This is a genomic window from Algicola sagamiensis DSM 14643 (genome assembly GCF_000374485.1).
Lineage (GTDB): Bacteria > Pseudomonadota > Gammaproteobacteria > Enterobacterales > Alteromonadaceae > Algicola > Algicola sagamiensis.
This window is the reverse complement of sequence record NZ_KB894503.1, coordinates 1-57,671: the sequence shown is the minus strand read 5'-3', so window position 1 is coordinate 57,671 and position 57,671 is coordinate 1. Positions and strand designations below refer to the sequence as shown.

At 42.3% G+C, this 57,671-nt stretch carries 47 protein-coding genes, 1 tRNA gene and 1 pseudogene (1 of these 49 running past the window's edge); 10 read left to right on the top strand and 39 right to left on the bottom strand.

The features are described from left to right. The 3 genes in view from edd to zwf are tightly spaced (at most 9 nt apart) and all read right to left on the bottom strand, a layout consistent with a single transcriptional unit that may run on beyond the window. Nucleotides 1-1,068, bottom strand: partial view of a phosphogluconate dehydratase gene (gene edd / locus C505_RS0116550; RefSeq protein WP_018693752.1) — the 5' portion only. 765 nt of this gene lie to the left of the window's left edge; the window shows 1,068 of its 1,833 coding nt (coding positions 1-1,068); it begins with the start codon at nt 1,066-1,068; its stop codon lies off the left edge, out of view. A gap of 9 nt (nt 1,069-1,077) precedes the next feature. Beyond that, a complete protein-coding gene (gene pgl, locus C505_RS0116545) occupies nt 1,078-1,776 on the bottom strand; it encodes a 6-phosphogluconolactonase (protein WP_018693751.1) in 699 nt (232 codons plus the stop codon). A gap of 1 nt (nt 1,777) precedes the next feature. After that, on the bottom strand, nt 1,778-3,250 hold the full coding sequence (gene zwf, locus C505_RS0116540; protein WP_211215090.1) for a glucose-6-phosphate dehydrogenase: 1,473 nt from the start codon (nt 3,248-3,250) through the stop codon (nt 1,778-1,780). 174 nt (nt 3,251-3,424) lie between these two features. Here zwf and C505_RS0116535 point away from each other — a divergent pair, with 174 nt between their 5' ends. Together C505_RS0116535 and pyk are read left to right on the top strand one after the other, a co-directional pair. After that, nucleotides 3,425-4,270: a MurR/RpiR family transcriptional regulator gene (locus C505_RS0116535; RefSeq protein WP_018693749.1), complete on the top strand. Its 846-nt coding sequence runs from the start codon at nt 3,425-3,427 to the stop codon at nt 4,268-4,270. A 92-nt stretch (nt 4,271-4,362) separates the two neighbouring features. Continuing rightward, nucleotides 4,363-5,799, top strand: coding sequence for a pyruvate kinase (pyk, locus tag C505_RS0116530; protein ID WP_026318041.1), 1,437 nt, complete (start codon nt 4,363-4,365; stop codon nt 5,797-5,799). 61 nt (nt 5,800-5,860) lie between these two features. On the opposite strand, the gene C505_RS0116525 is transcribed toward pyk, so the two are convergent. The 4 genes from C505_RS0116525 to C505_RS0116510 form a co-directional block, all read right to left on the bottom strand. After that, nucleotides 5,861-7,579, bottom strand: coding sequence for an LVIVD repeat-containing protein (locus C505_RS0116525; protein WP_018693747.1), 1,719 nt, complete (start codon nt 7,577-7,579; stop codon nt 5,861-5,863). A gap of 292 nt (nt 7,580-7,871) precedes the next feature. After that, on the bottom strand, nt 7,872-8,747 hold the full coding sequence (locus tag C505_RS0116520; RefSeq protein WP_018693746.1) for a DUF6279 family lipoprotein: 876 nt from the start codon (nt 8,745-8,747) through the stop codon (nt 7,872-7,874). Between the two features lie 13 nt (nt 8,748-8,760). Beyond that, complete coding sequence (locus C505_RS0116515; protein ID WP_018693745.1) at nt 8,761-9,576, bottom strand: LytR/AlgR family response regulator transcription factor; 816 nt, start codon at nt 9,574-9,576, stop codon at nt 8,761-8,763. Beyond that, the gene (locus C505_RS0116510; RefSeq protein ID WP_026318039.1) at nt 9,573-10,643 is read right to left on the bottom strand and encodes a sensor histidine kinase; all 1,071 of its coding nucleotides are present in this window, start codon (nt 10,641-10,643) and stop codon (nt 9,573-9,575) included. The genes C505_RS0116515 and C505_RS0116510 overlap by 4 nt, the downstream gene beginning before the upstream one ends. 327 nt (nt 10,644-10,970) lie before the next feature. Between C505_RS0116510 and C505_RS0116505 the strand changes: the two genes are divergently transcribed. Next, on the top strand, nt 10,971-11,597 hold the full coding sequence (locus tag C505_RS0116505; protein ID WP_018693743.1) for a LysE family translocator: 627 nt from the start codon (nt 10,971-10,973) through the stop codon (nt 11,595-11,597). A 57-nt stretch (nt 11,598-11,654) separates the two neighbouring features. Here the strand turns inward: C505_RS0116505 and C505_RS22735 are convergent. From C505_RS22735 to ahr, 5 genes and pseudogenes are all read right to left on the bottom strand, one after another. After that, nucleotides 11,655-13,029, bottom strand: a pseudogene (locus tag C505_RS22735) (SLC13 family permease). Continuing rightward, nucleotides 13,026-14,039, bottom strand: a complete 1,014-nt coding sequence (gene nagZ / locus C505_RS0116495) for a beta-N-acetylhexosaminidase (RefSeq protein ID WP_018693740.1) — start codon at nt 14,037-14,039, stop codon at nt 13,026-13,028. Before nagZ ends, C505_RS22735 begins: the two are co-directional and overlap by 4 nt. Nucleotides 14,040-14,174: 135 nt before the next feature. Next, entirely contained in the window at nt 14,175-14,693 is a 519-nt protein-coding gene (locus tag C505_RS0116490) for a response regulator transcription factor (RefSeq protein ID WP_018693739.1), read from the bottom strand. After that, on the bottom strand, nt 14,690-15,937 hold the full coding sequence (locus tag C505_RS0116485; protein ID WP_083938373.1) for a sensor histidine kinase: 1,248 nt from the start codon (nt 15,935-15,937) through the stop codon (nt 14,690-14,692). Before C505_RS0116485 ends, C505_RS0116490 begins: the two co-directional genes overlap by 4 nt. A gap of 216 nt (nt 15,938-16,153) precedes the next feature. Continuing rightward, on the bottom strand, nt 16,154-17,143 hold the full coding sequence (ahr, locus tag C505_RS0116480; protein ID WP_018693737.1) for an NADPH-dependent aldehyde reductase Ahr: 990 nt from the start codon (nt 17,141-17,143) through the stop codon (nt 16,154-16,156). Between the two features lie 177 nt (nt 17,144-17,320). On the opposite strand from ahr, the gene C505_RS0116475 reads away from it, so the two are divergent. Beyond that, entirely contained in the window at nt 17,321-18,106 is a 786-nt protein-coding gene (locus C505_RS0116475) for a substrate-binding periplasmic protein (protein WP_018693736.1), read from the top strand. A gap of 46 nt (nt 18,107-18,152) precedes the next feature. On the opposite strand, the gene C505_RS0116470 is transcribed toward C505_RS0116475, so the two are convergent. The 4 genes from C505_RS0116470 to C505_RS0116450 form a co-directional block, all read right to left on the bottom strand. Then, nucleotides 18,153-20,930: a DUF349 domain-containing protein gene (locus C505_RS0116470; protein WP_018693735.1), complete on the bottom strand. Its 2,778-nt coding sequence runs from the start codon at nt 20,928-20,930 to the stop codon at nt 18,153-18,155. After that, on the bottom strand, nt 20,920-21,201 hold the full coding sequence (locus C505_RS0116465) for a YeaC family protein (protein ID WP_018693734.1): 282 nt from the start codon (nt 21,199-21,201) through the stop codon (nt 20,920-20,922). Before C505_RS0116465 ends, C505_RS0116470 begins: the two co-directional genes overlap by 11 nt. 93 nt (nt 21,202-21,294) lie before the next feature. Beyond that, the gene (locus C505_RS0116460) at nt 21,295-21,612 is read right to left on the bottom strand and encodes a hypothetical protein (RefSeq protein ID WP_018693733.1); all 318 of its coding nucleotides are present in this window, start codon (nt 21,610-21,612) and stop codon (nt 21,295-21,297) included. 272 nt (nt 21,613-21,884) lie between these two features. Then, nucleotides 21,885-22,307, bottom strand: a complete 423-nt coding sequence (locus C505_RS0116450; protein WP_018693731.1) for a MarR family winged helix-turn-helix transcriptional regulator — start codon at nt 22,305-22,307, stop codon at nt 21,885-21,887. A gap of 174 nt (nt 22,308-22,481) precedes the next feature. Here C505_RS0116450 and C505_RS0116445 point away from each other — a divergent pair, with 174 nt between their 5' ends. After that, complete coding sequence (locus C505_RS0116445) at nt 22,482-23,444, top strand: catalase (RefSeq protein ID WP_018693730.1); 963 nt, start codon at nt 22,482-22,484, stop codon at nt 23,442-23,444. Between the two features lie 160 nt (nt 23,445-23,604). On the opposite strand, the gene C505_RS0116440 is transcribed toward C505_RS0116445, so the two are convergent. Together C505_RS0116440 and C505_RS0116435 are read right to left on the bottom strand one after the other, a co-directional pair. After that, on the bottom strand, nt 23,605-24,000 hold the full coding sequence (locus C505_RS0116440; RefSeq protein ID WP_026318038.1) for a VOC family protein: 396 nt from the start codon (nt 23,998-24,000) through the stop codon (nt 23,605-23,607). Next, nucleotides 24,000-24,776, bottom strand: coding sequence for a methyltransferase domain-containing protein (locus tag C505_RS0116435; protein WP_018693728.1), 777 nt, complete (start codon nt 24,774-24,776; stop codon nt 24,000-24,002). The genes C505_RS0116440 and C505_RS0116435 overlap by 1 nt, the downstream gene beginning before the upstream one ends. Nucleotides 24,777-24,792: 16 nt before the next feature. On the opposite strand from C505_RS0116435, the gene C505_RS0116430 reads away from it, so the two are divergent. Beyond that, a complete protein-coding gene (locus C505_RS0116430; RefSeq protein WP_018693727.1) occupies nt 24,793-25,581 on the top strand; it encodes an ElyC/SanA/YdcF family protein in 789 nt (262 codons plus the stop codon). 48 nt (nt 25,582-25,629) lie between these two features. Here the strand turns inward: C505_RS0116430 and C505_RS0116425 are convergent, their stop codons facing one another. After that, nucleotides 25,630-26,385: a Nif3-like dinuclear metal center hexameric protein gene (locus C505_RS0116425; protein ID WP_018693726.1), complete on the bottom strand. Its 756-nt coding sequence runs from the start codon at nt 26,383-26,385 to the stop codon at nt 25,630-25,632. Between the two features lie 143 nt (nt 26,386-26,528). Here C505_RS0116425 and C505_RS0116420 point away from each other — a divergent pair, with 143 nt between their 5' ends. Continuing rightward, nucleotides 26,529-27,011: a hypothetical protein gene (locus C505_RS0116420; protein ID WP_018693725.1), complete on the top strand. Its 483-nt coding sequence runs from the start codon at nt 26,529-26,531 to the stop codon at nt 27,009-27,011. A 62-nt stretch (nt 27,012-27,073) separates the two neighbouring features. Here C505_RS0116420 and C505_RS0116415 read toward each other — a convergent pair whose 3' ends face one another. Further along, nucleotides 27,074-29,083, bottom strand: coding sequence for a calcium-binding protein (locus tag C505_RS0116415; RefSeq protein ID WP_157369135.1), 2,010 nt, complete (start codon nt 29,081-29,083; stop codon nt 27,074-27,076). A gap of 327 nt (nt 29,084-29,410) precedes the next feature. Between C505_RS0116415 and C505_RS0116410 the strand changes: the two genes are divergently transcribed. Further along, nucleotides 29,411-30,079 (top strand): hypothetical protein, encoded by a 669-nt coding sequence (locus C505_RS0116410; protein WP_157369133.1) that lies wholly within the window; start codon nt 29,411-29,413, stop codon nt 30,077-30,079. After that, nucleotides 30,076-30,615, top strand: a complete 540-nt coding sequence (locus tag C505_RS0116405; RefSeq protein ID WP_018693722.1) for a hypothetical protein — start codon at nt 30,076-30,078, stop codon at nt 30,613-30,615. The genes C505_RS0116410 and C505_RS0116405 overlap by 4 nt, the downstream gene beginning before the upstream one ends. A gap of 49 nt (nt 30,616-30,664) precedes the next feature. On the opposite strand, the gene C505_RS0116400 is transcribed toward C505_RS0116405, so the two are convergent. From C505_RS0116400 to C505_RS0116350, 10 genes are all read right to left on the bottom strand, one after another. Then, nucleotides 30,665-31,582 (bottom strand): flagellin N-terminal helical domain-containing protein, encoded by a 918-nt coding sequence (locus C505_RS0116400; protein ID WP_018693721.1) that lies wholly within the window; start codon nt 31,580-31,582, stop codon nt 30,665-30,667. Between the two features lie 336 nt (nt 31,583-31,918). Next, a complete protein-coding gene (locus tag C505_RS0116395; RefSeq protein WP_018693720.1) occupies nt 31,919-32,836 on the bottom strand; it encodes a flagellin N-terminal helical domain-containing protein in 918 nt (305 codons plus the stop codon). A gap of 346 nt (nt 32,837-33,182) precedes the next feature. Next, a complete protein-coding gene (locus tag C505_RS0116385; RefSeq protein WP_018693718.1) occupies nt 33,183-34,100 on the bottom strand; it encodes a flagellin N-terminal helical domain-containing protein in 918 nt (305 codons plus the stop codon). A 391-nt stretch (nt 34,101-34,491) separates the two neighbouring features. Then, on the bottom strand, nt 34,492-35,613 hold the full coding sequence (locus C505_RS0116380) for an aminotransferase class I/II-fold pyridoxal phosphate-dependent enzyme (RefSeq protein WP_018693717.1): 1,122 nt from the start codon (nt 35,611-35,613) through the stop codon (nt 34,492-34,494). 11 nt (nt 35,614-35,624) lie between these two features. After that, nucleotides 35,625-37,034, bottom strand: coding sequence for a chorismate-binding protein (locus tag C505_RS0116375; RefSeq protein ID WP_018693716.1), 1,410 nt, complete (start codon nt 37,032-37,034; stop codon nt 35,625-35,627). A 46-nt stretch (nt 37,035-37,080) separates the two neighbouring features. Continuing rightward, nucleotides 37,081-37,833 carry an SDR family NAD(P)-dependent oxidoreductase gene (locus C505_RS22730; protein WP_018693715.1) on the bottom strand — a complete coding sequence of 251 codons (753 nt, stop codon included), beginning with the start codon at nt 37,831-37,833 and terminating at the stop codon, nt 37,081-37,083. A gap of 14 nt (nt 37,834-37,847) precedes the next feature. Further along, entirely contained in the window at nt 37,848-38,516 is a 669-nt protein-coding gene (locus C505_RS0116365; protein WP_018693714.1) for a cyclase family protein, read from the bottom strand. Between the two features lie 48 nt (nt 38,517-38,564). Then, nucleotides 38,565-39,959, bottom strand: coding sequence for an aldehyde dehydrogenase family protein (locus C505_RS0116360; RefSeq protein ID WP_018693713.1), 1,395 nt, complete (start codon nt 39,957-39,959; stop codon nt 38,565-38,567). Further along, nucleotides 39,959-41,041: an acyl-CoA synthetase family protein gene (locus tag C505_RS0116355; protein WP_018693712.1), complete on the bottom strand. Its 1,083-nt coding sequence runs from the start codon at nt 41,039-41,041 to the stop codon at nt 39,959-39,961. Before C505_RS0116355 ends, C505_RS0116360 begins: the two co-directional genes overlap by 1 nt. Further along, nucleotides 41,038-42,312, bottom strand: coding sequence for a 3-deoxy-7-phosphoheptulonate synthase (locus C505_RS0116350; protein ID WP_169337059.1), 1,275 nt, complete (start codon nt 42,310-42,312; stop codon nt 41,038-41,040). Before C505_RS0116350 ends, C505_RS0116355 begins: the two co-directional genes overlap by 4 nt. Nucleotides 42,313-42,703: 391 nt before the next feature. On the opposite strand from C505_RS0116350, the gene C505_RS0116345 reads away from it, so the two are divergent. Continuing rightward, nucleotides 42,704-42,780 (top strand) — tRNA-Pro (locus tag C505_RS0116345). Nucleotides 42,781-43,365: 585 nt separating this feature from the next. Here the strand turns inward: C505_RS0116345 and C505_RS22725 are convergent. From C505_RS22725 to C505_RS0116295, 9 genes are all read right to left on the bottom strand, one after another. Next, nucleotides 43,366-43,656, bottom strand: coding sequence for a hypothetical protein (locus C505_RS22725; protein WP_018693710.1), 291 nt, complete (start codon nt 43,654-43,656; stop codon nt 43,366-43,368). A 60-nt stretch (nt 43,657-43,716) separates the two neighbouring features. Then, a complete protein-coding gene (locus C505_RS22720; protein ID WP_018693709.1) occupies nt 43,717-44,193 on the bottom strand; it encodes a hypothetical protein in 477 nt (158 codons plus the stop codon). Nucleotides 44,194-44,695: 502 nt separating this feature from the next. Further along, nucleotides 44,696-45,358: a hypothetical protein gene (locus tag C505_RS0116330; protein WP_018693708.1), complete on the bottom strand. Its 663-nt coding sequence runs from the start codon at nt 45,356-45,358 to the stop codon at nt 44,696-44,698. Then, a complete protein-coding gene (locus C505_RS0116325; protein WP_018693707.1) occupies nt 45,355-49,011 on the bottom strand; it encodes a DUF637 domain-containing protein in 3,657 nt (1,218 codons plus the stop codon). Before C505_RS0116325 ends, C505_RS0116330 begins: the two co-directional genes overlap by 4 nt. Before the next feature lie 11 nt (nt 49,012-49,022). Next, the gene (locus C505_RS0116320; RefSeq protein WP_018693706.1) at nt 49,023-52,985 is read right to left on the bottom strand and encodes a fibronectin type III domain-containing protein; all 3,963 of its coding nucleotides are present in this window, start codon (nt 52,983-52,985) and stop codon (nt 49,023-49,025) included. Nucleotides 52,986-53,665: 680 nt separating this feature from the next. Next, nucleotides 53,666-54,493, bottom strand: a complete 828-nt coding sequence (locus C505_RS23850) for a DUF2310 family Zn-ribbon-containing protein (protein ID WP_018693704.1) — start codon at nt 54,491-54,493, stop codon at nt 53,666-53,668. Between the two features lie 560 nt (nt 54,494-55,053). After that, nucleotides 55,054-55,437 carry a hypothetical protein gene (locus C505_RS0116305; RefSeq protein ID WP_018693703.1) on the bottom strand — a complete coding sequence of 128 codons (384 nt, stop codon included), beginning with the start codon at nt 55,435-55,437 and terminating at the stop codon, nt 55,054-55,056. A 292-nt stretch (nt 55,438-55,729) separates the two neighbouring features. Beyond that, complete coding sequence (locus C505_RS0116300) at nt 55,730-56,410, bottom strand: tail fiber domain-containing protein (RefSeq protein WP_018693702.1); 681 nt, start codon at nt 56,408-56,410, stop codon at nt 55,730-55,732. Between the two features lie 252 nt (nt 56,411-56,662). Beyond that, nucleotides 56,663-56,971, bottom strand: coding sequence for a hypothetical protein (locus C505_RS0116295; protein ID WP_018693701.1), 309 nt, complete (start codon nt 56,969-56,971; stop codon nt 56,663-56,665). Nucleotides 56,972-57,671: the final 700 nt, after the last annotated feature.

Below are 57,671 nucleotides of genomic sequence, written 5' to 3'. Positions count from 1 at the left end.
TAGGAATGACATCCCACCCGCCGCTTGGAAATGGTTGATATCTGCCTGACCATTTGGATAAATTCTTGTCAGAAGTGGCACAGCATCAGATAGTTCTTCAAAATCATCCCAATTCACCTGAATACCAGCAGCACGAGCGATCGCAATGAAGTGCATGGTATGGTTTGTAGAACCTCCCGTAGCAAGCAAGGCCACAATCCCATTGACGACAGCTTTCTCATCAATAATATGCCCAATTGGTGTGTAATTCGTGCCCAGCGCAGTCAAACGTGTTGATTGAACCGCAGCAGCTTTCGTTAATGCGTCACGAAGTGGTGTACCTGGGTTAACAAAAGAAGAACCAGGCAAGTGAAGCCCCATGACTTCCACAACCAGCTGGTTACTATTCGCTGTCCCATAAAAAGTACAAGTCCCTGCGCTGTGATAAGAGTTCGATTCCGCTTCCAATAACTCATCACGGCCAACTTTACCCTCTGCAAACAGCTGTCGAACACGTGCCTTTTCTTTATTTGGAATACCACTTGGCATTGGGCCTGCTGGGACAAAAATAAATGGCAGATGCCCAAAGGACAACGCAGCAATCAGTAATCCTGGTACAATTTTGTCACAAATCCCAAGCATCAAACCTGCGTCAAACATGTTGTGGCTCAAGCCAACCGCTGCGGACATCGCAATAATATCGCGACTCATCAAGCTCAGCTCCATGCCTGGTTGGCCTTGTGTGACACCATCACACATTGCTGGCACACCACCAGCAAACTGCGCAACACTACCGACTTCATGAACAGCAGTTTTGATCAGTTCTGGATAAGTTGCATAAGGCTGATGGGCACTCAGCATATCGTTATAAGCAGAGATGATCCCGACATTCGCTTTTGTGAAAGAACGTAGAGATGCTTTATCATCGGCATTGCAAGCTGCAAAGCCATGCGCGAGATTACCACAGGACAAGGCTCCACGATGTGGTCCTTGTTTTGCCGAGTCAGCAAGGTGCGCAAGGTACTTCTGACGCGATTCAAGGCTACGTTGCTTGACCCGGTCTGTAACCTGCAGGATTACTTCATTCATAATATTACCCTACCCCTTTGACCAAAAAACTGTCATTGGAGTTTGTGTTTGATGCAAAAAAGCACGGATTGGCATTTCCTGTTCATCTTGAGATGCAAGTGCATGCTTGAGTACTTCTGCTTTCGACTCACCTTTGATATGTAAGAACATGTGTCTTGCATTGAGCAAACGTTGTTTTGTCAAAGAGATCCTTTCGTACGGTGCTGTTGTCGGTTGAACACCAATCGTGCTTCTTGGTGTTTCTAAAGCAGTCGTCAGTTGCGATGAGCACGGAAAAATTGATGCTGTGTGTCCATCATCCCCCATCCCCAGGATCACAACGTCAAATGCATCAGATGCTAAATGTTCTAATCTGGCTTCAATCTCGTCCTCTGCGTCAAATACGGAAGCTTTCTCAGAAACCAAAGAAATAAAAGAAGCAGATGAAGCCTTATCTTGGATGAAGTGTGTTTTGACTAAGTTTTCATTACTATCTTGGTGTTCTGTAGATAACCATCGATCATCCGCAAGCAAAACTGTTACTTTTTCCCATTGGAAGTCTTGCTTGGATAAGTGTTCAAATAACGGTTTTGGCGTACTCCCCCCAGAAAACACAATGGTAGCTTGACCTTTTTGTGCAATTCCCTTTTCTAATAATGCGAGGATCTGTGCGCCGAATACCTGACAAAGTTCTGTCGATGTTTCAAATTTGTTTTGATTGATTGTCATTTTATTCATCCCATGCGCGATCAGATTTGGCCAGCATTGCGATAGAGGCCATTGGTCCCCAGGTTCCAGCTTGATAAGGTTTCGGTGGTTCATTCAAGGAACCCCATGCGTTGATGATCCCATCCACCCATTTCCAGGCATATTCCACTTCATCACGATGAACAAACAAAGACTGATTACCAACCATTGATTCAAGAAGCAGCCTTTCATAAGCATCTGCAATACGCGCATCTTTAAAGGTTTCTGAGAAGCTCAGATCCAGCTTCGTGCTTTGCAAATCCATATAATGATCCAGCCCTGGAACTTTATTCATCATTTGCAACTCAACCCCTTCGTCTGGCTGAAGACGAATGGTTAATTGGTTTGCCGGAAGTTCTGAGAATTGCTCACTAAAGATATTATGAGGTTGCGCTTTAAAATGAACGACGATTTCGGTCAATTTACGTGGCAGTCGTTTTGCTGTTCTTAGATAGAAAGGCACACCAGCCCAACGCCAGTTATCAATGTCGGCTTGGATAGCTACGAAGGTTTCTGTCGTGCTATCTTGATTCGCACCCTCTTCTTCTAGGTAACCGGGCACAGTCTGGCCTTGAATAAATCCAGCTGTATATTGGCCTCGAACTGTCTTTTCATTGACATTGACGCGATCAATCGGACGAAGCGCCTTCAAAACTTTGATTTTCTCGTCACGAATGTCATCTGCATTCAGGCTTGCTGGCGGTTCCATTGCAAGTAGGGAAAGGATCTGAAGCAGGTGATTTTGAACCATATCACGTAGTTGACCTGCGTCATCATAGTACCCCCAACGCCCTTCAACGCCGACTTCTTCTGCAACTGTAATTTGCACATGATCAATACAGGTATGATCCCAGTTCAACGCAAAAATTGAATTTGCGAAGCGCAGTGCAAGCAGGTTAAGAACGGTTTCTTTTCCGAGATAATGATCAATTCGATATACCTGTTTTTCATGGAAATACTGTGCAACAGCGTCATTGATCACAATCGAAGATGCCAAGTCATGGCCAATCGGCTTTTCCAAAACAACACGCGTTGATGGAATATCAAGTCCCGCAGCATGCAGGCCATCACAAAGGTCACCAAAAATACTTGGTGGCGTTGCAAAATAACAGACCGTATCACGCTGTTCAGGTTGTACAGCTGTGTGCAACTGCTTGTAAGCTTCCTTGTCGGTCAAATCGAAACCGACGTATTGTAACCGAGAGATAAACTTTGCTTTTGCGTCATCATCCAGAGTTTCTTTGATAAATTCGCTTAAGCATCCCTCAACCATTGCAATAAATTCTTCTTGGGAGATCGCATGTCTTGCGACACCGATAATTTTTGTCTCAGAGGAGAGAAGACCAGCTTTTTCGAGTTGATATAGGGCAGGAAGGAGTTTTCTTCTGGCGAGGTCACCACGCACACCGAAGAGTACGAGATCACAATCTTTTTTATTGGTACTTTGTTCTATCACCATCATCCACCGTCGGCAATTGCCTGTTTAGTAAATTTACAACAGATGTTTCTAATATTACCTGAGGTAGGCAACTTTTAAAACTAGAAAATGTAAATTTATTACATCTGTAGTAGAATGGCAGGTATAATAAAAAATCTCGGTTTAACCGTAGGCTTACAGTGAGTTTGTAAGATGAATATACTTGATAAAATTAATACCCAATTAAGTGAGTTCAGCAAGTCTGAACGCAAAGTTGCGGAAGTCATCATCGCAGCACCGCATGAAGCCATTCATGCTTCGATTGCCACGCTTGCCAAACAAGCTGATGTGAGCGAGCCCACCGTCAATCGATTCTGTCGCCGCCTAGATACGAAAGGCTATCCAGACTTTAAACTTCACCTGGCACAAAGCCTCGCTAATGGCACCCCCTACGTGAATCGCCATGTCGACGAAAGCGACAGCCCGCAGGCATATACCGAAAAAATCTTTGAGTCAACGATGGCTTGCCTAGATACGGCTAGACAATCCATTGATGTGAATTCGATCAACCGTGCTGTCGACCTATTGACCCAAGCCAGACAAATCTCCTTCTTCGGCCTCGGCGCTTCTGCCTCTGTGGCGCATGACGCACAAAATAAGTTCTTCCGCTTTAATGTTCCTGTGGTCTGTTTTGATGATATCGTGATGATGCGCATGAGCTGCATTAATAGTAATGATGGTGATGTTGTTGTCTTTTTCTCCCATACAGGCCGGACAAAGTCACTGGTCGAGCTTGCACAAGTTGCTCGTTCCAATGAAGCCATCGTCATCGGGATCACTGAGCTGGATACTCCCCTTGCCAAAGAATGTAATTTAGTTTTGTCATCCAATGTTCCGGAAGATACCGATATGTATATGCCAATGGCATCTCGGATCGCTCAATTGGTTTTAGTGGATGTCCTTGCTACAGGTTTTACCCTCCGCCGCGGGAATAAGTTCAGAGATAATTTGAAAAAGGTGAAAGACAGCTTAAAAATTTCTCGCTTTGAAAAAAAATAAGCACATACAGTGCAACTTGAACATAAAACTTGATAGAATTTTCGTAATAAAATTTCATTTTTGAAATTAAACTAGATAGTAATGGATAGAGAATGCCTAGAAGAACCAAAATCGTCGCTACGATAGGACCCGCTTCTGAATCAGAAGAAATGTTGACCCTTCTGATTTCAGCTGGCGTCAATGTCCTCCGCTTTAACTTTTCACATGGCACTGCCGAAGATCACAAAGCTCGCGCACAAGTCGTTCGAAAGATTGAGAAAGAACTCAATACGCACGTTGCGATCCTTGGTGATCTTCAAGGCCCTAAAATCAGAGTTTCTCGCTTCCAAAATAAATCTGTAGAACTCACCGCAGGTGATGCTTTCTTCCTTGATGCTGATTTAGACAAAGATTCAGGCAACGAGCAAGGCGTCGGTATTGATTATAAAGCCCTACCACAAGATGTTGGCTCAGAGGATATTCTTCTGCTTGATGATGGCCGTATTCAACTTAGAGTTGTTGATGTTTCTGGCTCCCGCGTGAATACAGAAGTGATTGTTGGTGGCACACTATCCAATAACAAAGGCATCAACCGCCAAGGCGGCGGTTTAACCGCGCCAGCCCTGACAGAAAAAGACAAACGCGACATCAAGCTTGCCGCAGAAATCGGTGTTGATTATCTGGCGGTCTCCTTCCCGCGTTGTGGTGCAGATTTAGAATTAGCACGTAGTCTTGCAAAAGAAGCGGGCTTCTCCCCGCGCATTGTTTCCAAAGTTGAGCGTGCAGAAGCAGTCGCAACATCAGAAATTCTTGACGAAATTATTCTTGCCTCAGATGCGGTGATGGTTGCTCGTGGTGACCTCGGTGTTGAAATTGGTGATGCAGAGCTGATTGGTAAACAAAAGCAAATCATCTCTCGTAGCCGTCAATTGAATAAAGTGGTGATCACTGCAACACAAATGATGGAATCCATGATCCAAAGTCCAATGCCAACCCGAGCAGAAGTGATGGACGTTGCAAACGCAGTTTTAGATGGCACCGACGCAGTCATGCTTTCGGCAGAAACAGCAGCAGGCGATTTCCCAGTCGAAACTGTGGCACATATGGTTCGTGTGTGTGTTGGCGCTGAGAAACATCCAAGCGTCTCCAGCTCTAAGCACCGTTTAGATGTTAATTTTTCAACAATCTCAGAAACGATTGCTTTAACATCCATGTACGCTGCAAACCATCTTGAAGGCATTAAAGCAATTGTTGCTTTAACTGAATCCGGGCAAACACCAAAAATCATGTCCCGGATCACATCTCGACTTCCGATTTTCGCACTCTCTCGTCATGAGCAAACTCTCAATCGTATGGCACTCTATCGTGGTGTATATCCTGTGTACTTTGATAGCGCCGCATGTGATATGAACCAACTGACTTGGCGTGTGCTAGAGTCATTAAAAAAACAAGGTCACTTAGAGTCTGGTGATAAAGTCATCTTAACTCACGGTGATTTGATGGAGACGGTTGGCGCAACCAATACTTGCCGGATTATCGAAGTGCATTAATATCACTTTCTTATCCCCATAAAAAAGCCAGCGATTGCTGGCTTTTTTCGTTGGAACATTGCTACCTTTTTGGCCAAGGAGAAATGGGTGCTGAAAAACTTGGTGTTCCCAGTACTGGACTCGAGAGTAAATAGATCCCGTGATTGGTAAACAACCAGAATAGGTTTCTATCATATTCTACATAAACAGCGTGGGATAAATTTCCCATTGCGTAATCGACGACTTTATCTGGCCGGAATGGTGGGACGAAGTATGCAGAAATTACTGGTTGAGTGGGGTTGGACACATCAAAGACTTGTAATCCAGCATTATAAAAGTTGTAAGGCAAAACACCAAAGCGGCTTACTCCCGGCTGTGTATAAGCGCCTGTTCTTTTGGGCCCAAAACTCCCCTTTCTTTGACAGAAATCCGTAAATATTGCCTCTCTAGGCGGTAATGGTCTTGACAATACACCTTTTATGCTTGGTTGAGATGGATCTTGAACATCAATCTCATAAATATGCTTATAAGGCTCAAAGCAATCTTCATTCAGTGGATAACCGCTGTAGTAAATGATCCCGGTTTCGAGCACTTGAGAAACATCGATAAAATCTCCTTCTGTGCCAGCGACACTGGGTGGAAAGTCCAAATGCCCGATAACTTTCATCTGGCGAGGGTTCTGAATATCAATAATATATAACCCCAAACCACCCATCGCCGCATAGCCATATTTCCCACCCTCTTCAACAGGTTTCGGAATGAACAGCGACATTCTAGCGCCCATCCATGATGTACGATTTCCAGCTCTTGGATTGAAGAAGTAATTTAGCTCATCCCAGAAATTCCCAACTTTCTGCCCTGGGACAGTCAATTGGTCCAGGAAGACTGGATTGGTAGGATCTGACATATCCCAAGCTTGATAACCCGCTGAATACAAATCATTTCCATATTCGGTCAGCGCATATTCATCTGATGGCGCAGCAGCAACAAACATATATTTGCCACCAAACCAAACTGGTATATCTCTCACACCCGACCCCTCCTGTTGACCAATCGGTGCCTTGGGGCGATAAATATCAGTCGTTCTCTCAGCAATCAATGTCCATTGATGCGGTAATGGACCATGCATTTCAAAGACTTTAAACCCTTTGAGGTGATCTGTTCTTCTAATTTGAGCAACTTTCTCAGGCTCTTTGTACTTATTTTTCAACAAACCAAAACGCCGGATCTCATAGGCTTGAACCATGATGTATTTTTGTCTTTCTTGATGCCATTGAATAGTTGCAGCCCCGAACATATCCCCTTGAGGGTATGGGTTTTCGGGCTTGTCGTTTGGCCCATCAGGCCCCCAAGTGTGGCCCTTGGTATGAATCAGCTTGAGTGATTTAGGGTTTGTAATATCAAAGATTTTTAAATCTTGTCGAACATATTGGTATAGATACCGCCTACCATCAAAGTCGATAATATTTTGCCAAGTATGGAATGGTTCTACCGTAATCGGGTAGTAGGCTTCAACCTGCATATTTCGTTGATATGACTGTGTATCCCAATACGATAATTGTCCCTGGAATGGCTTTGGTGACTTCGTGTGATAAGTCCGCTGTGGATGGCGAAATTGCCCATTTGGCAACATACCATAAGGGCCCACATCGTCATCACTTGGTTGATGATTGCCAACAAGGACCGTTAAACGTTGCAAAAAAGGGTCTTGAATATCATCTTGTGTTGCAATTGCAACCGCTAATACATCGTAAGGGATAACGCAGAGAGTTATGATTATGAAAGTAAGATAGCGCAACATCATTCATCCTTTATAAAATTGAATCACATGTGCTGCTTTCCTAATTTAATGGAGAAAGACTCGTTTTCCTTGAAGAATACTGAGCAACAATGCCTACTCTAACGCATTGGTGATCCAACAGCCACCGATGTATAACGTCATTCATCTTGATTGTTTGTTTTTGAGCTAAAACATCAAGCTTAAAGGATAAATCCCACTGCATGGGTATCACCAATGAAGGGAAATTTGCATGTTTTGATTATGACTGGAGTGAAGCTGTGTATATTTTTGTGATAACAGGACTATATCCATTCTACTTTGACTTCGCCAACTGAAATCGATCCATCTCAAGGACATCTTGGATATCTTCATCGTAGTCTGTCAGCGTATCAATCAAATGTGCTTTTTGTTTCGCCGTCATCGATTGCATGATTTCAAAGCGTGCTTGGTACCATGCTTCTTGTTTTTGTTTTCTGATCTTTGCATACGCTGGGGCAAGTGTTTCTCGGCCATTGGTCACTAATACCGTGAGACATTGGTTCATCGCTTCTTTTGGTTTCTGGATACACTGGATAAAACTCGATTGCCAGCTTTTTGCATAGGCGTAGTATTGTTCAAGCGTCAATGGCATACGATCCACATAAACTTCGATGGCTTTCTCTTGTGCTGAAGTTAAATCACCGAGCCATCGTCCCATCCACTTCTTCATCCCTTTGATGCGATCTTTACGATATTCTTCTTCTGACTTCGAATAGTCCTCTTCTTTGTCTTCTTCAAGTCGCTTCGCTAAATTGGTTTCGAGTTCTTTGATTTGGGCAGGTGTGAGTTGGCTCAGCAGTGTTGGCGTTGTATTTAAAAGTTTATCTCTGACGGGAAAATACACACGTGTCCAAGATTGCCAGAAGTAATCATCAATGGTTTGATTCCAGGTGTTTTGATCAATTGCTGCAACCATTTGCTGCACATCTGCCTGAATTTTTGGGAGCTCTCTTGTTGCATGCCAGTAGACAGTCTTTTCGATGTAGTTTTCTAAATGCTCCTCTTGCTCAGAAGTGAGTGTTACAAAATCATCTATTTCCCACATCACAAGCCAATCCGCAAAGCGATAACTGGTTTGCAAAGAGCAGCTTGTCAGCAAAACCAGCGCAAAGAAAGTTCCTATCAACTTCTTGGCGAATTGACTTGTCATTTCACACTCTCATTTATGTGCCTAAAATATGTGTCTTAACACGATCACGATAAGAACGACTCACCTTCACTTCATTATCATTTTGTAGCACAAGATAGTAGTCTCCTGCATCTGCGGAGCGAAGTTTTTTGACAAATTTTGCATTGACAATCGAAGAGCGGTGAACACGAAGGAACGTTTCTGGACACAGACTTTGTTCCAACTCCTTCATTGTTTTTCGAACGATATGTGTTTGCCCATCTTCGGTATGAATACACATATAATCGCCTGCTGCATCAATCCATAAAATATCTTCTGTTTGGATTTTCAGGATATCCTGCCCTTCACGAACAATGATGGAATGGGCATAAGATGGCTGTGGCGCTTCTATTGCGTCTTCCTGTTGAGAAGAAGAGAGTTGCGAGACAAGTGCGGATAGCTTCTGGTTTTCCTGTTCTTGCTTTTTAAGCTCAATCTGGAGCTTAAGCTTTTCGATGGATTCCGCGATACGTTCCTCTCGAAGCGGTTTTAACAGGTAATCCAATGCATGTACTTCAAATGCTTTAATCGCATACTGGTCGAAAGCCGTCACAAAGATGATGTTTGGAAGGTTATCATCCTTTTCAATAAGGCGCTGTACCACCTCAAAGCCAGAGAGTCCCGGCATTTGAATATCTAAAAACACTGCATCAGGTTTGAGTTGTTCTACTTTTTCAATCGCTTCTCGTCCATTTGCGGCTTGCCCGACAATCTCAATCTCGGGAAACTCGGCAAGTCTAAGCGCCAAGCCCTTTCTTGCTAAAGGCTCATCATCAACGATAATCACCTGGATCCTTTTATCTAACATCATGACTTCACCTGATATGGGATACGAATATTGACCTTGAGGCCATTCGGTAAATTATTAGTAAGGGAAAATGAATAATCCGTTTCGTATAAAGACTCCAACCTTTCATACATATTTTTGAGTCCTACGCCAGACTCCGTTTTCGGCAGCTCTCCATTCACTAAAGCGATGCCTGGGCCATTATCCGCGACTTCAATGAGTAAGTCACGTCCAAATCTTTGCGCTTTTACAGAGAGTTCTCCTCCTGTTTCTGTCGTTGCAATCGCGTACTTAATTGCGTTTTCGATAATCGGTTGCAGAATAAGACTTGGGACAAGCGCATCAGTCGCAAGTTCATCAATTTCCCAAATTACTTTTAACCTTTCCTCAAATCGAACTTGCTCAATCTCAAGGTAAAGCTTGAGCGCTTCGATTTCATTTGAGAGTGGTACGCGTTGAATCGGATCATTTTTTAATGTGTACCGAAGAAAGTCACTCAGCCTTGTTACCATCGCATTTGCTGTTTTTGTATCTTCCATCAAAACCAGCGTTGAAATTGCATTCAAGGTATTGAACAAAAAATGAGGGTTTAACTGATAGCGCAGCATTTTTAATTGTGCTTCATGTGCCTGCGTCGTCGCAATCAGTGCCTTTTGCTTTTCTGTTTGGAGCATCAGATAATACTTGATGCCGAAATATAGCCCTGACCAACAAAGAATAATATAAAATGAACCAATCCCTTGATGGAAAAACTCATTCCAAGGTTCTTCTTGAAACCCGTGTTGGTAAATCTCCGTCAGGTTGTACACCTTGACCACGGTCCAAAAGATCGTGATTACAAGTGATGTCACGAATATAGATACAATCAATTTAACTGGGTGTTCATTCCAGACACGACGAAAGCAATACCGTAGCGGAAGCGTCAGCAACCAGCCCGCGTATGCATCAAGTGCGACGACGATAAGGTAAACGTCTCTTTTTTCTACAACAAGGTAACCAATAAACTGGATCACCGCGAAACTCAGCCAACCAGCGGTATGCAATAACCAGAAGAACTGATTTCGGTTCTCTATAATATGTTTCCAATTCAAAACAGAATTCACTAGCATCTTTGCGTTTTATTCGAGATGGGATTATATCAAGGAAATGATTTCATGCGCTATGTGTCCCTGCGATTCACCCCATCCATGTGTTATTTGTCGAATGACTTGGGTCTGTTGATCTTTCGTAAATCCACGCTGTTACCGCTGAAAAAGCATCAACAACGGCGCAAGGAGAGATGTTTGGTCATTTCAAATGAATAACGAGCAACAAAGAGTGAGGCTTTTTCATCCCTCAATGAAAACATTGTTTGAACATCTAAACCATGATTTGTTAGGGTATGAGATCCTAGCCTTACCAAATAAAAAGGAAAGTTGATGCAGTATCTTCCTGAGATCCTCTCTATATCAATGATCGCTATTTTTATGGCGATGAGTCCTGGTGCCGACTTTATCATGGTCTCCAGAAATAGTATTTTTACCTCACGTCGTGCTGGCGTTTTCTCTGCATTTGGCGTTGCCGCAGCCATATGGGTGCATGTTGCCTACTCTATTGCTGGATTAGCTTTCATTATTTCTCAATCCATTGTTTTATTTTCAATCTTGAAATACTGTGGTGCTGCTTATTTGATATATGTCGGCTGGAAAACTTTCCGAGCGAAAGCAACTTCAGCGCAATTGGAAGGCGAAGCCCAAGGAACTCTTTCGTCATGGCGTGCATTTCAAATCGGTTTTATCACCAACGTACTCAACCCAAAAACAACACTTTTCTTTTTTAGTATTTTCACCCAAGTTGTCCAGGTAGACAGTCCGTTATGGTTACAGCTTTTATACGGGTTTATTATTTCTTTTGCGCATGCAGCATGGTTTTGTGCAGTCGCAATTTTTCTGTCTCAGCCGGTACTTCTTCAAAAGTTTGAACAGAAAAAGAAAGTCATCGAAAGGTTGGTTGGAAGTTTGCTCATGGGCTTTGGGCTTAAAATAGCAATGAGTCCAAATCCTTAGAATCCGACATGATGAGAAAATGGAAATAAGATAAAGGTGGTTTCCCACCTTTATCTGTTATACAAGCATTGCATAGCAAACCAAACTGACAATCACAGCGACAATGATGTTCAACACAACACCTTCCCGAACCATCTGCTGTATGGTGACTTGATCACTGGAAAATACGATCGAATTCGGTGCTGTTGCAACTGGCAAACAAAAAGCACAGCTACAGCTGATCACTGCGGGGAGCATCAGGATCTCCAATGGCATATTTTGTGAAATCGCTAATGAAGCCAGAATAGGCATAAGAAGCGTCGCTGTCGCCGTGTTCGAGCTAACCTCTGTTAAGAAGGACACACTCAACGTTAATCCGAGCAATAAAATCAAAATTGGGAATGTCGTTAATGAAGTCAAAGATTCTCCAATGAGTTGACTTAAACCAGAGGCAAAAATACCTTTTGCTAAACAAATCCCACCCGCAAACAACAAAAGCATCCCCCAAGGAATATTCACAGCGGTTTCCCAATCTAACAGTCGGCCACCTTTGCCATCTGAGACTAAAAACATCAGAACAACGCCAAATAGCGCAATTGAAGAGTCTCCAATCATCGGCATATCAAGTAAGCTGGACCACCCGCCAAATGGCTCCTTTCGTGTCACCCATAATAATGCAACGAAGGAAAAGACCAGCAATGTGCGCACTTCCGCTTTTTGCCATTGACCAACTTTCGGCAGTTGAATCGGATTGGTTAATTTTACTTTTCTCGTCAACCACATCGCCATCACTGGGATCGCAAGAATAATAATAGGAATCGATACTTTCATCCATGTCAGAAAACTATATTCTTCCCCTGCCATTTCATTGTATACAGAAGCAAAAATCAGATTGGGTGGCGTACCAATGAGTGTCCCTGCACCACCGAGTGAAGCCGCATAGGCAAGGCCTAGCAATAAGGCAATATTGAAGTGTTTATTTTTCGATGTTTCCGTGATTGCCAAGGCAACAGGGAGTAAAGCTAATACTGTTGCGGTATTGGAGATCCACATCGATAAAGCAGCCGCTGTGACCATGAATGCAAACACCATTCGCCGTCCGCTATTACCACCAATGACATTTACCATTCCCAAAGCGATCCGACGATGAACATCCGATTTTTCTATCGCTTTTGCAAGCATAAACGCCCCCATAAGAAGGAGGATCACATGAGAACCAAGTGCTGAGGCGGCGACTTTATGATTGACAATGCCAAAAGCAGGGAGAAGGAAAAAAAGGAAGAAGTGAAGTCACTGGAATAGGTAAAGCTTCCGTGATCCAATACGTGGCAACTAATACAGTGATCCCGAGCATTAAACTCGTTTGATATTCCCAACCCAGAACATTCAGGCAAAAGCTACCCGCGAGGACTGATGCAATCAAGCCCCCGGCAATTATTTTTGGTTTTATCATTTTAGTTTTTCTGCGAGTCTCGTTGCGGATTGCCAACGTTTATCTGTTGTCAGGGTATGATGTGTCATTGCGGTCGTATTTCTAAATACCAACCCATTTTGCCTTGGTTTTTGCCAAGTCACATTATCGAGTATTTCGATAGAACCGGCACGGTGATTACAGGCGAGCAACATGTCACACCCAGCTTCTAATGCAGCAAAAGCACGTTCCGTGTAGCTTCCTACTGACGTCGCCCCTTCCATGGATAAATCGTCACTAAAAATAACACCTTCAAATCCAAGCTGGGATCTTAAAATATCCTGCAACCAAACAGGTGAAAATCCAGCTGGGTGCTGATCGACCGCGGGATAAATCACATGAGCTGGCATCATGCCATCAAGTAATTTTTGCGCAATCAGTGCTTCAAAAACTCGCATGTCTTCATGAAAGATATGTTGTTTTTCGCGTTGATCTATGGGGATAAAGTGATGGGAATCTTCTTTGACACTACCATGACCAGGAAAGTGCTTACCGGTTGCTTTCATCCCGACTTCTTGCATTCCCTCGATCCATGAAGTTGCAAGCTTGATGACATGTTCAGGATCATTGTCAAATGCACGAGTTCCAATCACATCACTGACGCGATTTAGATCCAATACTGGCGCAAAACTCAAATCAATGTCGACCGTTCTTAACTCTGCTGCCATCAACCAGGCAATCTCTTTCGCATGCAAACACGCTTCTTCCATGCTAGAAGCTGACTCAAAGATCTGGCCTGGTGCAGGCAGTGCTGTAAAACCTTCTCGAAAGCGCTGAACACGTCCACCTTCATGATCAACTGCGAGGATCACCTCTTGATTTGCTGCGACTCTGACGGACTTAACCAATGCAAAAAGCTGTTCACGATCATGATAATTTCGGGTAAAAAGGATCGCTCCCCCCACAGATGGATGGGCCAGCATTTCTTTTTCTTCAGCGCTAAGCTCATAACCTTCAAAATCGAGGAATAAAAAACCTGTCTGTTCAGTCATATCGTTTATTTATTTCTATTGTTAATGACGATGGGCTGTATTCAATCATACTTCCCCCCCGATTGTATACAATAGAAGAACAAGCTATAGAACAACAAGACCTGAATGAAAGCATTTATTTCGGATATAAATCATTCAGGTACGAACCGGTTTTTTACTTAATTTTCTCTGAAGGGTTCGTCGATGCATGCCCAATAATCTTGCCGTCGCTGAGATATTCCCACCTTGTTGATCCAATACACGTTGGATCTGCTCCCACTCAAGGCGCTCTGGTGACAACAGCGGCTCTTCATTCAATACGTCCGGTTGTTCGCCTTGTATCATTTGAATCAACATCGGCAGCTCAAATGGTTTAGGAATATAGTCATCTGCACCGAGTTTCACCGCCTTCACCGCTGTCGCGATACTAGCAAAGCCTGTCATCATGATAATCTGAGAGTCAGGGTACTTTTCTCTCAAGGTCGCTATCCAGACTAGGCCACATGCTTCACCCATTTTCAGATCAATCAAGAAAACATCATACTTTTTATGCCAAGACTGGATCGGTAGCTCCTGATCTGAAATAAAGTCCGATTGAAAACCTTTTTTTGTCAGGCGGCGCTGGAGAATTTCTCCAAAGGAGACATCATCATCCAAAATACAAACGTATTTCATCCACGCGCCTCTGGAATCGTGGGCAAACAAATTTTTGTGAGCGCACCTTGAGTAAGATTCTGTAACCAGACTTTCCCACCAGCTTGTTCTATTGTGACATTTGCGAGTAAATGCCCAATACCAAATGAGTCACTACTAACGGGTTGTTTTCCAATGACGGGTAATATCTCATCGTCAAACCTCTTCCCTTCATGCCGGATCTCAATTGCAACGGATTGTGATACATCCAACACTGTAGAAAGTGATATTTCATCATACCGATTTTCTAATGAGGCTTTCGCGGCATTATCAATCAGGTTCATAATTGCAAACTTAATGTTTTCATTCATCGCAATCATCGCCTGTGCTTTGAACTCACATTTTACTTTTACTTCCGGCCTCGTCACTTGCCACTGCTGAATTGAGTGCTCCAAAAATGTGGACAGATCGGTTTCTATTGTTTCAAGCGACTGTCCTTGGGCAACTTCAACAAGTTTGGACACCTGTTGTCGACACACCTGTAATTGCGTCATCAATTGTTGATGCAACTCATGTGTCCAACCATCCTCATTGATTTCTTCCGCCAACATGGTTGCAGAAGTTAACGGCGTTCCCATCGCATGGGCTGAATTTGCAGAAAGCGTCGCAATTGCAATCAGTTTTTCATCCCTGAGCTGTGTTTCTCTTAATCGTTGGTTATCAAGTTCTTGCATACGTATTTGTCGTCTTTGCCTCGTGATAAACCAAACCACAATCCCTGCTGAAATCACAAAGCTCAACCACATACCAAACATATGAGATTCGAACTGATGCTGGAAATGGTGCGTTGACTGCTGGCCCCCAGGCCAATAAAACTTAAGTAACAATGTATAAGTCATACAACTGAGCCCAGCACACACCCAAGCAAATCGACGGCTAAAACTGGTTGCAGCAAGTGCAACAGGTAACAGAATAATTGAAACCGCGCCATTCGAAATCCCACCCATAAAAAAGAACATCATTGACAGCGTAAAAATATCAACAACAATCGACGCTTGATTAAAGCGTAAAAAGCTATTGTGCGGATGTTTAATCAAATACAACGCAACAAAGTTAAGCGTTAAATGAAGCAAAATAATCGTTGCAACAGCACCGATGGGGAGAATATTTCGATCATAGATCGCCATCATGGCAACAATGATCTCTACAGCCAGATAAAACCAACGGACCAAACATAATCGTTGCATTAAATACGACCGTTGTTTATCAACGAAATCATTTCTCATATTGGATATTCTGAGGGTTAAAAAAGCCGGCCAATCATAGCCGGCAAAAGTAGCAATGACAATAGGTCAACTAGTTATCGGTTCACGTATTGTCGATTTTGTGATCCACATCATACCTGTGCAAAAGCATCTTGCCGATGCGACAAATTGTCGCAGGATAAGGCGCTGTAAAACTTTCAGAAATGCACGCTGTTACTGCTGAAAGATCAACAGACACTAATGGCTTAAAACAATCCTGTACTTCGCTTTTCCGTCTCGCAAATGCGCTAGGGCTTCATTAATCTGATCAAACTGGAAGTGTTCAACTACGGGTTTGATTTGGTGCCTTGCTGCGAATTCAAGCATCGTCGAAATCCCGGCAGGACTACCAACCAGGCTCGCGGACATTGAACGCTGACCAGCAATCATCGGGGATACATGAATATCAAGAGGATCCAGTGTTGCCCCAACAAAATGAAGGCGACCATTGGGTGCTAATGAAGAGACATAACGATCCCAATCCAATTTGATATTCACCGTTGAAATAATCAAATCATATTTTTGTTGGATCTCTCCATGACGGGAATCGACTGTATGATGTGCACCAAGCGCCAAAGCTTCTTGTTTTTTCGCTTCGTTGGATGTAAATGCTGTCACCTCACACCCCCATGCTTTCAAAAACTGAAGCGCAAGGTGTCCTAGTCCTCCGATACCAATCACACCCACACGACTGGTGGGTTTAATATCATATTGAAGTAATGGTGTGAAAACGGTGATCCCGCCACAAAACAATGGTCCAGCGACTTCGGGAGGTAATTCCTTTGGTAATGCTATGACACTATGAGCCTTTGCTCTTACTTCTGTCGAAAAACCACCATAACGACCCACCACGGTTGATTCTGATTCATGACAAAGATTATGATGACCTTGCATACAGCAGTCACACGTCATACAGTAACCGGCATGCCACCCTAGTCCAACAATTTCCCCTTCTTGCAAATGTTTGACTTCAGCACCAACTTGCTTTATTTTTCCGATAACTTCGTGTCCACCGACAAATGGATATTCTGTAATTTCCCAGTCATTATTCAGCATACTTAAATCACTGTGACAAATGCCACAATGGAGTACCTCAATATCCACTTCATTCGATAACAGTGGCCCTCTTTCAAACTCAAACCTCTCTAAGACACCACCTGGACTTTGCGCAGCATATGCTTTGATCATGATATTTACCTTATTATTTTTATTCGAACAAAAGTTGTATAGTTCGAACGATGCGGGTTAGACCTTTATCCATACTCATTTCAAATCAATTTTATGGATATATCTTCGTCGACAAGTTGATAAACTAAACAAGCCTCGCCTATATTCAATGGGGTGAAAGTACGAATTTAACCGACTATGAAGCACTTTATTCTATTTAAGGTTTTAATAACTTTAATCCTCTGCATCCAGCCAACCATTGCGCTTGGTAAGTCCTGTAATGTTGTTACCATGACAGGCAACCCAGAATACGCACCTGTCACTTGGGATCTAAATGATAAACTTGTTGGCAGTTATATCGAGTTTACCAAGACAGCACTTGATCGAATTGGTGTCGCATCAAAACCTGTCGTGTCAGGAAATTGGAGTCGAGCTCAGCAAGTCGTCAAGATGGGTGTTGTTGATATGCTCATTGGTCCTTGGTTCAATACGGATCGAGAAAGTTGGTTGACCTTTATTCAGCCCGAAGTCTCTCTTGACCCTGCTGCTGTCTTTACCCGGAAAGACAATATGTTTCCATTTGAAAATCTTCGTAGCTTGATTGGTAAACAAGGCGTCATGCAAAGTGGAAATAGCTATGGTGAACCCTATGACAGCATGGTTGCGAATAAAGTCCTTATGATGTTTGAAGTCAATTCTTGGGAACAAGCATTTGAAATGGTCAAACGCCGTCGCGCAGAATATTTGGTGCTTGGACTTTACTCTGGACAACTTACCATTGCACGCCTGGGAGTTGGCGAATATATTGGTCCACTCCCTGTCTATGCTGCGGAAGATAAAATGTATATCGCTTTTTCCAAGAAGTCACCTTGTGAGCCATTAGCTGAACAATTAGGAAAAGCGGTTGCACAACTAAAAGAAGAGAAGTTGTTTGAGAAGTTAACGAAAAAATATATTGACTTGTATAATGCATCAACCCAGTAAACCAGAAGGACTTCAACTGGTTTACTGATGTGATGATGACAAGAATCTAAGAAAGGAAAATCACTTTTACACGTTCGAGGAGCGGTGCATCTGACTCGACAAACGCGCCAGCACTAATCCACTGTTTAAGAAGCTCATCCTGCTGATCGACTGTACCACGGTTATGTTTATTGGCTAACATATCCATTTGCACGGCCATACGATGCGGTTTGTCTTCTTCTGGACTCTCAATATCACTCAGGATCTCAAGCATCAAGGTTAAATCATGTCGACTATGGCCTGTTTCTGTAAGCCAGTCGGCAATGATAACATCCGAATGAAATGCCTCTGATTCGTTCGCTCCATGAATATAAGCCCCGATCGTATTGAACAATGTTTGATAACAACGCCCCGTCTCCGCCTGTTCAAATGCACGGACATGCTTGTCTAGCTTATCCAATAGCGTATTTGCTCGCTTCACAAAACGGTTAGATCCTTTACCAAGCGTTGCCTGAGCGTCTTGAATAAACGCTTGGATAGCCTCCTGATGAGTATGTTGCTCTTGCACTTGCTGGACTTGAGAAACACCTTTCTCCAACTCATTTAATCGCTCATGAAATGCATCAAACTTTTCTTGTTGCTCAGCTTTCATCGATGCTTTCAATGTATCGCGTTTTTCAAAAACAACATCATTGGCTTTGCGAAATGCCTGCCAGAGTTTTTGCTCATCTGCGTGTCCAGCGAAACTAACCTTACGCCAGTCAGTTTGCAAAGACTTGAGTAATTCAACAGCTTCAAAAACATCATCGTGTTCAGCTAAAGCAACTGCTCGATTGACCAAATCCTTCTTCACTGCTTTATTTTCTGACTGTTGGCTTTGAATTGCTACTTTTAATGGCGTAATTGCAGACTGGAAGCGCTGGCGAAGTGACTTCACATGTTCACGATCAACTGGGCCAATCCCTTTCCACTCACGGGATAAGTGGCTCATTCGAGACTCAATTTTCCCCCATTGCGCTTGTTCATCATTGAGTTGTGACTGGAGCAATTCAAGCTCAGCACAGATTTTTTGCTTTGCCTCTAAATTGCATGCGCGGTCTTTTTCTTTCTGAGCGTAATATTCGCGACAAATTTGGAAAGCCTTTTCACTTGCAGCATTAAATGCGTCGTTCAGTTCCTTGTCTTGTTCCGATTCTGAGCGGCCCAAGCTATTCCAAACTTCTCTCGTGTACCGGATTTTCCTCGCCTGTTCTTCTGGATCATCCATTGGCTCTTCAGCGAGTTGAGACATTTCCTCGACGAGAGAATGTTTACGTGGCGTCGAGATATATTCCTGCCAATCACTGAGATCTTTGATTTGCTCTTCAACAGTTTGCCAGTCTTTTTGTAAACGTTGTCGGTGTTTTTCATTCAGGTCTTTGTACCAAAAAGTCAGCTTACGATAGAGACCAAAAGCAGACTTATACTTGCCTGAAGAAAGAAGGCGTTTTAATTCACCTAACTTGCGGCGTGTTTGTTGGAAGGACTTATCCTGCATCTCTAATAATGGCTGAGCTGAACTTTCCCAAGCGCTGACAATATCCTTAAATTCGGACTTCAAATCCTCTGGCAAACTTAAAGGCAATTCTTTTTCATTCTTATACCATTGTTTTTTCCAGGCCATGAAATCAGCATAGTGTTCATTGAGTTGCTCAATAGTCTCTGGTACTGCTTTTTCTGAGAACGAACGAATGAGCTGCTTTGCTTCTGATATTTTTTCTAATACCAACGGCATTTGACCAAGCAATGAAAACAGATTTTCTATCTTCTTAACCAACTTGACTTGAATGTCTTTATCCAACACAAGTTGTGATGCCAAAGATGATTGTGCCTGGAGGTTTTGACGGAATGCATCTTGATCAAAATCACGCCCAACTTCTGAAGCTGCAAGCAGTTGTTGTTCAAGTACTTTCAGTACTGTTTCAAGTTTTTCTTTGTTTTCCTGCTTTTCTTTGCGTAAGGCGGCTTCCTGCTGTGCTTGATTCCATTGTGTCTCCAGAGGTGCAATAATGCGATCCAAGCTATTTCGGATTTTCTGGTATTTTTCTGTGATTGTTGCTTGTTGCTCTGTATCAAGACAATTCATTTCAACTTTGAGATCGTCCCACTCGGCAATTAGTTTTTGACGGCTATCACGGATCACTGGGAAGTCTGTTTTATCCTTCAGCGCATTTAATTTCGCCAAGATCAAATTTAGTGCTTTCAGCAAGCGTCCAGGCTTCTCCGCTGCTTCTTTCATTTCGTGTAGCTCTTCACGGATCAGACTATAGAAAGGGTCTTCACTCGAAAGACGCTTCAACGCTTTTTCGTAAAGGGCAATCGACGAGAGCTGTTCAAATGCAAAACGACGAACTTCCTGGCTGACCGTCACATCAATAAATACATCTAAATATAGCTTTTCTTTATCAAGCTTTTTCAATGCATAACGACGTAATTCATCATCCTGATCACCAAGGGCAATGGTTTCCAATAATGCCGTTTGCTTTTGAGATTCTAAAAAGTTCTGTTTTTGTTCTTTCGAGATAACGATTTCCGACTGGCCAAGGACTGCCTCTTGAACATGCTTGGAAGCAACATGCTTTAGACGATTACTTGGTTCATTCTGACTTGCCTGCCACCAACTCTCAAACTGATTTAATGTTTCTAATGCTTTGAGACGAACCGTTTCCGATGGATCTTCTTCCGCTAGAGACTTGAGAATTTCTTGTTCTTGGACATCGCTCACTGAAAGCGTCGTGAGAGCAGATAAACGTACTTGCTCATCTGTATGCTTCCATTTGGGCTTAAACAAATTCCTAAATATCATCGTTCGTAAACCTTGCAATCTCATTGTTATTGTTTATTTCTTCACGAAGTTCTTTTTTTGACTTCATCACCATCTGGCCATCTCCAGCAATTGTAAACGGCTCGTTCGAGTCCAAAACAAGTGCTTGATAAGCCAGTACAAGCTGTAAAGAAGATTCACGCTGTTCTTCTGTAAGTGACGTTCCATCTTCCCATTTTCCTATCTCAACAGCTGATTTTAATTTTTCATACGTTTCAGGTGTTAGCCCCTGAACCATTGCATCCAAATTCATGATTTCAATATTCTTTTATTGGTTAGAAGCATTCATCTGGTTCCATCATGCATGTCGTAAACGATTCTGTTCAATGTAAACTACTGTGCGGGTTTATTTTAGAAAAGCCAATCGAACACGATTAACTACATAAATCAAACAACCAATCATGATAGAAGCCATGCAGGCATAGTAAGGAATGGACTCCGGTTGTGGGGACTTCCAGTAAGTATATGAAAACCCAACAAGAACCATGAGTACGGCGATGTAGTTTTGGGACATGACCTGATCACGCGTTTTACGTTTTCGCTTTAATGAGACTTTTTCTAAGTCTTCTTCTGTCAGATCAACCAAATTTAATTGACAATGTGGGCAGGATTTACTTTTACTTGAGATACGTTTTTTACACTCTGGACAATTTACAAGCGCCATTGATTGCTCCAGCACACACCTAATCTGTTTAAAAATAAAAGCTGGCGATTTGCCAGCCTTGAACATTTCCCGATGTTACCATAACAATCATTGAAAAGGCAGCTCTTGTCCCTACATCACTCGGGTTTTTTCACAATACGAAAGTTGATCTTGTTCAAGTGAATTATCACTATCTGTTTTTCATAGGCGTCTGGTGTTTCCTCTTCGAATAAAGATCGCTTTGCACTTCTGATAGCGACGAGTCGCGTCAATAAAAAAAGTCGTCGAATCATCTACTTGGACAGGTTCAGCTTTATCTTTTGGCACAGGGACATGAGTTGCTGAGTCTCTTCAACGCTCAACCCAGTCGCACACCACGCTTGTTTTGCTGCCTTTTCGCCTCCTTTCATCAGTTTGCGTCCTGATTGCGTCAAGACGATTGATTTTTGTCTTTCATTGCCCTGCACATAGTTTCTGGTAATGAGATCCATCCCTTCTAACCGCTTAAGCATTGGTGTCATTGTTGCTTTATTTAAACCAATTCTATTTGCAAGCTCAGTGACGGATACATCGTCTTTTTGCCATAACGCCATCATCACCACAAATTGCGGGTAAGTCAGAGACAAAGGCTCAAGTAATACTTTATATGCTTGGGTCACCAGACCTGAGGTGGAATAAAGTGTGTAGCACACCTGATCTTCGAGCACGAGTGACATAAAAGTCCTTCTCATTAAAAAATGTTTGACAAATAGTACAGGATTAATACAAAATCTCAAACGCAAATTGTTTGTGCGCAAACTATCATTTCACAAACTTAATTGTCGGTTATATTTAGTATTCATTTGTGTGGCGCATCATTATCGCTTGCACACATCATAGAGGAATTCACCATGAAAAAAGTACTTACTCCAGCTATCACTCTCGCACTACTGGGAGCGACTCTTTCTGTTCATGCCGCTGATAACACATCACTCCCAACTGTCGATGCTTTTGAAAAACTTTTTGGAAAGCACAAGGGGAAAAGGCGAAACCACACCAAAGGGTTCTGCTTTCAGGGCAAACTCACGCCAGTAGATAAGCAAATTGAACTTTACTCAAATGCTTCAATGTTTAAAAGTGAGTCAACAGTGATTGGGCGCCTCTCTCACAAAGGGGGAAAGCTGAGTCCAAGTGACAATAAAGTCGGTGAATATGGGATGGCGCTGGCGATCACAACAAGTGAGGGTCAATACTCAGCAATGAGCATGAATACTTTAGATTTCTTCCCAGTATCTACACCACAGGCTTTTTTAGAGTTGATGCAAGCCAAGGTAAAGGGCAAGCAGGCTCTTGCGGATTTTAAAGTCAAATATCCAGAGATAAAAGCCTTTAAATCACATATGGCCAAAAAAGATAAGACCCTAAAGCCCTATGAAGCGATGTATTTTAACAGCATCAATAGCTTTTATCTGGTCAATGAGCAAGGCAAAAAAACGGCTGTGAGATGGGCATTTCTCCCGACGAAAAAACATTCGATAGTCACAAAACCGAACCAAGATTTTTTCTTCTCAAATATCCAAAAGAACTTAAAAGCAGGTGAGGTCTCTTGGGACATGGTCATTACCTTTGCAAACGAGAATGACGACATTAACAATGCTGCAAAAATGTGGAAAGGTCCACACAAGCAACTGACAGCAGCAAGACTCACACTTCGCTCTGTATCTTCTGAAGCGAAAGGTCAATGTGACAACATTAACTATGATCCACTGGCTTTAGCACCGGGAATCGAACCTTCTGCCGACCCAATTTTACATGCTCGCCGTCCAACATACGCGATTGCTTTTGGACGTCGTTTAACGGAAAAAGCCAAATAAACCGAGGGAAAACACCCATCGTGAGGCATAGAATCGCAATTTTTTTGAAAAATGCGATATACAGCGAAGTCATTTAGAGGCAGACAACTCAAGCGTACCTTGAATCAGTTGTCTGTCTCTACCTTCTCAGTAGCAAAAAAGACACGGCTTGAAGAAGCGGCTATATGTTGCGCTCTAACAAGTCCCACTGATTACCATATAAGTCTTCAAACACTGCAACGGTTCCATAAGGCGCTTCCACGGGTTCTCTTACAAAGGATACACCTTTTACTTGCATCGCCTCATAATCTCGCCAAAAGTCATCTGTGTATAAAAATAAAAACACCCGGCCACCAGTTTGGTTTCCAATATGGCTTTCCTGCGATTGAGTTGATGCTTTTGCCAGTAATAGCGCACACTCTTTTGAGCCAGGAGGCGCAACAACAACCCAACGTTTATCCTGCTCAGGTTGATACGTATCCTCAATCAAAGTGAAGTTTAAGCAATTTGTATAAAACACAATCGCTTCATCATAATCTCTGACGACCAATGAAATGAGTCCAATAGACTGCTGCATCATTTGTCCTTTCTGATTAAGCAATGTATATATTTTCCAATGGAAGCATAAGGCTCGATTCGACTGTAAGTTAGCTCCATGTCTAGGAGTTCAAATAAACGCGACTCGTCCAGCTGTCGATCAAATAAGTAATCATGAAAACAACGGACACCTGTTTTCGACAACAAGACCAGTGGTAGCTCATTTACCCACTGAAACACGGTTTCAGGATCCAGCGGGTGACTTGGATTGAGTTTCACCTGCTTTTTGACTTTCATTCCCTGACGAACATAGTCGAAATTTCCGTATAGAATATTGCCAAGACGCATCGCTGACTTGTTGTAGAACATGAGAGACAAAATGCCATTGGGTGAAAGCAAACGACTGATTTTTATCAATGCTTCCTGTGGATCTTCCAACCATTCAAAAACAGCATGGCATAGAATAAAATCAAACTTTTCATCTTCTGGATAATCCTGAATTGAAGTTTGCAACCAAGTAAACTTTGAAGAAACACCATCTTTGTGCGCATTGGCTTTCGAGAGCGACAACATTGTCTCACTAATATCGCATAGCACTATCTCATGCCCCATTTTGGCCAACTCAATAGAAATTGTGCCTTCTCCCCCACCTAAGTCTAAAATTTTTATGGGTTCATCTAGACTAAGACATGGTATTTCCTGAAGATCTCTAAGCAAGATCTGTTTTCTGATGATACCCTTAGGAGTGTGGTAAATATTTTTTTGAAACTTGGTCGCAATATCATCGAAGTTTCGACCATCATTTTTGTGTGGCATAGAGCGGATTTTTAAAATGATCTCAATCGTCAGTAAAGTGATTCTACCACTCCCAATCTTCTTATTGTTCTTTTTATTTTATTTATTGGGACGACTCAAAAACGACTTTACCTTTGGCGGGTTTTTTATTCTCGTTTTCTGGGGCATATTTTATTGGTTTTCCACCGCACCGGGGGCAAACTCTCTTGGGCACATCATCGAAAAACGATACTATCAAATCAAAGTTATCAAAGAAGATCCAAAATATATCGCTGTACTCAACTGTGGAAATCGTCACAGCCCGGATCTGACTTCAACGTCAAACTTGTACCCTTGTGGATTAAGCCGTGTTAGTGAAGGGATTAAGCTTGCTCAAAAATACACCGGAGCAACGGTGATTTTTACTGGACTGGAACCTGCTAGTGATGAAGATCTGGATGCAATGGCCAATTTTGCAACAGATCTCGGATTGTCAAAATCTCGAATATCCAAGCGTTCTACGTTGATGGAAATATCGGGGGATGATGCCAGTGACCCTATTACGAACAGTAATACAGTGTTTGTGACTTCTGCGAATGATATGCCCCGTGCCCGACATTTATTGAATGCACAAGGCTTATCTCCAACACCTGTGTCAACCGACTTTCTTACTTATCCGAATCAAAAAGTTGACTGGACCGGGTTTATTCCAAGCTCAGCACAGCTTGCCAAGTCAGGAGCAGCGATTCAATCAATGATACTTTTAGGTGTTGCGAAGCTGACATCACCAACGGGAGAGCCAGAAGAGGTAATGGATGAGATGGTCGAAGAAGCTCAAGAAGAATAGCTTTCGACCATGATTGATTGACAACATAAAAACGCGCTAAATAGAACGCTAGACGGGGTTGTCGATATCAATAAATTGAACATCTAATTCAAACTGCTTTGCTAAGTGCTCTCCGAGTGCCTTCACACCATACCTTTCAGTTGCATGATGTCCTGCGGCAAAGAAGTGAACGCCCATCTCTCGACTGGTATGAATCGTTTGCTCCGAAGCTTCCCCAGAAAGAAATGCGTCAATGCCTTGAACAGCAGCGGCATCAATAAAGCTCTGTCCCCCTCCCGTACACCAGCTAATTGTTTTGATCAACTCATCGGAAACCTGACTGACAAGTGGTTTACGTCCCAGTTTGACTTCAATAAGGCGTGCAAATTCATTCGCTTTCATTGGGCGTTGTAACTCACCGACTAAAGCGACACTTTGCGGGTTGTAAGCTTCCAAGCCACGTGTGACATTCATATTTAATAATTTTGCCAATTGGACATTATTTCCAACCTCAGGATGTATATCTAATGGCAAGTGATACGCAAGTAAATTCATATCATTTTCCAAAAGGCGCTTGAGCCGCGCTTTTTTCATCCCAGTGACTGGTTGCGGTTCACCTTTCCAAAAATAGCCGTGGTGCACCAAGATTGTGTCAGCACCAGATTGAATTGCCGCATCGATCAGATCTTGAGATGCTGTAACGCCTGTAACGACTTTCGTAATTTTTTCTGACCCTTCAACCTGAAGTCCATTCGGACAAAAGTCTTTGATTGAGCCTGGTTTCAAATACTCATCAAGGTATTGGACGAGTGCTTTTCTTTGCATAAAGATCCCATCTTTCCTAAAAATTTCCGCTAAATGTTACAATTCACTCAAAAAAAAGCCAGTTATTCCTTGAAAAATTGCGGTTCTGCGTAAAAGATTGTATAAATTCGACCTTTCAAAATTAATAGTGAACAGGAATTGGAATGAGTAAGCTTGATAAAGAACAAGTTCTTGCTGATTTTTCAAAGGTATATGAAAAAGCAAACGGCAAAGCACCTACAATAGAGCAAAAAGGAAGTTGGTATAATGTTGACGGCGGCAAATCGATTCGCCTTGCTGACTTCGTCACTTTAACCGAAGAATTGCAGCAAGGAAAAACTGAGACTCAAACCAAGTCGAAAAAGGAAGAAAAGCCCAAGAAGGCTGCCACTGCAAAAACAGATGATAAGAAAGCACCAGCGAAAAAAGCACCTGCGAAGAAAGCAGACGCACCTAAAAAAGCTGAGCCAAAGAAAGCCGCTGTAAAAAAAGCAGCTCCGAAAAAAGCAGCTCCGAAAAAAGCGGCCGCAAAAGAGAAGAAGCCTAAAGTTCAGTCATCTGGCACAGGTCTTTTACCAAAAGATGCTTGGCTTCAGTACCTCTCAGAGCAAAATGAAGATTGTAGAGCACCACGCGGAATGCAATAAGCGAAAATACACCACAAAAAAGCAGCCGATTGGCTGCTTTTTTGTTTGTTAAAGTCGGGGTATTACTTTTCTTGTGACATCGCCTCTATATCAAGTCGAGTATGTTTTGTCCCATCTGCAAATTCAACAGACTTGAGCTTAAAATGATCCGACTTATACCAGTCTTGTATACTAATGTTGCTTTTAGATTCCTTAAACTGGATCACCATCGTCATCCCATCTTGGCGATATGAGATATCTTTTGGGCTGATCCCAGCACCAAATACCAATTTATCCTGATGCGACTTTTTATTCCCCTCTGCATGGATCGTATCAATCCCATCCCCGGACTGATAAACATATGTATCATCCCCTAATCCGCCATTCATATAGTCATTTCCTGGTCCGCTATCCAAAATATCATTTCCAGCGCCAGCAATCAGCGTATCCAGGCCACCATTACCATATAGGTTGTCATTTCCAGAGCCACCATAGATAGTATCATCACCCATTCCACCAGTTAGCTCATCGTGCCCCTGATCGCCATACAGTCGATCTTTTCCATCTTCTCCATATAATTTATCGTTACCAGTGACACCGACAATCGTGTCATCACCATCACCACCATGAACGATATCGTGACCGCCAAAAGCAAAAATGATATTTGGCCGCTCATTTCCTTTCAACCGATCACGCTTACGCGTGCCAACAGGCTCACCTATTGACTTCAAAATAAAACGGATCTGATTTTCTTGAAGGTCACTTTTGAGGAGTAACTCCAGTAGCTCACTCCGAAAGCGACTAATATATAGCTGATGATTCGGATCATAACCCCACAGCATATCATGTAAGCGGCGATATAAATCCTTTGCTTCTCTTGGCTGTGCATTAATTTCCTGAATAAACTGCTTCACCAATAAACTTAATGTCAGGTGATTCCCATAACCTGTATTTTTCGTCGTCCGAACCAATTCAGAATAACGTTTTAGTTGATCTTGCCAAACCAACTGCGAATAAATTCTGGCTTTCAGTTCTCGGTACTGTAGTTTGAATATCTTCTGATCTTCTTCAGGTATATGACCTTCAACAAATGGCCGACCTTCAAAAGCTAATAAGGTGTTTAACCACTGCGTCTTTTTTTCCAATGGATAATTCTGTAAGTATTCGTCTGTATTGGCCCAGCGATACATCATTTTATCCAAAATCGATTGCTGGCGCTGATATCGTTTTTCCTGATTAAACTGCTTTGCGAGCTTGTATAGCTTTCCGCTTTTATCTTTCATAATCGCTTGATGAAAAGAATGCACATTTCCCTGACTACCAATATCGGGAAGCGATTTGACCGCTTTTGAAACCTTAAGCTTGCGGTCATGAAGTTCATCCAATGACATTGACTTTTTTGGCTGGCGCTCAAAAACAAGCGGAAAAATAGGTTTCTTCTTACCCTCTCGGTAGATAAGCGCACTTGGCTTATCAACAAGGAATTCAACTCTGTCTATGCCCAATGAAGTGAGCGTAAAGACTTCCTTCGGATCATTCCGGCCATTATGATTTTTATCTTGCCAAATACGTAAGCGATCAAAATCAGGATCTTCACTGTCTAATAGCCCATCTTGGTTCTTATCGAGATCTCGTAAAGCTGCCAAACCATCGGGCGCTTTGAGTTGATTTGCAAGACGAGTCTCATTACTGAATAACTCTTCTCCATTGTCAATGGCACCATTTTGATTTCTATCTAATGCAATAAGACCTTCGTTTTTTTTCAGCCATGTTGTCCGCTCTGCAAATCCACTGCTATCGACATCAAAGAAGGTGTAAGCTTTATCTTCTCTTTCATTTCGTTTCTTGTTCTTCTTTTTTTTCTTCGGTTTTTCTATTTCAATATAAAGCGCAGCAGGACCGAGTTCTGCTGTGATTTGCGGTAGTTTGGCATTTTTCGTCTGAAGAACAAAGAACAAGGCTCCAACGATGAAAAGAATACCGAATACGATCCCAACAACGATAAGCTTTATATTTTTGCTTTTCGTCTCGCTGGTCGGCTCAACATATTCTTCTTCGGCAATGTGATCTGAATTTTCTTTTTCTTGCATCATTTTTCTATTCGTTTACGTCTATCGATACAACAACATATTTTTAAGCTCTATTTACTGAGGAATTACGTCCTATTAAAGCATGACACGTGTTGCGTGTTCTGCTATCAAATCAGCTCAAAAATATAAATGCATTGTATCTACTTCTCCATTTGAGCGCAGATACTATCAAAAATTGGGAAATTTTCAGCCACAAATAACAATTCACTCAAAGTTTAAAGTGTATAAAACATTCCTGTTACACAAATAAAACCCAACCGTTACATGAACTATTTTTGAATGGGTTGATATGCTAGGATCTGCTTACGTGGTTCTAATCATAATATCCAGATGAATCAAAATTTAGCCCGTTATATGATGCCCGCTGGTGTCATCATTTTCTGCCTGATCACCCTTGCATGTATTCTCCTGTCCGTTGTGATTCGTTATGGCATGATCAATAGCCCACTAGATTTTCCCGCGCGATATGAATTTATTCAGCAAAATTTACTCATTTGGCAATTGACCTGGCTCAACTGGATGGCTGCTGCAATGGGGTTATTCTTGTTCGCATGTATGTTATCTACTTTTGTGCCACATAGCTTTTTAAAAATCTATGCACTCGCATTGATGGGATTAGGTATTGTCCCAGATATTTCTGCTGAGACGATTTTAGCTTTCGTATTGCCTTATGCACACCAAATCGGTGAAACTGAACCCATTGTTCGTCTATTGGAAAACATAGCCATTCAACTGTCTGGATTTATTGGTAATGGTTTTTATAATGTTGGTGGCTTGATCCTCAACATCCTGCTTTTCCAAAATGCAAAGCTTCCGAGACGTATCTTACAAATTGGTATTCCTGCATGGTTCTTTGGTATTGCTTTATCTTTCACAACCGCAATACAGGATTACTTTTGGGGTGAAGTATGCGCAGGAGTCGCTATGGCTTGGAGTACACTTTGGATTTTGGCTGTTTCTTTTACCATTTTCAAAAACTATGAAAGATATCAGCCATGAGCTTTTTTGATCTCGGTCTTTATCATCTTGCAAAGATTATCCATATTTCGGCTGTCATTTTTTGGTTGGGGCCAGCACTTGGCTCCTGGCTTACTCTTCGAAAAGTACGTAAACATATTGGCGAGCATCACCCAGCAACTTATGTCGTGTACAAAGGCTTTTTTATCACGCTCGTCATCGAACATATCGCGCTGATCGTCATGCTGACTTCTGGATTAACTTTAGCTTTCAAATTCGGATTTTTTCATCATTCCTGGTTGCAAGCAAAACTAATGCTGATTGTCTTGATCATCATTCCACTTGAAATCTTGGATATTTGGTATGGAAACTTCAAAATACCCAAAATATTCTCTTTGCGTGATAAGCCACAGCCTTATACCGCAGAAGAAGAAAAAGTGATGCGAATGTACCACACCTATATCACAAATTTCGCGATCGTTGTTTTACCACTTGTCGTACTCGCTATCTTTATTTTGGTGATCCGAAAACCAGATATGAGCTTTATCACAGATGTCATGATGCGGTTATTTTCATGAAGAGAATGAAGACGGAGTACTGCTCAACTCCGAATTCACTCAAGAGAATTTACCCGCCCAATAATGACAATGCTGCCTGCGGCCTTTGATTAGCCTGAGCAAGAATTGTTGTACTGGCTTGTTGCAGGATTTGGGATTTCGTCAAACTTGCTGTTTCCGTCGCAAAATCTGCATCACGGATCCGAGAGCGTGCTGCGGATAGGTTTTCTGCAATGTTTGACTGGTTGCGTACAGTAGACATAAATCGGTTTTGAACCGCACCCAATTCAGCCCGTTTTCTATCCACAACCGCAATGAGTACATCAATATTTGCGAGAATGGACTGAGCGTTTGCCTGAGTACTGACCGATAAAGTCGTTGTTGACTTAAAGTATGATGCTGCATTTGTTGCTGATGTATCCAAAGCTGTTGCCGCAGATGCAATGCCTGATAATTGCCATCCACCTGTCACACTAATTTGTGCCCCAGAGTTTGATGTCACAGAAGTCATCGTGAACGAGATGGTTTGGTTCGCATCCGCACCAACCTGGAATGTACCATTATAAGATCCATTTAATAGGTTTTGACCGCCAAAGGTTGTATCCGTCGCTATCCGATTTATCTCTGAGCGTAAATCATGCACTTCCTGCTGAATCGATAAACGGTCAGTTGCTGTGTTCGAACCGTTCGCAGCTTGTTGTGCAAGTGTCCGCATTCGTTGCAACATTGCTGTGACTTCATCCATGGAGCCTTCCGCTGTTTGTGCCAATGAAATCCCATCATTAGCGTTTCTATTTCCCTGCTCTAAACCCATAATCTGGGAAGTGACACGGTCAGCAATTTGCAACCCTGCTGCATCATCAGCCGCGCTATTGATCCTTAAACCACTAGATAACCGCTTAAACGCAGTATCTAATTGTGCCCCCGAGTTTAATAACTGCCTTTGCGCATTCAGCGCAGATGTATTGGTATTTACGAATAATGGCATACATGCCTCCTACTAAGTTACTTGTGCAAGGGCAATCCAAATCGCTGGAAAGCCAACAAATCAGCAAATAACACTTTGCTTCGTTGAGTTGTGGCTGATTCCAAGAACAGCTGGAGCAGCCCTTCGCGACAAAAAATCATTGAAAAACTTTAAGTTCTTTGTCACTAATCTTTTTCGTACAACAAAGCATTTGGAGGTTTTTTATTCGTTCTCTACCCAAACCATCCCAAGGAAAAATGCCGGGAGTGACCCCGGCTAAACGAGCGTTAGCTCAGGAGATGGTTGTACTACCTTTTTATCGTAATATGATCACTGAACCTTCTCTGGCTCAGCTTTTTATCCTCCCAGCAAAGTCAACGCACTTTGTGGCCGTTGATTTGCCTGTGCAAGTATCGTTGTACTTGCTTGCTGCAATATTTGAAATTTCGTTAAAGATGCAGTCTCTGCAGCAAAGTCTGCATCGCGTATCCGGGATCGTGCAGCTGATAAGTTTTCTGCAATATTCGCCTGGTTACGTATCGTTGATTGAAATCGGTTTTGTGCCGCACCAAGCTCTGCACGTTTCCTATCAACAACCGCAATCAGCACATCAATGTTCGCTAAAATAGACTGAGCATTCGCCGCTGTACTCACGGATAAAGTGGTTGTCGACTTAAAATACGAAGAGGTGTTCGTCATCGTCGTATCCAATGCCGTTGCTGCGGTTGCAATACCTGATAATTGCCAACCACCGGTAACACTAATCTGAGCACCAGAATTCGAGGTAACCGAAGTCATGGTAAAAGAAATGGTTTGGTTCGCATCTGCACCAACCTGAAAAATCCCATTATAAGTACCATTCAATAAATTTTGGCCACCAAACGTTGAATCTGTAGCTATTCGATTAATTTCCGACCTTAAATCATGGACTTCTTGTTGCAAAGAAAGTCTATCTGTTGCTGTATTCGACCCGTTCGCTGCTTGTTGCGCCAACGTTCGAATACGTTGTAGCATAGATGTTACTTCATCCATGGCACCTTCAGCTGTTTGAGCCAAAGATATCCCATCATTTGCATTTCGATTCCCTTGTTCCAACCCCATAATTTGGGATGTCACGCGGTCACTAATTTGTAAACCTGCGGCGTCATCTGCCGCACTATTGATCCGTAAGCCACTGGAAAGCCGCATAAAAGCGGTATCCAGAGATGCGCCTGATTTTAACAATTGTCTTTGCGCATTCAGTGCGGACGTATTTGTATTCACAAATAAAGGCATCGTTCTTCTCCTGAGTGTTCACTTTTTTTGAAATACTACTTTTGTTACGTCTTTTCCCGTGCTTGTGTTTTGTACCGATTTTGCCGGGTTAATTTGGTCATCGGCATCCAAAATTCAAACTTTAAGAAAATTTCTGACTTTTTAGCATATTGGATCCTGAATAGGAGCCGGAAGGCCGATTTGAGAAGGGTTTTCATTAAATCAATTATTTTTCATGGGGTTATTTTTAAGAAATAAAAATTTGGCTGGATAAAATGGGGGCAATTTTGTTATCGGCTGATATCTTCAATACTTGAGCATAAAAAACCCAGTCAATCGACTGGGTTTTTTTAAAATGAGTGTTCCTTTATCCGCCAAGTAAGCTCAATGCTGCTTGAGGACGTTGGTTTGCTTGAGCAAGAATGGTGGTACTTGCTTGCTGTAGAATTTGTGATTTAGTCAACATTGCTGTTTCTGTTGCGAAGTCTGCATCACGAATTCTTGAGCGAGCTGCGGAAAGGTTCTCTGCAATGTTCGACTGGTTACGAACCGTTGACTGGAATCGGTTTTGCACCGCACCAAGCTCTGCACGTTTCCTATCAACAACCGCTATCAGTACATCAATATTTGCCAAGATAGATTGTGCGTTTGCTGCTGTACTGACAGATAATGTCGTTGTTGATTTAAAGAAAGATGAAGCATTGGTTGCAGATGTATCCATCGCTGTTGCTGCTGCTGCAATCCCTGATAACTGCCAACCACCCGTTACACTAATTTGTGCGCCTGAGTTTGAAGTGACTGAGGTCATCGTGAATGAAATCGTTTGGTTTGCATCAGCACCGACCTGGAAAATACCATTATAGGTTCCATTAAGTAGGTTCTGGCCACCAAATGTTGTATCCGTTGCGATTCGGTTAATTTCACTACGAATATCATGAACCTCTTGCTGGATAGATAAACGGTCTGTATCTGTATTGGATCCGTTTGCCGCCTGTTGCGCCAAAGTTCTCATTCTTTGAAGCATCGAAGTGACTTCGTCCATCGAACCTTCTGCTGTTTGAGCAAGTGAGATACCATCATTTGCATTTCTGTTCCCTTGCTCTAAGCCCATGATTTGTGATGTTAGACGGTCAGAAATCTGTAGGCCCGCAGCGTCATCTGCTGCACTATTAATTCTTAAGCCGCTTGATAAACGTTTAAATGCTGTGTCTAAATCAGAACCTGAATTTAACAGCTGTCTTTGGGCATTTAACGCTGAGGTGTTTGTGTTTACAAATAAAGGCATCGTTCTTCTCCCAAGCTAGTTACACTAGCTAAATCAGTAGGTTAAAACTTAATTTGACACTCGCTTTTTATTGATTTTGTATCTTGTCTGGACACTTACTGTATCGGAATTAAAGATGATCACTTGAGTGTTTTTCATGCTTATGTTTTATTTGTTATCAAAAACAAGTGGTTAGGGAACGAAATAAAATAACACTTAAGCATTATTATTTAAAAATAAAGAATTATATTTCACACAAAAAACACACTAAAGACTCTGTTTTTGTCAGTTTTGGGTAGATGTTCAGCACATCTGTTGATGTAAGAATCAGAGAAAAAACTTGATAGGAAGGTTTTTAATAGACTAGAGAGGGAAATCTCCCCTCTCTAAAAAGGCTCGCTTTCTGCTGGACTTACACTTTCCAGGCAGATGCTGAAGCGCGGATTGTTTCAATATCAACCGTCGTACTAATACGGAAGTACTCAGACATCCCATACATTGCACCAGGCACGACGACAATTCCCTGATTGAGCAGCTGGCCTATAAATTGGTTTGTGTCCCCATTGGGGGCTTTGGCGAATAAAAATAAACCGCCTTCTGGTTCCACAAATGGAATATCTGCATCATCCAATACTTGCTTCAATACATCACACTGCTCTTTATAGGTTGCCATCGGGACAGTCAGGTTTAACCCCTTTACCAACGCTTTTTGGAGAATCGTTGAAGTGTTGACGTAACCAAGGTTACGGATCAGCTCCCCTAACCGCACTTGCAGCTTCACTTCTCGATATTGCGGTGTTGATTCTATATAACCTACTCGAAGGCCCGCAAATCCCAAATCCTTTGAGAAGGAAACAACACGCAAACAATTTGGATAATAATCAGCAATCGTTGGAGGCAGCTTCCCATTATAAGTGACGCGCTCATAGGCTTCATCAGAAACCACATGGATAAAGCGCCCTTCTTTCTCACGTAAATCCAGTAATCGATTAGATAGTACTTGCAGCTTTTCCGCTGAGTAAATTCGTCCGCTGGGATTATTCGGCGAATTCAGTAAGATCACTTTTGTTAGTGGCGTGATCGCCCTCATGATTGCATCCACATCCAGCTCAAACGTTGGATCACAATCGACAGGTATATAGTGCCCATTGGCATGCTCAATGTAGTGAACATAGGAAGGAAAGTATGGTTTCACACCAATCACTTCCTCCCCTGGCTCCAATAAAGCTTTCATCAGAACACATAGTCCTCCAGCAGCCCCTGGTACAATTGTGATATCTTCTGCGGTTCGTTCTCGTGTGGAGTGCACTTGTATGTGCTTTGCAATGGCTGAGCGGGTTTCACAATATCCTTGGCTGGGCGCATAGCCAAACATGGCATCGTCTTCCTGATTGATGACATCACAAAGGAGAGCCTTCATTTCCGCACGGATCCCAAGATTCGGATTGCTTAAACTAAAATCAAAGATTTGTTCTCCTCGTGCTTTTGCCTGCGCAACACTTTGCAAGATACTTTCCATCGTTAAACTTGTCATATTCATCGTCCTTATAAAGAAGGTTTTATGAATGGTGCCATTTTATTATCGGTTTCCATCCACTCATGATAAGGATCAGCGCCTTGAACAATCCCACTTCCCGCAAAAACTGAAGCCTGTTCACCATGAATTTTGGCCACGCGGATTGCCAATGAAAAGTGCGCTGCATCCTCTAAATTGAAAAAGCCAAAAGCACCCGTAAAGAACTCACGTTGAAATGGCTCGAAATTCTCGATAAGCGCTTCACTTTGTCGGATAGGTAAGCCCCAAATCGTCGCTGGGGGATATATTTTTGCGAGAATATGGAATATTGACGTCTCTGGTCGGGTGGTCCCTTGAATACAGCTTTTTAAATGCTGCACATAACCTAAGTCGAGAATAGATTTACTCTCTTTTTCAATCACACTGCCTGGCTCACACGTATCAGAAAGTGCCTTAAAGAATAAATCGGATGCTGTCTCATGCTCTATATTTTCCTTTTCACTATCGATCAGTTCCCGTTTGTACTTTTCTGCTTGCGCTTGATGATCAGAACCTTTTCGCGTACCTGCGAGCGGTTCTACCCGAACATACTGGCCTTCTTTCACCACAAGCGTTTCTGGTGATACACCAATCCATGCACCCACTTCAGGCCAGTCCATATAGATATCATAAGTTTTTTTATCGAGCTTCTGGATCTGGTGCAACAACTGTAATGGATTAATTGGCTGTTCATACTGCAATTCCTTTTTCCTTCCAAGGACAACTTTATGGCAGTTTTGCTCCATTTTTTCCATCGTGTTGACCAGATTATCAATGTATTCTCGACACGTGGGGGTGGCACGATAATGCTTAAACTCTGGTCGTGTATAGAGTGCCATTGCAGAGTTTAAATTCTCTGTGAGCATAGCCGTTGTGATTGGCTCAACCAATGATTTTGTACCAGAAACACAACAAGATTGACTTGATAAAGTGATCATGAGTTTTGGGAGTGTGAATCGAATCAAACTCTCTGTATCTGACTGTCCTGTAACACACTTCCATCCACCCAAAAAAGGAATAGTTGACGCTTTGTGTCCTAACGATGCTTCAAGTATTGGCTTCACTTGTTGAATAAATCGATGTGTGTGCTCAAATATTTTTTCATAGCGATGAAAGCATTGGCTCTCCAATGATGCATGAACTGTGATTGCCTCCTCTTCATTGATCGTGAGACTTAAACTAAGTGTATTGTCTTTTAAATCTGCCCGAATATCGGCTTCACAGCCTAAACCAATTAAGCAAATACTTTCATCTTGTTCGTAATAGCTAAAGAGGCTGGAGAATTCCTGAGTGAGCTCTGGAAATTGCTGTTTTAAGTTTTGGACCAAATGGAGCGCTCGCTGACGTTGCGGAACACTGGGATCCATCTGGAATTCACGTTGAATGCGTTCTGTATTCATTTGACTGTCCTTGTTTCAGTCCTTGTCTCAATTGTTGTCACAACACTTAGGCGAGATATAGTCCACCATTTATGTCGATGACTGCACCTTGAAGGTAAACACTTTGGGGGCTTGCTAAAAAGAAAACCATCTCGGCTATTTCTTCCGGTGTCCCTAGTCTATTTTGCGGGATCTTGGCCAAATCCAGCGCCACCTGAGCCTCAGTTTTTTCTTCCCACCTGGCCAAGATGCGTTCTGTGCCGATGATCCCTGGGCAAATCGTATTGACTTGAACCCCATCGGCAGCATACTCTGCGGCCACTTTGCGTGATAAAGCATTAAGCGCAGCTTTCGCCACTTGATAATCTGCCCCAACTCTTGGAAGCACCATACGTGATGCAATTGATGAGATATTGATGATCCGCCCAGCTTTTGCGGCTTTCATGATAGGAAGGAGTAACTGCATCAAGATAAAGGCCGGCTTTAGATTCAATGTCATGGATGACAACATATCGTCCCAGGACAGTGAATCAAAATTGATCTTATCTTTCTGGGACCCGCCAATATTATTCACCAAAACCAGTTGTTCATCATCATTGTTCAAGCCAATATCAGAGATAGAATGTATCTCTTGACATACATCCACTGCAATCCATTGACACTGTCCCGGCAAACCCTGGAGTTCCTCTCGTAACGCAGGAAACCGAGACTCATTTAAGTCAAGTCCAATCACGTTTATTCCTTCGACTAAAAACTTCTTCGTGCAAGCCAACCCGATGCCACTGGCAGCACCGGATACCACAGCGGTATATTGTGTCATTGTCCTAATTATCCTTAAAAGTTGATGCCAACCGCACGGACTGGCGCAGCTTCAACATTCTCAATACTAATGGGAAGCGCGACAAACAATGACTCTCGGTTGAGTTTATCCAGGTTGAATAAATATTCGCAAAGCAACTCACAGCTGGACAATAGCGTCTTATGAACCACAAAGCTCTTTTCTCTGGGTTTTTCAGTTTGGAAATCAATCCCAATAAAATTTGGCTTTTTACTGGCGATCAACGCCGCAGCTTCTGGCGTCAGGTATGGTGAGTTTGTCCAAAATGTCTCACTCCCCCATGCTCTGTCATTGTAGCCTGTGTTAATGAGTAAAATGGGTTGCTTTTCACCATCATAATTTGCAAGCTGCGACTCAATCATGTCAGGCTGAATGGGTGTAGCATCTGGTAAATGCCTTAAGTTCAACACAAATGGGTGGCCGACAAATTGTGTCAGTTGATAACCATCGATTGTCTTCCCATCCCGAAAAACATGATCCGACGTTTCAACATGGGTGCCGTTATGCGCAAATAGGTCTAATTTGGTAAATCTACGCTTCCAATCCGCATCAGGCATTTGTGCTGGTTTGATTTCTGCGACATCAAAGTTCGGAAACCAAGGGGCATCATACTTTGGCATTCCTATCGAAAAAGGAACGGATAAATCTTGAATCGTCATTGGCATGGTCGTCTCTCCTCACGTGTAGTTGTTGTTTACTTCCTGTTATACAGCTTAAGTTGGGAGTTGCTCCCTCAATAATGTATTTTGCTGTGCACTTGACATCGCACCAACGCGCTCAAACAATTGGTCATACAACGCACCATCATGCGGTACTCGTGGATCTGCGATTGTCGTTGGCAAACCGATATTTATTTTCCTGATCTTGGCATTGCGTAGGCAATTCGAAAGCCGCTTCTCATCATTTGAGAGAAGACTGAGGGAAAGTGTGGAAGACAGCTCGGCTTCATCACGAAAAGATTTAATCCAAGCAAAGACACCAGAAATCTCGAATCGCTCAGGCATTGTTTCTGCAATCCAAATATAAGGCAGAATAGCCGCCGTTCCGTCACCAAATTCAACCAGTAACTCAGACTGCATTTGATGTTCCGATATTTCCGGATTCAAGGAAGATAAGTTCTGGATTAACTGCTTCGCTTTATCAATAGAATAGACCTGTAATTGAGCACAACGGTGGCCTAAAGGTCGTGCTTTTAGCTGATTCAAATGCGCCCTTAATGGCTCGAAAATATCAGAAACAGGCACATGGTCCAGTAAAATTCCACTTGCATTGGTACACTTTATTCCCGCACTGTCACTGAGTGATTTTGCGAGGTTTTCAATTAAACAAGCGTTACTTTCTAGAAAGAATGTTTCATCCAAAAATACTTTCGAATACCCTGGGCCACGAATGATCACGTGAGATAAATGGCCATACATGTCTTCAACCGCTTGCCCACCAAAAAACATCAAGCGTTGATCTTTGCTCAGCGTGATCAAGGATTGAATAATGTTTCGTTTTCCAGGTAAGAATCCCATCCATCCAGAGGGAAGTCCCGCAGCTTCCAATGCACCCATCATACGATAAGCGGTAATTGGGTCATCTTGCGCTGGCTTGATCAATACTTTATATCCCAAAGCAAGTGCATTCAGCCAAACTGTGTTTACCGCAGGGTGGTTGCCAGGCATGATTGCAGTAAACACTTCACCATTTGGACGATCATAGGCCATCACCATTACACCATCTGCGCGTTCCTCACAGTAGAGAGAACGGCGCTGTAGTGAAAGCGTCTCGCGGATATGCCGCATAAAACTCGAGATCTCCTCGAAAGCTTTCTGAATATCGCAAATCGGCAACCCTGTCATTTGGTTCACAGCCGCACAAGCTTCCTCAAAGCTTTGTCCATAGATACAGTCCGATAAAAAAATCTCACTTGCCCGCTCCATACAGAGCATCACATGTTCAATATCAATGGGGGAACTATCTAACAGTCCTTGATATGTTCGATGAACAAGCAGCTCCGGTGCTTGTGAGACTTCTCCAAGCCTGATGTCATTCAATGATTGCAAAGGTTGCTTATCTTTCGATTCATACAACCCTGAATCAACAATCGCGTGAATCGAAATCATCAGTATACTCCTTCAGTCACTGCTTCTTTTTTACCCGGAAGCGGCCCGACATTCGCTATCCCATCATGAGGGAACCCAGGGGATCGAACACGCTTTGCATAATCTCTTTCCAGATTATTCGGAATAAATAGCTCAGGTGTAATGAGTGAAACACAGAGTTGACCATATTCTCCGTAAGCCGTTTCCTTTTGTGTTTGCGGATCAACAAAGTGCACACGACAAAATGGATACAATGGCTGATAAACACATGCTTCATCATCTTCACTGAATGGGGGCCTTTGTGGTGCAATCCCCATCATGGTATTACCATAAAGTCCCATAAATATAACGTTTGGAAAATAATGTGTCGTAATCAAATGGTAGGTTTCTGAGGAAATTGATGTCCCCGCCCAGATGATACTTTTGATTTTTTCCTGATAGCAGGCCAGCATTTGTGGATCTTGGCAAATGGCCTCCAGAAGCGGCGGCGTAATAAATAGTATAGAAATTTCCTGTGTTCGAATAAGCTCATACGCTTGTTGAAGTAAGTGGTGTTTATATCGTGACACTTCTTCTTGCTTGCCTTGTAAAATCAGCTTCTTTACCCATCGTGGATCAAAATCAACCTGAAAACACAGCTTCCCGTCACGGCGAGCAAGCTCTTTGATAGTTCGACCTACAATATGTGGCCCGGTTGGCCCTAAGTGAAGCCAATGTTCGTTTGTCTCTGATTGATAACCAAGAGCGCTAAATTGCTGTTCAACATAACCTAATGCATGTTTGCGAGATGTGTGCTCAACGATACGCTTCGGATTACCCGTTGTCCCACCACTTTCAAATACATGAAAATCACTGAGGTGTGCCAAGCACCCTTTCGGGATCAACTGGGTCACATCAAGCGTTTTCCAATCATTCGTAATATCAGGAAATCGCTGGAGATCAGAAAAATCATGAATATCTGTTAATGGATCGAAATCGAGCTGGCTTAACTTTTCCAACCAATAGGGAGAACCTGTTTCTGGATGAAAATGCCAACGCATTGCTGCATCAATGACATCACGTGGGGATAATCCATGAATATTACCTTCATACAGTTCCTTCATCGTTTATCTACTCCTTGAAGCTGTCTTAAAAAAGCGCCGACGACATTAAGCGTTTGCTCATAATTGAGCCTTGGATCGCAGTATGTCTGATAGGCAGGTCCTTCTTTTATCCAGTCCACTTCATTCGGATGATTCGCACATTCTTGAATGTCATCAGGGCTGGTCTCCAAATGCAATCCACAAAATCGTGTACCTGCTTCATGATGGACCTGAGCTGTCTGCACAATTTCCTCTTTCATGTCACTTATGCAACGTGTTTTCACTCCATGGAGATTTTTCACCGTATTGGCATGCATGGGGTCGCAGATCCAGATCACTTTTGCACCGATATCCTGCACAGCTTGAACAATTGAAGGCAGCTTTTCTTGCACTTGGGATGCACCAAATCGCGTGATCAACACCAGCTTTCCTGCTTCGTTCCGTGTATTCAAACGTTGACACATTTGCTGAAGGTCTTTCGGTGTTACTGATGGACCAATTTTGACACCAATTGGGTTCTCAATCCCTTTAAAATATTCCAGATGAGGGCTGTCCTCATGAAGGCTCCGCATCCCGATCCACTGCATATGAGAACTAAAATTAAAGTAACCTTTTTTCTCGATGCCATAGCCTGTCTGCGATGATTCATAATGGAGATGAAGTCCTTCATGCGACGTAAACACAGGCTGAATTGGCTGGTTATTGATACCATTCGCCAGTAAGTATTGGATAGACTCCATGCCAAATCTTGCTGCATTATAAGCCCATAACATTCGGTTAGCTTGCGGCTTTCTTGCCCATACATTTGGGGCAAAATCATTGATCATTTCACCCATAAATGTATGCATTGTGATCTCATTGACTTCTTCGGTCTCCGCTGATCGTGGCTTCGCGAATTGTCCAGCAAGTCGACCAATCGCAACCACATCATGGCCGTGTGATTTTTCAATGTAGCGACAAATCGAGTTTAAAAAGAGGAGACGTGACTGAAAGCTGACATGATTGGCATCCTTAAATAGTTCTACACAATCACCAGCTTGAAAATACAACTTTTTTCCTTCGTAGACATCAGCTAATTCACGTTTAAGCGAAAGAATATCGTCTTCTGCAACGAGTGGATCAGCCTGGGAGAGTTCCTGCATCACTTGCGCTAAATCATTGGAAGAATAGAGCTGTGTCATTTTGTCATAAAAACGCTGCCAGCTCAGCGGATGCCACCCTTGTGGTGCTTCTTGCGCTTGCAACGAGCTATGTTCTTCAAGATGTTGAATAAAAGAATTGTTATCCCGCATCATCCATGTCCTTTTTGCGAATGGTTCAAAATAGTTGTCAATTGGAAGGACGAACAGCAGACATGCGGACAGGCCAAGATCCCTCTCTATGACAATTCCTTAATACTCTGAAATGTATGCAGCAGTGTGTTTATTTTTGCTACAGATTAAACCTATAACCTAGATCGCAATTTGTACAATAAATTTTCAAAATAATAAGAAGGGATTATTAGAGGGTTTTCACTTATAAAAAATATGGAGGGCTCTGAAAAAAATCGCACATAAAATCAACCTTCTACAAAACAGATTGTCTATAAAAAGCACACTCAAATATCAATTGAATATATAATGTTCAACCCAAACAAAAAACGCTTGCAATATTCTCAGGAAACCATAATATAACGCCCACGGTCGGCGCGTAGCGCAGCTTGGTAGCGCACTGTCATGGGGTGTCAGGGGTCGCTGGTTCAAATCCAGTCGCGCCGACCAATTTCTTACTAAATATCAATCACTTACCTACCTCCACTTTTGTCCCTCTTTTTTGGTTTAAATTCGGTTTAAATAACGTTTAAATAAAAAATTTCTTATACAGTACTTTTCCAACGCAAAAACAGACGGATTTCCGTTGGTGGCATAATCGGTATTTCTGAATTTCAAGCGGTTAAATATCAAACGATTGACTGACGACTATTTTGGATAGTGGATGGTACTTGGAATGGCTGTAATCGGAATGTTTTGTTGAATATTTGAACTGGGCATTTCTGACCAAAATCGACGTAATTCTCTAGCGCACTGTCACCATTCCCGATTTCAGGGGCTAACGAGGGCGCTTAAAATATAACCTTTTTGAATTCTAAGTGTTTTGGCATCATGATAGTGACAGGGGGCTATTGGTGTGTGGGAATTGTGGATATTGGTGGAAACTTGGATTTCGGTTTGAATCGTGGTTGGAGTGGTTATTTTAGGGGGTTAAGTATTCAATAACTTCATTGAACCGACTTTCTTTTCTACCTTAGTGCTTAAAAGAACAACACATGGATCATCTACTGTCATTTTATTCATGCCCAATAACTTTTACAAAAAGAGATGGTGTTTCTCAACATGGAATATCCAATCAATGCTTTCTTTGGGGTCGTCTCCTTTCTCGAAATAAGCGATTGCACCAATCAAGTAACTCTCTCCTTCCCAAGACAATTCACTATACCAACCCCAATCTTCTGCATCAGGCTCAATCAACGCGACTGTGCCTTCTAAGCTCTCCTTCAACCAATCTAAGAGCGATTTACCATAAATTGGATTAATCGGGTTTTCCGGCTCTTGGCTGACATCAAATGCGGATGTTTGAAATGAGAATGTGATTGGCATGTTCTCCAACACTTTTCAATATGAGATGGAATAAGTTTAGCTACAGAAAGTCATTTCTCTCTATATCCGTAATAGGTCACCTTCCGCTCTCAGTTTACTTTGGCTATTCCGTGCTAAATACTGAATAAAACCTAACAGGTCCCACTCGGTCTCATGAACTTCCTCTGTATTCTCGTCATAATGAAAAACCTGATCGCCAATTGACGTTTGCACAAAATAATATTGAGTTTCACTGATCCAAGCGAAAACAAATGGCTTATTGAGGAATTCGAAACAACCAATGTCTTGAATATCATTGAAAAACTGAAATTGGAAAAACAGATGCGTTCTCACATTCCACGTCGGCCTGTATAAATGGATCATATCATCTCCAATTAAGCCGCCATCACTTCTGCCCATTTCTGCTAAAAAGGCCTTGAGCTGGCCTTCAATGACGATATTATATAGACGTGCTATCTGCTCAAGTTCATCTTCACTATAACCTTTCGGAGTCAGAGAAACCGCCTGAGCTTCTTTATATAAATCAGTTATTATCATTCCAGAAAAGTGACTTCTATCAATACGATCATCTGTAAATTTGAAACAGCATTATATCCTATTTTTCAGTACTTTGTTTTCCTGACATCATCAAAATATGAGGAGTGAAGTTAGATAGCTCAAGACATAAAAAAAGGTGGCTAAAAAGCCACCTTTGCTCTAAAATAATCAATTGAGTCAGAGAGTTAGGTTATCCCATCCCTAACTGCCTAAAACCTGATTCGGCACCCCAAATCGCTACAGCCCTTGATATCCCTGAGTTCCAACAAAAAGTGGTGTGAAACCCCTTCGAAAAATTTCGGCACCTCTAGACCCCCTAAACCCTGTCAGAATGCGGCCTGGAGGTATGGGGTGCTGCCGATGCGTTGAAATTCAAAAAACTTTCTCTTACCGCGGTGTTTACAACCCCCCTTGATATTTGAAACTTGCCAGGGTCCCCTTGGGTTTATTGGAACTAATAAGAGGGACAGCTGCGAACATTCCCATCCGCAGCAAACAATTATTAAGAAGTTCCTCCGAAGTGAAACAACTGCAAACAATCTTCTGGCTTTCCATCATCCTCAGGTAAAGGTCCAACCCAACCACCTGGAATCCCTCCAGTTTCATATGCCTCCAAGATTCTAAGAGCTAATGCAGAGTTACTTAGCCCACCAAAAACGATTGCCTTGAGAATAAAATAGAAATCATTATGGATTACAGTAAGAAGACAATTTTCATATATCCATTCAACTTCTTTAATTTCTAAACAAAACTTTTTTGATAACTCACCATATTCAGCCTTGAGACCAAGCTCAAGAACTTTTTTGTTTATATGATTCCACAAAATATTTGTCATTTTGTTGAAGGACTCTGTAGTTGCAGTAAAAATCCTAGAGCTTTCTTCCTGGGAAACTACACCGCAAAATTGAACTCTTCCAGCTTCTTCCTCAAGTATTTCTGTGTAATTCTCAAAATCACGCTCCTTGTCATAATATTGATCATGCCCATCAAGCCTCATGGGCAGACTTGGAAAATCTGTAGTCAGAAGAAAATCAGATTTAGCAATCTCGTACAAACTTTTTGTTGATAACCCTGACAAGAAACAAGGGCTAAGAAGAGCTTTATCTACTCTTCTTATTTCAATCGCTTGTTGCTCGCTTTCAGGATTAAAAAACTCGAATATCATTTTCTACCTCTATCTAATACCGGGCTAAGAACTTCAATCCAAGCATCTTTATTTTGTGAACCATGTTTATTCATAAGAGGAGGATGGCCAGAGCGTAATTGAATTTTAGCCCTTTCTATTAGTTCTATAACCATTTCACCTTTAGCTTCAATAGAGTTTTTAGATCCTGCAATCCCCTCAAGCATATCTCGAATTGCTTCATTATAGTGAGCATGAGTCCCATGAATGGTTTCAGTCACATCGCTCGGATTTGCTACTTTTCTATTTGAAGGGAGCATTATACCATTTGCTAAATCGTTCATATCAAGATTTAATTCCTTAATAAGTCTATGTTCCCGAAACTCCCAAGGTATAACGTGATGAGCCTCTTTGTCTGTGACATTGGAGCCATTTTTTTCAAAGTTCTTTCTTAACTCCTTCCTTTTTCCTTTAGTGCCACTAAATACTTTTTCAGTATCAACACCTTTTACCCAAGTGTTAACCTTTACAGGCACATCACCACTATGACTTGTATCTGAGTACTTTCCAGGTTTTAAATCTCCTTTTAGAACACCACTGGGAGCCTCTGTAGCATAATGTAATAAATCATCAGCCCATAGATGTTTACCTTGTTCTCTTAGTTTTTGGACTGCTTCTTGTAATTTCTTACCGCCTGGGACTAGCTGCTTCAAGGTTAATGTGATCAAACCCTCTTCAGCCATATCACTCAGTATTTGATTTACTGTCTCTGTATCTCCATCACGTAAAGCAACACCTAAGTCATACATTGTCTTAGCTGTTGAGACCTTATCGTAAAGCCCAAGCAATAACATTGCTTTAGAACTTCCACGAACAACAAACCTACTGAGACCTTTAACGATTGCTCCTGCTGCCCCAAATGCATTATGTTCTGCTGCATTTTCACCAGTTGAAGCAGCTATATGAACATCTCCACCAGCAATAAAGGCTGCTAACCCAGCTGAAAGCTTCGCTAAGTCAACGCCTGAATCCCTAAGAGCAATTAACTCTTTTTGACGAGCAGCAATATAAGCAGCTCTATCATTCATATTTACATTCGGGTCATTCAGAAAGTTAAAGTCTTTCTCTAAAGTGTCTTGAGTCTTTTTTAACTTCTCATCAAACTCTTCCTTGGTAAGCTCACCAACATATTCACCGACTACGCCACCTAAAGCTCCTGAGCCACAACTTTGTCCAGAGTTGTTCCCGTTATTGATTGCATGAGCAGTTGCTACGCCTAACGTACAACCCGCAGCTGCGTGTGCTATGTATCTTAATGCATCTCCTAACTCAGCCCCTTTAATTGCTCCAGCCATTGACTCTCCAAGCTGGTCAATACCATATTGCGCTAAGGACTGAACGAACTGTCCCTTAAAGGAATCTAGGTCACCCCCATTAATTAAAGTTGATATTCCTGCTTTAACTGTTGACTGAACAAGTGCTTGAGAAGCTTGGTTTGCTATATCTATTGTTTGTTGAGCTTGAGCGACTGTTGAGGCTCCGGCATTGGCATTCTTAAAGAACTCCATCCCTTTGACTTTATCCATGATACCCGCTGTAACCATTGCAATAGCAACAGACTTGACCCCCTCCTTTGATGTCATTGCTTTGAGGGTACCCTTTAAGCTACGGCCACTTGCAAGGTGAGTTGCAGCTTGAGTTGCCAATGTCACAGCAGCTGCTTGCATTGCGGCTTGGGAGATCCCAAATGCTGCTGGTATTGAACCCCCTGTAGCACCACCTACCCAGCCAGCGCCAGCAGGCCCCATCGCCACACACACAGCAATTGCAATGATCGCCATGGCAGCAGGCGAAAGGCTACTGGTTCTGTCGTGCTTATGGATCTCAACGAGTTCTTGATAAACCTCATCAATCTGACCGCTAAATCTTGGGTCGTTGTAGACATCATTCATCCAAGACAGTGACTTGGTCTCTGCGAACTCTGACATCATGTCATCAATAGTGACCCCTTCCTTCTGACCAAACTCCATCGTCAAGCCGTGGGTGGCATGGACTTTTACACCACCGATGATCTCGTTGTAAACCGCGGTATCAACTTGATCTGTTTTGGTATCTGTCTTGATTTTCCAGAAGGTCTTTTTGATTTTATGATGGAAATAATGGTCTTGTTCCTTCGCCATCAGGAAGTTCACACGGCCATCTTCTGCACGGATCTCCGCGCCTTCACCAGATCTTAATTTCGCAGCTTGCAGCGTGATATGACCCAGCGCAGTGTTGATCACTACCTTTTTTCCTGCATCCAAGGCGGAGCGAATGGCAACGGTTTGGAACATCGTTTGTTCCACTTTCCAACCACCTTCGTTGTACTTATTGTGGTGTTGGGTTTGATCGAAAGCATTGCCGATGTAAATCCCTTGGTCAGCCATGATCTCAATCGTTCCCTCATCCGCATACAACTCTGATGCCGTGATATTGATCCCACCTTTGGCAATCAGGCGGATGGTATCTTTTGCTGAAAGACGGCTCTTGAGGTGCTTGATCACCGTCTTCTCTTTTTTGAAGTCGCCATGCTCCTGGTTCGAATGGTATTTCTGAGTCACTGAAGACACATTAATGCTGCCACCTGCATCAATCGTGATCACACCATTGTTCGCATTGACCTCTGCACCTTGGATCCAAGTATTCCCGAAGGTCTGAATATTGATATTCCCTCCTTGTGAATCGACCGAAGCAATGCTTCCCAGGCGCTCGTCATAGCCATAATCGCGACCAAAACGATGGACCACCGTCTTGTGATCAAATTGCTGAGAGACAATATTGATATTTTCCGCTGCGGAAATACGGCCCGAGTGATTGGCGAGTGTCCCGCCGACATTGATATTCAGGCTGCCTTCACTGTGTATCCGACCTTCATGGTTCCTTAAGTCTTGCGCCACTTTTAACATCGTATTGCGACCAAGCAGCACCGTTTGACCATCAATATTGATACTGCCCCAACTGGCCAAACGCCCTAAAAACTCAACCCGATGTTTTTTAAAGACAGCGTTATCTTGGATTGTCTCTTTCGTCAGGTAAACAACTGGCACAATCACATCTTGCCCTTGGAGTCTTCTCAGCTCCGGCAAGATCATATCTGTTGTGACCGCTTGTCCCGCTCGCTTTTCCCCAAACGCAAGACCATGCTGCGAAGCAAAAGACAAACCATTGCGATACAAGGCCAAGATCTGGTCTGTTTCACTCTGGTATTTCGCCGTGATCCATTGGCGATTGAGCAACGACTCAATCTGCATCCGAATAAACCGCGATTGCACATACTCATTGCCAAGCAATATATACGCATCCGAGGTGAGATCATCCGGCCCAACTGCATGATGTTTGGCATAGAACCAATGGATCCCCGTTGGGTATTGCAGCGGTTGCCCGTTGTGCGCCTCTTGTGTAAAAAAGTTCGTCTTTTTATCTAAGAAATAATCAATATTCTGATACAGATATGGTTGCTCATCCGAAACCACCGCCGGGGCAAATCGAATATTCGAATGCAACTGACTTTGAATATCTAAGTCCCTGAGTTGGCTAGCATGCACCAGCCCTGGGATCGTCGCTTGAAAGAAAACCAAGAATGCCATTAGGCCCGATAACACACGATGCCAAGGGCGATAATGTTTTTCGCTGGGGTATTTATCCGTTAACGTCATCACTACTGTTCCTACTGCTCATTCCACCAATTCGTTGAATTTCTGATTTTTCGCTTCACTTTGTTTTCTTCTTCTTCGAAATAGTCGTCCAACCATGACAATATCGAGGGTTCATTGTGATACACTTTTTCGACTCTGGTAGGGTGATATGAGCATGGTGCACGACCATGTTTTTCTTCAAATCGTTCATAATCTCCTGGCTTACTGTCAACCGGATGTCCGTTGTGGTGTGTGTATTCACGTTCACAATATTTCTTTTGACGGTACCCCCAAACTGTGACCGTTCTCGGTTCATTATCACCAACATGGGTGGCCTCGGAAAAACCCATATAGGTCGAAAAGCCTGCCTCTGTGCGTGCTTTTCGTCTGTAATGCGCCTCTCGTTCCACCTCAACATACGCCATGCCTTTCTCGATCGGGTCATGATTGGATGGATTTAAGTTCGACTGACTCGCATAGACATTTCCCGTGACATGGAACAACGTTTCTCGTTCAACCGCATTCCTATAATCATGAAAACCTTCTTTCGCGACAATCCGCTGTTCACACTGAGCCACCGGACTGATCTCTATGACATGGTCATCAATCTCATCATAAATCGATCGCTCTCTATCAAAACCGGGCCTATTGCGATGGCGATCTCGATAGCGTGGCGTCACACGTCTTATCGGCGGCTCTCCCTTCAAACTGTCACAGTGATATTTACTCACTTCTTGCCCATTCAGGTAATATTTTGTGACCGAGAACTTACTGGTTTCTGAGATATGTAGACCAATACTTTTTACCTTCCCACTGGGGTAATTCAGACGAGCATCACCGAAGACTTCAAAAAAGGAGGTGTTATTGGTCAAGCCGATACTGCCTCGTGCGTTAAAATCTCCAAAGGAATACATCCGCCCTGGGGGTGAGTAAAACGCTAATTTAGTTTGTTTGTTGTGTTCGACAGGGCCGTTCAGTTTCACATCGACATAAGTCTCAACACGGTAGCGTTCATTATCCACAAACGCAGACGCTATCTGGAAGACACCATCCGGTCGATTCACGCCAATACGGGCCGAGGCATTCAGAACATACTCAGGCGCAAGAATGTCCAAGCTCTTTTCAGCCGTCACACTGACTTGATTACTCAGTCGTGTATTCAAATCAATCCGGTCATGCTGACGCCAAACATAATAAGGGTTAATATTCTCAAAATACTTCGCTTTGATCTCGACTCGGTCGCCAATGATATTCGCACGAGACGTCTTGTGTCGGTGCTTGACTGTCCCTTCGCGAGACATCAGTCCAATATTAGTTGGGTCATCTTTTTTAAGTAAGTCTCCACGCCGATCTCTTGTATTTCGGCTCTCTCCCATATACGGATACAAGCTGCCATTTCTCACTAGCTCATTCTGGGAGATCAACTGCACTGTGCCTCCTAAGATCAAGCCGCCGAATTCATTCAACAATGATTTATCCGTCACTAACCTGACTTCACCGCCTTCAATATTGCCGCGATTCACCAAAGACTGACCCGTTGCGATCACCTTCGCCACAGAATCAATATTGCCGACATTCAAGACATAACCTCCCGCTCTGAGGGTCACTTCCCGTTTGCCATAGATATCCCCATGGTTGGTGAAACCCCCTGCGGTATCAATGATCACCGCTTTATCAGAGAGAATTTTGCCATGTACAGTCACCGCTTTGCTGGGTTCGATTTGGAAGATTTGGACCTGTTCGGTGATCGGCGCATATTGCCCTTGATAATCCGAGGTCATTAAGGCATCCGACAAGGTATTCAGACGGGCTTTTTTATCTACCGTCAACGCCCCATTGGTTTGGATATGGATCGCAGCGGCATCCACCGACCCCATGATTGTGCTATCCCCTGAATTGACTTCGGGGGTTTGTGTATTAAAAAATGAGTAACGACTCTTGGCTTTCTTTCGTTCTTGAGTCCGAATGACTTTTTGTTGGGTGTAGTCAACAACCAAGGTGCCAAGGAAAAGATTCAACCCGCCAGAACTGACAACCTTGTCCCCTTCCGGGTCAAGAATATACGACTCGGTGCCTTCCAAGCGTGCTTCCATATTCATGCCCACACCATCGACCACAGCTTGGTCTGCGATCACATCCAAGGAAAGGACACCGGGTGCTTTGACATTTTTAAGCGTAATTGTATTCCCCGCTTTCGCTGTCAGGGTTCCAATTGCGCCTGTTGTTTCATCAATCTCCGCGGTACCACTGACCAATGTCACACGAGAGAAGCCCTCGAAGGAACAGCCGTCACATTCAATGTCGTTTGGGCTGATTATAACCAGATCCGCAGTCTCACCTACAAGTTCAATCTTAGCGTTCAGTTTAATTTCTTCAGCATTGACGATGATCACATCAGCAGCAGGTATTTGCGAACCATCATCACTTTCTTGCTCCATGTTCAGGACTTTGAGGGTTCTCTGATGATGCTGAAAAGATGAATATTGATTTGAAGAAATACCTACACGATTCGTTTTAGAGAATCTTGAGATAATTGAGTTACTATCTTCACTACTCAATAACTCAGGCTGTTGATCAGTTGATGTGACATCAATCATTAAAGATTGCCTCATATCAAAAATATCTGCCTCACGACTAATGCATTTTTCAAGGTTCGAAATAGAGTTCAAACTATTTACATCTATTTTGGAAGAAGGGATTGAAAGGTCTATTCCCTCAGCACTTAACGAGCAAATTTGGGAAATAGAGGATAATTTTTCTGCTGTAAAACCTCCCAGTTTTGCTTGTAAGCTTGATACTGCATCCTGATTGAGCAACTCATTGCTAAACGAACGCATTTCCGTATAGTCGGAGCATCGTCCCTTATCTGAGCATGCTCTTATTTTATAATGATGCTTGCCATTCATCGGCTGGAATTGACGAATTGAATAGACGCTGTCTCTAATGTCAGATGCAATAATGGTCCCATCCATTCTCGCAATTTCAAAATATGCGGTTACCCTATCAGATGGATCCCACAATAAAATATAGCCACCATCTTTTGCAGAATAAGCAAGCTGCATTTCGCTTGGTGTATTTGGAATAAAAAATGCCTCATATGGGGTTGTCGCAGAAGTATATGAGGAACAGCCCACACTTGATCTTGAATGGCAAGCTTTCACTCGGAACCGATAAGTCGAACCATTTGAAACTGAGAAATTCTTTTTAGTTGAGTAAAGAGTACTAGAATGAGTAACCCATTGCCCTTTATCTTTTTGATATTGAAGTACATAGGATGATGCCCTTGATGGTGCTCCCCAAGTGATCTCAAGGGTTTCTTCATCCTTTTCAGTCACTTTTAGTGAGTATGGCTTTCCTGGGGCACGATACACATTCACATACCTACTTTCAGTGCCACTTGGGCTACATACGCCATCGACACACCCATGAACGGAATATTCATATTTTCCTTCGTCAAGACTATACTCTGTATAACTTGTTGAAGTTACAGAAGAAAGAAGTGTCCAACCTGACCATTGCCATCCACCTTCAGATTTTCTGCGGTATACTTTATATTTTTCTGCACCGGGTGTTGTTGCCCAAGTTACTGTAAATGTTCCATTATCATCCGTAGATGGTGCACTCACGTAATCTGTTTCTGGGACGTTATAATCGGCTGCCCAACTTGAGGCTCTATCATTAAAACCACGAGGACCAACCTCAATAATACTTCCATCACCTTCCAACTTTATTGAACTTCCACCATGTGCATGTTCATAAAGGGTAATAGATGATCCTTTAGGGATATAAATACTGGTGACCTTGTCATTAAAAAATCCAGGAAACCAATTGCGGTCGGAACTAAATAAGCCCTTTGAAGGCATGAGTGCAAATTTACGCCCTTGACCATAAGTATGCTCATACACAACAGCTAATTCGAAGCCATTATGTGTATCTGCAGAGGGAATAGCGCTAAATGCAGCGAGTGCTGCAAAGCATAAGCTTTTATATTTCATGATACGATTTATGTAAATATTAACTTATTGATTTAAAGATTAATTAGAAATGAAAAAATCTATTTTTTTCATTCTAAAAAGGCAAAACAATCAACGGTGATTGTTAAGTTTTGAGGTAAAAACAAGTGTGATATTTTTGAGTTGGTTAATTTCTTCTGTTGTTTGATAGAAACGTCTGATCAAAGACACAATTTACTTCTCCTATTATATTTTATAATTTCATACTTTAGTTCCATTTTTCGAGCGCCACATTATATTTTTATAAAACTAGCTTTTTCAACTCTAATCTTATCAACAAGTTGACATTTAACGCTTTATTGAATCTCAATAAACCAATAAATTACAAAATTTACTCGGAATAAATTTGTCACAACTCGCTTCATTTTCACTCAATTAAATGACTAACAACAATTTATATACTGCTATAACTGGCAAAAAACACCACCAAACCCAATTTTCCACGCCAAACCATCAGCACTCCAGTTAAAACAAGCCCTACCGCCCGATAAGCCTGGAAACCCCAAAAACAAGATTTTTTCCACCGTTTCCATCCGCTAAGCCTTATACAACAAGCATTCATCATCAAAGAAGTGGCAAAACGCATCAAAGTTGGAAAACACATTCACAGGGCGGGTATAGAGGCCCCCTTGAGTGGTTGAACTTGGCCAGGGTCCCCTCTATTATTTCCGATTTTCAGTTTTCTTCTCTCGCCACTCACCTATTCTTGCATGACGCTCATCATCATATGCAGACGCAATATGGGATACGAGAAAACAATGATCGCACTTAAAGTGAAAATGATGAAATAGCTCGTCATTCTCATTGCGCTGAGACTGTTGCCAAGTTTCACCGCACCCAGGACAAAGACGAACCGCCTCTCCTTCTCTTCTTCCCCAGTAACGTAAAAGGTAATAGTAGACAGGTATGTTTAGCGCTTTAGAAAGTTCAGCACATAGGCTCCGGCCTTCTTTTGACAGCATACTCTCTGGAGACGCAAGCTCTTTGTAGCATTGTATTTCCAAATAACCATTCATAAACAGCGCATCGAGTCGTTGATAATTCCTGACCCAAAAGTAAAAACGCTCTTTGAAATATTCAGAAACAGGTAAGCAATACAGCGGAATTCCAAAACCACTGTCACCATGAAATAACCCCCATGATGCATCACCTAAATGGGTAAACAAAAAAAGGTGGGAAGCATCAGAATACGCAGTTGTGATGTCTTTATTCTCACCACCGACTTCTGACCAAGTTGGTTCTTGACCGATGATATCTACAACTTGCCCCAGTTCTGATAGACCATATTTACTATGATATTGGCGCTGTATCGCATCACGTCCATTCATGTGAATATAAGCCATCATCTGATTGCCACTCACGACAACATGGTAGTCATCCCTTGCTTGACCATTGCGGGTTAATGTACAAAGGTAAACATTAATCTTGTCTTCAGCTTCTTCTTGTTTTTCCTTGGATACTTCACCAAAGTTAATTTGATACAAAGGCATATTTTTCCCTTTCTAAAACACTTTACCTATTTGAACATACACCACTCATCAGTATATCCACCAGCTCCAAAACAAAAAAGCCCAACAAATTCGCAGGGCAAAAAGGCAATACCGATACAAGTCATCACGCGCTACGTGTCATTCGCAACTTAGCTCTAGGTTATTTTATCCATTTGGTGGAGACGAAACCGGAAGAATTTTGCCGTTTGAGATGATGAAGAATGATGAGGTTGGGAAAAGGGTTGCCAATGATTGTTACCGTTGAAAACGAATTATTTGAACATCTATTTCGTTACTAAAACCAGACAATGCTTCCATCATTATGTTCAGCGCTTCATGCGGGTATACGACTGGGCCGGCGGGATAAAGTTTATTCTTGGTCTGAAATAATGGTTGAAATGAACGGTAGGGGTCCACTTTGAGTAAACTCAAAACAAACTATAAATTTTGAAGCAGCCGAGAGGCACTTTATCAATATTTGTGGGGGTGAATGGCTTTTAGTCTTTTAATTAGGAACTAAAAGCCATTTTATTCATTTTTAACTACTTTTCGAAATCTGTTTAAAGGCGGTAAGCAGAGTGACCTACCTGTTCGTTGGATGAATATTTTCCTGGCGCAAAATTATAGGAACCATTCTCATGGGTAATTTGAAAAATTGACCAATTTGAGAAGCGATTTTCTGCTGGTTGTGGCACATGACCTGAATCGCAGAATTGCTTTAAACGATTGTATTCATTCGATGATATCGTGAAGTAAGAAAAATATTTTCCATCCGATAAATAACTCTCACCTGAACTTCCTGTAGTTGTTACTTGTTGTTGATTAGAGTCCTCTGCCCAGTACCAAAATTCACCATTTTCAGGAGCGCAAAAGACATTTGTTTGTTCGGCACAAACATTTTGTGAGAGTAAAAAAATAGGGAGAACAAATAATTTTTTAAGCATACTCATGATCCAAATCAAAAGTAGTAAAAATATACCGTACCTTTTTAAGGGTCAACCAAAGCTTTTCTGGTAGTACCAGTTAGGTATGGATCATTCATGAATACCTCCCATCGATGAAGGAGAAAACCCGTCAAAGAAGCCTAAAAAAACTTGTATGAGGCGAAGAGCTATAGGCATCTAGCTTAAAATTCAATCGTACGATTTGTGAAGCGGATTTGAAAAGAAGCGATCATTGAAAAACTTCTTTTCATGATAAGAAGGCGTTTATGTCGAGATCAGGAAAATAGATTGGTTAATGTTGCCTTTCCAGATTTTCTAACCGCTCTTTTAATTCTTTGACTGAGTCCAATAGAACTGGAACTAAGCCTCGATAATCAACTTGTAGAATACCATTTTGATCTTCGATAACTAACTCAGGAAATTCAACCTGTACTTCCTGAGCAATAACGCCATACTCTGTGCGATTAGACTGTTGGCCATTGATGGTTTCTGGGCGCCATTTATAACTATATCCATAAATACGGCTTGCTTTATCAAGGCTGTTATTGAGTCGAGTTATATCCTGTTTTAGATACATATCACTTGGGTTAAAAGGGAATAATAGGCTTTCTCTACCTGGTGCATAAAAGAAGTCTCCATTAACAGATTGTGTTAAATTCACTCTGAATCGATACCAAGGGCTTAAGGAGTGCCTTGCAGCTTGCGCGTAGTAACCTGCTCTACACTGATTTTGAAAACTGATATATTCATCTATCTCAATATTCAGATACTGCTTCTCCGCAAAAGCGGAAACTTTATCCGTATGCCATGTGCCAGTAACGGTAATATGGTTATTGTTTCCATCGAATAACCAATACCAATGACTCCCATCTATCTTTCCGCAATAGACATTTAATGTGCTTGCCACTGAGTGAGCTTGAGGAATGAATGCAAGGGAAGTAAATAAAGCCAAAAATAAACTAGGTAATTTCATGAGTTCAATCGTTAGTTATAAAAAAGGGGACGGAATTTAACAGAATTTAGTGATATAGATCAAAGGAAATAACTTAAACTTATGAAAATAAGTAAAAAGAACTATTTTAAAGTCAGCAAGTTTTAAGTTCACCTCTGGGGTTGCATGTAAATTAAGCATTGGTAATAAATTCGGTTTACTTTGAGCGGAGATTTAAAAAGCAGGAGTGCTGTGCCAGAGAAGCTATTTTTGGGTCTAACCACTTTATATACTCTAAATAAAGTCTAAACCTTTAACTTTTCTTTTTAAGTCTTTATGAACATCAACTGTAAATTTATCATATTTCTTGACAATCTTGGTCACAAAGCCCATTCCAGGAATAGGGTTCGCTACACTGGCTGCCATCCCGGCAACAGCCATGATTTTTTCACCGGTTGTGGCGCAATCATCTGTCAGGACTTGAGCGGTGTCGTATAGATCCCATAGGAACATGCCGCCTTTGTAAATTGCATACCCAATAGGGATAAAAAGGCAAGTCGGCCATCGGAGTCCAATTGGTGGGGTCGCCGTGGACGTAACCATATAGGTTTAAGCCATCGCCGTCTTCAGGCGGACACGGTTCAGCCAACGACAACGCTGGATAGGTATTTAGGTTCCTTTACAGCTTGTGCACCAGATACCAGTGATCACTTTTACATGGGTTATGTCAATCGACTCATCAACTCCGATTGTGATACCCAAACCCAAAGAGATATTATTTGGGAGCTAGCGCAAAGTGGAGGTTTCAATGGCTATATCCAAAATAAATAAAAACCAGGGCTTGATTCTACGTATCCAAAGCTGATTCATCTATACAAAGCAGATTATAATCGGACGCTCGATGAAGGTGGGAAGACCTATTGGACCAATCTTATTAAGACAGATCCAAACGTTACTTTTATGGGTGCCGTCCACACTGTCATCTATAGTCATGGACTTTCTCAAATTAAAAAGTGTTCAATGTAACGAACATTGATGCTTTGGGTAGTGGGAGAGCTGCTGCCCATTTCCTGACTTGTTCAAGTTTGCTCATGTCATGGTTATAGATAAATAAGCATTCACAGGAGCTATGATGATTTCTGGTGTATGAGGTGAGAAAAAGAATGTGGTGCTAATCTGTTGATTGATCTGACAAATCAATAGTCAACAAAGAGAAACACCACATGGCAAATCATAAAGTATCACCACTGAAATCACCAGAAATAGATCCACTGAATGACGTTTTAAAACAAGGGGCACAAGC

Bases quoted from the DNA above. Each gene is read 5' to 3' on its own strand.
- pgl (WP_018693751.1), bottom strand. From the start codon at position 1,776: ATGACAATCAATCAAAACAAATTTGAAACATCGACAGAACTTTGTCAG.
- C505_RS0116535 (WP_018693749.1), top strand. From the start codon at position 3,425: ATGAATATACTTGATAAAATTAATACCCAATTAAGTGAGTTCAGCAAG.
- pyk (WP_026318041.1), top strand. From the start codon at position 4,363: ATGCCTAGAAGAACCAAAATCGTCGCTACGATAGGACCCGCTTCTGAA.
- C505_RS0116525 (WP_018693747.1), bottom strand. From the start codon at position 7,579: ATGTTGCGCTATCTTACTTTCATAATCATAACTCTCTGCGTTATCCCT.
- C505_RS0116520 (WP_018693746.1), bottom strand. From the start codon at position 8,747: ATGACAAGTCAATTCGCCAAGAAGTTGATAGGAACTTTCTTTGCGCTG.
- C505_RS0116515 (WP_018693745.1), bottom strand. From the start codon at position 9,576: ATGATGTTAGATAAAAGGATCCAGGTGATTATCGTTGATGATGAGCCT.
- C505_RS0116505 (WP_018693743.1), top strand. From the start codon at position 10,971: ATGCAGTATCTTCCTGAGATCCTCTCTATATCAATGATCGCTATTTTT.
- nagZ (WP_018693740.1), bottom strand. From the start codon at position 14,039: ATGACTGAACAGACAGGTTTTTTATTCCTCGATTTTGAAGGTTATGAG.
- C505_RS0116490 (WP_018693739.1), bottom strand. From the start codon at position 14,693: ATGAAATACGTTTGTATTTTGGATGATGATGTCTCCTTTGGAGAAATT.
- C505_RS0116485 (WP_083938373.1), bottom strand. From the start codon at position 15,937: ATGAGAAATGATTTCGTTGATAAACAACGGTCGTATTTAATGCAACGA.
- ahr (WP_018693737.1), bottom strand. From the start codon at position 17,143: ATGATCAAAGCATATGCTGCGCAAAGTCCAGGTGGTGTCTTAGAGAGG.
- C505_RS0116475 (WP_018693736.1), top strand. From the start codon at position 17,321: ATGAAGCACTTTATTCTATTTAAGGTTTTAATAACTTTAATCCTCTGC.
- C505_RS0116470 (WP_018693735.1), bottom strand. From the start codon at position 20,930: ATGATATTTAGGAATTTGTTTAAGCCCAAATGGAAGCATACAGATGAG.
- C505_RS0116465 (WP_018693734.1), bottom strand. From the start codon at position 21,201: ATGAATTTGGATGCAATGGTTCAGGGGCTAACACCTGAAACGTATGAA.
- C505_RS0116460 (WP_018693733.1), bottom strand. From the start codon at position 21,612: ATGGCGCTTGTAAATTGTCCAGAGTGTAAAAAACGTATCTCAAGTAAA.
- C505_RS0116450 (WP_018693731.1), bottom strand. From the start codon at position 22,307: ATGTCACTCGTGCTCGAAGATCAGGTGTGCTACACACTTTATTCCACC.
- C505_RS0116445 (WP_018693730.1), top strand. From the start codon at position 22,482: ATGAAAAAAGTACTTACTCCAGCTATCACTCTCGCACTACTGGGAGCG.
- C505_RS0116440 (WP_026318038.1), bottom strand. From the start codon at position 24,000: ATGCAGCAGTCTATTGGACTCATTTCATTGGTCGTCAGAGATTATGAT.
- C505_RS0116435 (WP_018693728.1), bottom strand. From the start codon at position 24,776: ATGCCACACAAAAATGATGGTCGAAACTTCGATGATATTGCGACCAAG.
- C505_RS0116430 (WP_018693727.1), top strand. From the start codon at position 24,793: ATGATCTCAATCGTCAGTAAAGTGATTCTACCACTCCCAATCTTCTTA.
- C505_RS0116425 (WP_018693726.1), bottom strand. From the start codon at position 26,385: ATGCAAAGAAAAGCACTCGTCCAATACCTTGATGAGTATTTGAAACCA.
- C505_RS0116420 (WP_018693725.1), top strand. From the start codon at position 26,529: ATGAGTAAGCTTGATAAAGAACAAGTTCTTGCTGATTTTTCAAAGGTA.
- C505_RS0116415 (WP_157369135.1), bottom strand. From the start codon at position 29,083: ATGATGCAAGAAAAAGAAAATTCAGATCACATTGCCGAAGAAGAATAT.
- C505_RS0116410 (WP_157369133.1), top strand. From the start codon at position 29,411: ATGAATCAAAATTTAGCCCGTTATATGATGCCCGCTGGTGTCATCATT.
- C505_RS0116405 (WP_018693722.1), top strand. From the start codon at position 30,076: ATGAGCTTTTTTGATCTCGGTCTTTATCATCTTGCAAAGATTATCCAT.
- C505_RS0116400 (WP_018693721.1), bottom strand. From the start codon at position 31,582: ATGCCATTATTCGTAAATACCAATACATCTGCGCTGAATGCGCAAAGG.
- C505_RS0116395 (WP_018693720.1), bottom strand. From the start codon at position 32,836: ATGCCTTTATTTGTGAATACAAATACGTCCGCACTGAATGCGCAAAGA.
- C505_RS0116385 (WP_018693718.1), bottom strand. From the start codon at position 34,100: ATGCCTTTATTTGTAAACACAAACACCTCAGCGTTAAATGCCCAAAGA.
- C505_RS0116380 (WP_018693717.1), bottom strand. From the start codon at position 35,613: ATGACAAGTTTAACGATGGAAAGTATCTTGCAAAGTGTTGCGCAGGCA.
- C505_RS0116375 (WP_018693716.1), bottom strand. From the start codon at position 37,034: ATGAATACAGAACGCATTCAACGTGAATTCCAGATGGATCCCAGTGTT.
- C505_RS22730 (WP_018693715.1), bottom strand. From the start codon at position 37,833: ATGACACAATATACCGCTGTGGTATCCGGTGCTGCCAGTGGCATCGGG.
- C505_RS0116365 (WP_018693714.1), bottom strand. From the start codon at position 38,516: ATGCCAATGACGATTCAAGATTTATCCGTTCCTTTTTCGATAGGAATG.
- C505_RS0116360 (WP_018693713.1), bottom strand. From the start codon at position 39,959: ATGATTTCGATTCACGCGATTGTTGATTCAGGGTTGTATGAATCGAAA.
- C505_RS0116355 (WP_018693712.1), bottom strand. From the start codon at position 41,041: ATGAAGGAACTGTATGAAGGTAATATTCATGGATTATCCCCACGTGAT.
- C505_RS0116350 (WP_169337059.1), bottom strand. From the start codon at position 42,312: ATGCGGGATAACAATTCTTTTATTCAACATCTTGAAGAACATAGCTCG.
- C505_RS22725 (WP_018693710.1), bottom strand. From the start codon at position 43,656: ATGCCAATCACATTCTCATTTCAAACATCCGCATTTGATGTCAGCCAA.
- C505_RS22720 (WP_018693709.1), bottom strand. From the start codon at position 44,193: ATGATAATAACTGATTTATATAAAGAAGCTCAGGCGGTTTCTCTGACT.
- C505_RS0116330 (WP_018693708.1), bottom strand. From the start codon at position 45,358: ATGATATTCGAGTTTTTTAATCCTGAAAGCGAGCAACAAGCGATTGAA.
- C505_RS0116325 (WP_018693707.1), bottom strand. From the start codon at position 49,011: ATGACGTTAACGGATAAATACCCCAGCGAAAAACATTATCGCCCTTGG.
- C505_RS0116320 (WP_018693706.1), bottom strand. From the start codon at position 52,985: ATGAAATATAAAAGCTTATGCTTTGCAGCACTCGCTGCATTTAGCGCT.
- C505_RS23850 (WP_018693704.1), bottom strand. From the start codon at position 54,493: ATGCCTTTGTATCAAATTAACTTTGGTGAAGTATCCAAGGAAAAACAA.
- C505_RS0116305 (WP_018693703.1), bottom strand. From the start codon at position 55,437: ATGCTTAAAAAATTATTTGTTCTCCCTATTTTTTTACTCTCACAAAAT.
- C505_RS0116300 (WP_018693702.1), bottom strand. From the start codon at position 56,410: ATGAAATTACCTAGTTTATTTTTGGCTTTATTTACTTCCCTTGCATTC.
- C505_RS0116295 (WP_018693701.1), bottom strand. From the start codon at position 56,971: ATGGTTACGTCCACGGCGACCCCACCAATTGGACTCCGATGGCCGACT.